Origin of the sequence: Antribacter gilvus, assembly GCF_003946865.1 — a bacterium.
GTDB lineage: Bacteria > Actinomycetota > Actinomycetes > Actinomycetales > Cellulomonadaceae > Antribacter > Antribacter gilvus.
Genome location: NZ_QXTH01000008.1, coordinates 171,739 through 225,860, shown reverse-complemented (window position 1 = coordinate 225,860; position 54,122 = coordinate 171,739). Strand labels below are relative to the sequence as shown.

The 54,122-nt window shown below is 72.9% G+C and carries 60 protein-coding genes (2 of these 60 only partly in view); 31 read left to right on the top strand and 29 right to left on the bottom strand.

Translation table 11 applies throughout. The features are described from left to right. From D1350_RS15220 to D1350_RS15210, 3 genes are all read left to right on the top strand, one after another. Positions 1-570, top strand: the 3' portion of a protein-coding gene (locus D1350_RS15220; protein ID WP_125776867.1) for a TetR/AcrR family transcriptional regulator. It extends 147 nt beyond the left edge of the window; only the last 570 of its 717 coding nucleotides appear in the window; its start codon lies beyond the left edge, outside the window; the stop codon is at positions 568-570. A 272-nt stretch (positions 571-842) separates the two neighbouring features. Next, positions 843-4,091 carry a glycoside hydrolase gene (locus D1350_RS15215; protein ID WP_164545179.1) on the top strand — a complete coding sequence of 1,083 codons (3,249 nt, stop codon included), beginning with the start codon at positions 843-845 and terminating at the stop codon, positions 4,089-4,091. Positions 4,092-4,187: 96 nt separating this feature from the next. Further along, complete coding sequence (locus tag D1350_RS15210; RefSeq protein ID WP_125776865.1) at positions 4,188-5,351, top strand: hypothetical protein; 1,164 nt, start codon at positions 4,188-4,190, stop codon at positions 5,349-5,351. Positions 5,352-5,390: 39 nt separating this feature from the next. Here the strand turns inward: D1350_RS15210 and D1350_RS15205 are convergent, their stop codons facing one another. Then, positions 5,391-6,050, bottom strand: a complete 660-nt coding sequence (locus tag D1350_RS15205) for a phosphotransferase (RefSeq protein ID WP_125776864.1) — start codon at positions 6,048-6,050, stop codon at positions 5,391-5,393. Between the two features lie 212 nt (positions 6,051-6,262). Between D1350_RS15205 and D1350_RS15200 the strand changes: the two genes are divergently transcribed. After that, positions 6,263-6,793 (top strand): nucleotidyltransferase family protein, encoded by a 531-nt coding sequence (locus D1350_RS15200; RefSeq protein WP_125776863.1) that lies wholly within the window; start codon positions 6,263-6,265, stop codon positions 6,791-6,793. After that, complete coding sequence (locus D1350_RS15195; RefSeq protein ID WP_125776862.1) at positions 6,790-7,128, top strand: HepT-like ribonuclease domain-containing protein; 339 nt, start codon at positions 6,790-6,792, stop codon at positions 7,126-7,128. The genes D1350_RS15200 and D1350_RS15195 overlap by 4 nt, the downstream gene beginning before the upstream one ends. A gap of 37 nt (positions 7,129-7,165) precedes the next feature. On the opposite strand, the gene D1350_RS15190 is transcribed toward D1350_RS15195, so the two are convergent. Next, positions 7,166-8,332, bottom strand: coding sequence for an XdhC family protein (locus tag D1350_RS15190; protein ID WP_125776861.1), 1,167 nt, complete (start codon positions 8,330-8,332; stop codon positions 7,166-7,168). Positions 8,333-8,447: 115 nt separating this feature from the next. On the opposite strand from D1350_RS15190, the gene D1350_RS15185 reads away from it, so the two are divergent. From D1350_RS15185 to D1350_RS15175, 3 genes are read left to right on the top strand one after another with little or no spacing between them, the layout of a single operon-like run. Beyond that, complete coding sequence (locus D1350_RS15185; protein WP_240644123.1) at positions 8,448-10,208, top strand: ABC transporter ATP-binding protein; 1,761 nt, start codon at positions 8,448-8,450, stop codon at positions 10,206-10,208. Between the two features lie 58 nt (positions 10,209-10,266). Continuing rightward, positions 10,267-10,803, top strand: coding sequence for a dsRBD fold-containing protein (locus D1350_RS15180; protein WP_125776859.1), 537 nt, complete (start codon positions 10,267-10,269; stop codon positions 10,801-10,803). A 53-nt stretch (positions 10,804-10,856) separates the two neighbouring features. Then, positions 10,857-11,408: a DsbA family protein gene (locus D1350_RS15175; protein WP_125776858.1), complete on the top strand. Its 552-nt coding sequence runs from the start codon at positions 10,857-10,859 to the stop codon at positions 11,406-11,408. Here the strand turns inward: D1350_RS15175 and nhaA are convergent. Next, the gene (nhaA, locus tag D1350_RS15170) at positions 11,356-12,879 is read right to left on the bottom strand and encodes a Na+/H+ antiporter NhaA (protein ID WP_240644122.1); all 1,524 of its coding nucleotides are present in this window, start codon (positions 12,877-12,879) and stop codon (positions 11,356-11,358) included. The two genes, D1350_RS15175 and nhaA, sit on opposite strands and share 53 nt — an antisense overlap. 94 nt (positions 12,880-12,973) lie before the next feature. On the opposite strand from nhaA, the gene D1350_RS15165 reads away from it, so the two are divergent. After that, on the top strand, positions 12,974-14,302 hold the full coding sequence (locus D1350_RS15165; RefSeq protein WP_206074559.1) for a molybdopterin molybdotransferase MoeA: 1,329 nt from the start codon (positions 12,974-12,976) through the stop codon (positions 14,300-14,302). Beyond that, positions 14,299-14,745: a molybdenum cofactor biosynthesis protein MoaE gene (locus tag D1350_RS15160; protein ID WP_125776857.1), complete on the top strand. Its 447-nt coding sequence runs from the start codon at positions 14,299-14,301 to the stop codon at positions 14,743-14,745. Before D1350_RS15165 ends, D1350_RS15160 begins: the two co-directional genes overlap by 4 nt. Positions 14,746-14,754: 9 nt before the next feature. On the opposite strand, the gene D1350_RS15155 is transcribed toward D1350_RS15160, so the two are convergent. From D1350_RS15155 to D1350_RS15145, 3 genes are all read right to left on the bottom strand, one after another. Next, positions 14,755-15,147, bottom strand: coding sequence for a nuclear transport factor 2 family protein (locus D1350_RS15155; RefSeq protein WP_125776856.1), 393 nt, complete (start codon positions 15,145-15,147; stop codon positions 14,755-14,757). Between the two features lie 75 nt (positions 15,148-15,222). Then, entirely contained in the window at positions 15,223-16,569 is a 1,347-nt protein-coding gene (locus tag D1350_RS15150) for a glycosyltransferase family 4 protein (protein WP_206074558.1), read from the bottom strand. 94 nt (positions 16,570-16,663) lie between these two features. Beyond that, on the bottom strand, positions 16,664-17,827 hold the full coding sequence (locus tag D1350_RS15145; RefSeq protein WP_125776855.1) for a GTP 3',8-cyclase MoaA: 1,164 nt from the start codon (positions 17,825-17,827) through the stop codon (positions 16,664-16,666). 67 nt (positions 17,828-17,894) lie between these two features. On the opposite strand from D1350_RS15145, the gene D1350_RS15140 reads away from it, so the two are divergent. Further along, positions 17,895-18,827 carry a VOC family protein gene (locus D1350_RS15140; RefSeq protein WP_240644121.1) on the top strand — a complete coding sequence of 311 codons (933 nt, stop codon included), beginning with the start codon at positions 17,895-17,897 and terminating at the stop codon, positions 18,825-18,827. 40 nt (positions 18,828-18,867) lie between these two features. Here the strand turns inward: D1350_RS15140 and D1350_RS15135 are convergent, their stop codons facing one another. Then, entirely contained in the window at positions 18,868-20,157 is a 1,290-nt protein-coding gene (locus D1350_RS15135; protein WP_125776853.1) for an MFS transporter, read from the bottom strand. A gap of 58 nt (positions 20,158-20,215) precedes the next feature. On the opposite strand from D1350_RS15135, the gene D1350_RS15130 reads away from it, so the two are divergent. Further along, positions 20,216-20,773, top strand: coding sequence for a winged helix-turn-helix domain-containing protein (locus D1350_RS15130; RefSeq protein ID WP_125776852.1), 558 nt, complete (start codon positions 20,216-20,218; stop codon positions 20,771-20,773). Here D1350_RS15130 and D1350_RS15125 read toward each other — a convergent pair. Both D1350_RS15125 and D1350_RS15120 read right to left on the bottom strand, forming a co-directional pair. Next, on the bottom strand, positions 20,764-21,150 hold the full coding sequence (locus tag D1350_RS15125; protein WP_125776851.1) for a universal stress protein: 387 nt from the start codon (positions 21,148-21,150) through the stop codon (positions 20,764-20,766). The two genes, D1350_RS15130 and D1350_RS15125, sit on opposite strands and share 10 nt — an antisense overlap. Positions 21,151-21,214: 64 nt before the next feature. Further along, positions 21,215-22,012 (bottom strand): IclR family transcriptional regulator, encoded by a 798-nt coding sequence (locus tag D1350_RS15120; RefSeq protein ID WP_164545178.1) that lies wholly within the window; start codon positions 22,010-22,012, stop codon positions 21,215-21,217. Positions 22,013-22,100: 88 nt separating this feature from the next. Between D1350_RS15120 and eda the strand changes: the two genes are divergently transcribed. Continuing rightward, a complete protein-coding gene (gene eda / locus D1350_RS15115; protein WP_125776850.1) occupies positions 22,101-22,778 on the top strand; it encodes a bifunctional 4-hydroxy-2-oxoglutarate aldolase/2-dehydro-3-deoxy-phosphogluconate aldolase in 678 nt (225 codons plus the stop codon). Beyond that, positions 22,775-23,875 carry a sugar kinase gene (locus D1350_RS15110; protein WP_125776849.1) on the top strand — a complete coding sequence of 367 codons (1,101 nt, stop codon included), beginning with the start codon at positions 22,775-22,777 and terminating at the stop codon, positions 23,873-23,875. Before eda ends, D1350_RS15110 begins: the two co-directional genes overlap by 4 nt. An 86-nt stretch (positions 23,876-23,961) precedes the next feature. Here D1350_RS15110 and D1350_RS15105 read toward each other — a convergent pair whose 3' ends face one another. Both D1350_RS15105 and D1350_RS15100 read right to left on the bottom strand, forming a co-directional pair. Then, positions 23,962-25,065: a TFIIB-type zinc ribbon-containing protein gene (locus tag D1350_RS15105; RefSeq protein ID WP_206074557.1), complete on the bottom strand. Its 1,104-nt coding sequence runs from the start codon at positions 25,063-25,065 to the stop codon at positions 23,962-23,964. Positions 25,066-25,068: 3 nt separating this feature from the next. Then, positions 25,069-26,208, bottom strand: a complete 1,140-nt coding sequence (locus D1350_RS15100; RefSeq protein ID WP_125776848.1) for an SPFH domain-containing protein — start codon at positions 26,206-26,208, stop codon at positions 25,069-25,071. 228 nt (positions 26,209-26,436) lie between these two features. Between D1350_RS15100 and D1350_RS15095 the strand changes: the two genes are divergently transcribed. From D1350_RS15095 to D1350_RS15085, 3 genes are all read left to right on the top strand, one after another. Continuing rightward, on the top strand, positions 26,437-26,841 hold the full coding sequence (locus tag D1350_RS15095; RefSeq protein ID WP_125776847.1) for a TFIIB-type zinc ribbon-containing protein: 405 nt from the start codon (positions 26,437-26,439) through the stop codon (positions 26,839-26,841). 173 nt (positions 26,842-27,014) lie between these two features. Beyond that, positions 27,015-27,452, top strand: a complete 438-nt coding sequence (locus tag D1350_RS24930) for an SMI1/KNR4 family protein (protein ID WP_125776846.1) — start codon at positions 27,015-27,017, stop codon at positions 27,450-27,452. 238 nt (positions 27,453-27,690) lie between these two features. Further along, on the top strand, positions 27,691-27,981 hold the full coding sequence (locus tag D1350_RS15085; RefSeq protein WP_125776845.1) for a DUF3175 domain-containing protein: 291 nt from the start codon (positions 27,691-27,693) through the stop codon (positions 27,979-27,981). Between the two features lie 32 nt (positions 27,982-28,013). Here D1350_RS15085 and D1350_RS15080 read toward each other — a convergent pair whose 3' ends face one another. From D1350_RS15080 to D1350_RS15070, 3 genes are all read right to left on the bottom strand, one after another. Then, the gene (locus D1350_RS15080) at positions 28,014-28,469 is read right to left on the bottom strand and encodes a SufE family protein (protein ID WP_125776844.1); all 456 of its coding nucleotides are present in this window, start codon (positions 28,467-28,469) and stop codon (positions 28,014-28,016) included. Beyond that, positions 28,466-29,365: a sulfurtransferase gene (locus tag D1350_RS15075; RefSeq protein WP_125776843.1), complete on the bottom strand. Its 900-nt coding sequence runs from the start codon at positions 29,363-29,365 to the stop codon at positions 28,466-28,468. Before D1350_RS15075 ends, D1350_RS15080 begins: the two co-directional genes overlap by 4 nt. A gap of 114 nt (positions 29,366-29,479) precedes the next feature. Continuing rightward, positions 29,480-30,082 carry a hypothetical protein gene (locus tag D1350_RS15070; protein ID WP_125776842.1) on the bottom strand — a complete coding sequence of 201 codons (603 nt, stop codon included), beginning with the start codon at positions 30,080-30,082 and terminating at the stop codon, positions 29,480-29,482. 319 nt (positions 30,083-30,401) lie between these two features. Here D1350_RS15070 and D1350_RS15065 point away from each other — a divergent pair, with 319 nt between their 5' ends. Continuing rightward, a complete protein-coding gene (locus D1350_RS15065) occupies positions 30,402-31,733 on the top strand; it encodes a GAF domain-containing protein (RefSeq protein ID WP_125776841.1) in 1,332 nt (443 codons plus the stop codon). A 22-nt stretch (positions 31,734-31,755) separates the two neighbouring features. Here D1350_RS15065 and D1350_RS15060 read toward each other — a convergent pair whose 3' ends face one another. Then, a complete protein-coding gene (locus D1350_RS15060) occupies positions 31,756-33,336 on the bottom strand; it encodes a vWA domain-containing protein (RefSeq protein WP_206074556.1) in 1,581 nt (526 codons plus the stop codon). Positions 33,337-33,603: 267 nt separating this feature from the next. Between D1350_RS15060 and adh the strand changes: the two genes are divergently transcribed. Together adh and D1350_RS15050 are read left to right on the top strand one after the other, a co-directional pair. Continuing rightward, positions 33,604-35,127: an aldehyde dehydrogenase gene (gene adh / locus D1350_RS15055; RefSeq protein WP_125776840.1), complete on the top strand. Its 1,524-nt coding sequence runs from the start codon at positions 33,604-33,606 to the stop codon at positions 35,125-35,127. Continuing rightward, entirely contained in the window at positions 35,127-35,531 is a 405-nt protein-coding gene (locus D1350_RS15050) for a DUF779 domain-containing protein (RefSeq protein ID WP_125776839.1), read from the top strand. The genes adh and D1350_RS15050 overlap by 1 nt, the downstream gene beginning before the upstream one ends. A gap of 26 nt (positions 35,532-35,557) precedes the next feature. On the opposite strand, the gene D1350_RS15045 is transcribed toward D1350_RS15050, so the two are convergent. After that, positions 35,558-35,839, bottom strand: coding sequence for a DUF3892 domain-containing protein (locus D1350_RS15045; RefSeq protein WP_125776838.1), 282 nt, complete (start codon positions 35,837-35,839; stop codon positions 35,558-35,560). 352 nt (positions 35,840-36,191) lie between these two features. Between D1350_RS15045 and D1350_RS15040 the strand changes: the two genes are divergently transcribed. Then, positions 36,192-37,802: a hypothetical protein gene (locus D1350_RS15040; RefSeq protein ID WP_125776837.1), complete on the top strand. Its 1,611-nt coding sequence runs from the start codon at positions 36,192-36,194 to the stop codon at positions 37,800-37,802. Between the two features lie 18 nt (positions 37,803-37,820). On the opposite strand, the gene D1350_RS15035 is transcribed toward D1350_RS15040, so the two are convergent. From D1350_RS15035 to D1350_RS15010, 6 genes are all read right to left on the bottom strand, one after another. Then, entirely contained in the window at positions 37,821-38,435 is a 615-nt protein-coding gene (locus tag D1350_RS15035) for a hypothetical protein (RefSeq protein ID WP_125776836.1), read from the bottom strand. Further along, the gene (locus D1350_RS15030; protein WP_206074555.1) at positions 38,435-38,944 is read right to left on the bottom strand and encodes an RNA polymerase sigma factor; all 510 of its coding nucleotides are present in this window, start codon (positions 38,942-38,944) and stop codon (positions 38,435-38,437) included. Before D1350_RS15030 ends, D1350_RS15035 begins: the two co-directional genes overlap by 1 nt. Before the next feature lie 77 nt (positions 38,945-39,021). Then, positions 39,022-39,492, bottom strand: a complete 471-nt coding sequence (locus D1350_RS15025; RefSeq protein WP_125776834.1) for a hotdog fold domain-containing protein — start codon at positions 39,490-39,492, stop codon at positions 39,022-39,024. A gap of 10 nt (positions 39,493-39,502) precedes the next feature. Next, positions 39,503-40,330, bottom strand: a complete 828-nt coding sequence (locus D1350_RS15020) for an alpha/beta fold hydrolase (RefSeq protein ID WP_125776833.1) — start codon at positions 40,328-40,330, stop codon at positions 39,503-39,505. Positions 40,331-40,371: 41 nt separating this feature from the next. Next, on the bottom strand, positions 40,372-40,752 hold the full coding sequence (locus D1350_RS15015) for a VOC family protein (protein WP_125776832.1): 381 nt from the start codon (positions 40,750-40,752) through the stop codon (positions 40,372-40,374). A 35-nt stretch (positions 40,753-40,787) separates the two neighbouring features. Then, positions 40,788-41,549, bottom strand: coding sequence for an SDR family NAD(P)-dependent oxidoreductase (locus tag D1350_RS15010; protein ID WP_125776831.1), 762 nt, complete (start codon positions 41,547-41,549; stop codon positions 40,788-40,790). A 50-nt stretch (positions 41,550-41,599) separates the two neighbouring features. Between D1350_RS15010 and D1350_RS15005 the strand changes: the two genes are divergently transcribed. Together D1350_RS15005 and D1350_RS15000 are read left to right on the top strand one after the other, a co-directional pair. Continuing rightward, the gene (locus tag D1350_RS15005; RefSeq protein ID WP_125776830.1) at positions 41,600-42,187 is read left to right on the top strand and encodes a GNAT family N-acetyltransferase; all 588 of its coding nucleotides are present in this window, start codon (positions 41,600-41,602) and stop codon (positions 42,185-42,187) included. A 42-nt stretch (positions 42,188-42,229) separates the two neighbouring features. After that, complete coding sequence (locus D1350_RS15000; protein WP_125776829.1) at positions 42,230-42,988, top strand: MerR family transcriptional regulator; 759 nt, start codon at positions 42,230-42,232, stop codon at positions 42,986-42,988. A 22-nt stretch (positions 42,989-43,010) separates the two neighbouring features. Here the strand turns inward: D1350_RS15000 and D1350_RS14995 are convergent, their stop codons facing one another. Both D1350_RS14995 and D1350_RS23780 read right to left on the bottom strand, forming a co-directional pair. After that, on the bottom strand, positions 43,011-43,433 hold the full coding sequence (locus tag D1350_RS14995; RefSeq protein WP_125776828.1) for a hypothetical protein: 423 nt from the start codon (positions 43,431-43,433) through the stop codon (positions 43,011-43,013). Positions 43,434-43,469: 36 nt separating this feature from the next. Further along, positions 43,470-44,384 carry a DinB family protein gene (locus D1350_RS23780; protein ID WP_164545177.1) on the bottom strand — a complete coding sequence of 305 codons (915 nt, stop codon included), beginning with the start codon at positions 44,382-44,384 and terminating at the stop codon, positions 43,470-43,472. Between the two features lie 87 nt (positions 44,385-44,471). On the opposite strand from D1350_RS23780, the gene D1350_RS14985 reads away from it, so the two are divergent. Both D1350_RS14985 and D1350_RS14980 read left to right on the top strand, forming a co-directional pair. Beyond that, on the top strand, positions 44,472-45,572 hold the full coding sequence (locus D1350_RS14985; RefSeq protein WP_125776827.1) for a PfkB family carbohydrate kinase: 1,101 nt from the start codon (positions 44,472-44,474) through the stop codon (positions 45,570-45,572). Continuing rightward, entirely contained in the window at positions 45,569-46,213 is a 645-nt protein-coding gene (locus D1350_RS14980; protein ID WP_240644120.1) for a nucleoside/nucleotide kinase family protein, read from the top strand. Before D1350_RS14985 ends, D1350_RS14980 begins: the two co-directional genes overlap by 4 nt. A 2-nt stretch (positions 46,214-46,215) precedes the next feature. Here the strand turns inward: D1350_RS14980 and D1350_RS14975 are convergent, their stop codons facing one another. Together D1350_RS14975 and D1350_RS14970 are read right to left on the bottom strand one after the other, a co-directional pair. Next, positions 46,216-46,839, bottom strand: coding sequence for an Rv3235 family protein (locus D1350_RS14975; protein WP_240644119.1), 624 nt, complete (start codon positions 46,837-46,839; stop codon positions 46,216-46,218). Between the two features lie 51 nt (positions 46,840-46,890). Further along, a complete protein-coding gene (locus D1350_RS14970; protein WP_164545176.1) occupies positions 46,891-47,679 on the bottom strand; it encodes a LysM peptidoglycan-binding domain-containing protein in 789 nt (262 codons plus the stop codon). 146 nt (positions 47,680-47,825) lie between these two features. Here D1350_RS14970 and D1350_RS14965 point away from each other — a divergent pair, with 146 nt between their 5' ends. Next, complete coding sequence (locus D1350_RS14965) at positions 47,826-48,401, top strand: hypothetical protein (RefSeq protein ID WP_125776825.1); 576 nt, start codon at positions 47,826-47,828, stop codon at positions 48,399-48,401. Positions 48,402-48,474: 73 nt separating this feature from the next. On the opposite strand, the gene D1350_RS14960 is transcribed toward D1350_RS14965, so the two are convergent. After that, the gene (locus tag D1350_RS14960) at positions 48,475-48,693 is read right to left on the bottom strand and encodes a helix-turn-helix transcriptional regulator (protein ID WP_125776824.1); all 219 of its coding nucleotides are present in this window, start codon (positions 48,691-48,693) and stop codon (positions 48,475-48,477) included. A gap of 123 nt (positions 48,694-48,816) precedes the next feature. Between D1350_RS14960 and D1350_RS14955 the strand changes: the two genes are divergently transcribed. The 3 genes from D1350_RS14955 to D1350_RS14945 are packed head-to-tail and all read left to right on the top strand — an operon-like array spanning position 48,817 to position 51,472. Then, positions 48,817-49,560 carry a CpaB family protein gene (locus tag D1350_RS14955; RefSeq protein WP_338068179.1) on the top strand — a complete coding sequence of 248 codons (744 nt, stop codon included), beginning with the start codon at positions 48,817-48,819 and terminating at the stop codon, positions 49,558-49,560. Continuing rightward, the gene (locus tag D1350_RS14950) at positions 49,557-50,900 is read left to right on the top strand and encodes a CpaE/TadZ family protein (RefSeq protein ID WP_125776823.1); all 1,344 of its coding nucleotides are present in this window, start codon (positions 49,557-49,559) and stop codon (positions 50,898-50,900) included. Before D1350_RS14955 ends, D1350_RS14950 begins: the two co-directional genes overlap by 4 nt. 17 nt (positions 50,901-50,917) lie before the next feature. Further along, the gene (locus D1350_RS14945) at positions 50,918-51,472 is read left to right on the top strand and encodes a DUF6912 family protein (protein WP_125776822.1); all 555 of its coding nucleotides are present in this window, start codon (positions 50,918-50,920) and stop codon (positions 51,470-51,472) included. A gap of 33 nt (positions 51,473-51,505) precedes the next feature. Here D1350_RS14945 and hisN read toward each other — a convergent pair whose 3' ends face one another. Continuing rightward, on the bottom strand, positions 51,506-52,300 hold the full coding sequence (gene hisN, locus D1350_RS14940; protein ID WP_420807816.1) for a histidinol-phosphatase: 795 nt from the start codon (positions 52,298-52,300) through the stop codon (positions 51,506-51,508). Between the two features lie 171 nt (positions 52,301-52,471). Here hisN and D1350_RS14935 point away from each other — a divergent pair, with 171 nt between their 5' ends. Both D1350_RS14935 and D1350_RS14930 read left to right on the top strand, forming a co-directional pair. Continuing rightward, positions 52,472-52,888 (top strand): VOC family protein, encoded by a 417-nt coding sequence (locus tag D1350_RS14935; RefSeq protein WP_125776821.1) that lies wholly within the window; start codon positions 52,472-52,474, stop codon positions 52,886-52,888. Between the two features lie 39 nt (positions 52,889-52,927). Continuing rightward, positions 52,928-53,563 carry a DUF6928 family protein gene (locus tag D1350_RS14930; protein WP_206074554.1) on the top strand — a complete coding sequence of 212 codons (636 nt, stop codon included), beginning with the start codon at positions 52,928-52,930 and terminating at the stop codon, positions 53,561-53,563. A 5-nt stretch (positions 53,564-53,568) separates the two neighbouring features. Here the strand turns inward: D1350_RS14930 and rsgA are convergent, their stop codons facing one another. Beyond that, positions 53,569-54,122 carry the 3' portion of a ribosome small subunit-dependent GTPase A gene (rsgA, locus tag D1350_RS14925; RefSeq protein WP_125776820.1) on the bottom strand. It continues 514 nt past the right edge of the window, so only the last 554 of its 1,068 coding nucleotides appear in the window; its start codon lies beyond the right edge, outside the window; it ends in the stop codon at positions 53,569-53,571.

Sequence of the window (54,122 nt, the reverse complement as noted above, 5' to 3'; positions counted from 1 at the left end):
GTCGAAGCCATGTCGCTCTATCACCACCTGCCCGGAAAGGGTGGCCTGCTCGACGGCCTGGTCGAGAGGGTTGCCGGCGAGATCGCCGACGCCGCCGCGACGGCGGTCGGCGCGCTGGGCGCGGACGACTCCGACTGGCGCCACGTGGTGCGGGCCCGGATCCTCGCGGCGCGGTCCGTCATGCTCCGGCACCCGTGGGCTCCTGGGCTGATCGCCTCCCGGCCGAGCATCCCCGCTCCCGTGTTCCTCCTCTACGAGGAGGTGCTCGGCGCGATGATCCGCGGTGGCTGCTCGTACCACCTGGCGCACCGGGCGATGCACTCGCTCGGCAGCATGGTCCTGGGCTTCGCCCAGGAGCTCTTCAGCCCTGCCGCGGCGGGCGGCGACCTGGAGCCCGACCGGGCCGAGGCCGAGCTCGCCGCGATGGCCGAGGTGCTGCCCTACACGACGGCGATGGTGGCGAACGAGATGCACGCCGCGGACGACCCGACGCTGGGCTGGTGCGACGGACAGTCGGAGTTCGAGTTCACGCTCGACCTGCTCCTGGACGGCCTCGCCCGCGCTGCCTGAGACCCGCGCTTTGGATTGTTGACGTTAACAGCCGCAGATGTTGACGTTAACATCCGTCGTGCCACAGGATGGTCTCGACTATCCGGGCGGGCCTCGCACTGACGCGGCGCCCGCAGATTCCCAACGGCGGGAGCTGGCAGATGCGCAAGTTGTCCCCTCGAAGGCCGCTCGCAGCAGCGGCCCTCAGCGGTCTCGTGGTAGGTCTTGTGGGTGTGATACCCCCGGGCGGTGCTGCATCGGCTGCTGAGCCGAGCGGTCCGGTCCCGGTGACCGTGACCCCCAACCCCTCCTACCGCGCGAGCGAGCCGTTCCAGGGTTGGGGCACCAGCCTGGTCTGGTTCGCCCACGCGACCGGTGGCTATCCCGCGGAGGTCCGCGAGGAGCTGTACCAGAAGGTCTTCGGCGAAGACGGCCTCAACCTCAACATCGCCCGCTACAACGTGGGCGGTGGCAACGCGACCGACGTCGACAACGCCTATATGCGCAAGGGCGGCGACGTCGAGGGCTGGTGGCAGCCCGACCTCGATGGCGACGGAGACACCGACGAGGCCGTCCGCGCGAACGTGGACGCCTACCGCCAGGCCTGGGACGCCGACGACGACGCGTCGTACGACTTCACCGCCGACGCGACGCAGCGCTGGTGGGTGGACCGCCTCGTCCAGGACGACCGGATCACCCACTGGGAGGCGTTCAGCAACACCCCACCGTGGTTCATGACCCCGAACGCCTACGCGACCGGCGGTTTCGACGCCAACACCGACCAGCTCCGGCAGGACAGCATCGACCAGTTCGCGGGTTACCTGGTGCGCGTCGTCGAGGAGATCGAGGCCGCGCACGGCATCACGGTCGACACCGTCGACCCGATGAACGAGCCGAACACGAACTACTGGGGCACGCGCCTCAACCCGGACGGCTCGCTCGCGTGCTGTCGCCAGGAGGGGGCGCACCTGTCGCCCGCCCTGCAGGCCCAGGTCATCGAGGCGCTCGACGCCCGACTGGCGGCGTCGAGCACCGAGGCGCTGATCTCCGCGCCCGACGAGACCAACCCCGGCACCTTCGTGGCCGACTGGAACGGCTGGAGCCCGGCTGCCCGCGAGGCGGTGGACCAGCTCAACGTCCACACCTACGGCACGGGGAACCGGGTGCAGGTCCGCGACATCGCCAAGACGTCCGGCAAGCCGCTCTGGATGAGCGAGGTCGAGGGCGACTTCAGCGGCGTCGACGGCCTGGACCTCACCAACATCGACAACGGCCTCGGCATGGCCGGCCGCATCGTGGACGACCTGCGCGAGCTCGAGCCCACGGCCTGGGTGTTCTGGCAGCCCGTCGAGGACCTGTGGAACATGGAGGTCACCGAGACCGCCAACTGGGGCAGCGTCTACATCGACTTCGACTGCGACGCGGACGGCAACTCCCAGCGCCGCCTCGCCGCCGGCTACGACGACCCGTCGTGCCAGGTACGGACCAACGCGAAGTACAACACGGTGCGCAACTTCACCCACTACATCCACCCGGGCGACTTCTCGGTGGCCGTCGACGACCCCGCCACCACGGCCTTCGTGCGCAGCGACGGCACGGGCGCCACGCTCGTGCACGTCAACAGTGCCACGACCGAGCAGGACGTCACGCTGGACCTCTCCCGCTTCGGCAGCACGGCGGGCGCCACCGTCACCCCCGTGGTGACCACCCGTCCCACGGCCGAGGACCTCGAGGCGAACGCTCTCGTCGAGGGCGACCCGGTCGCCGTCGGCCCGGACGGGACGGCCACGCTGCGCGTGCCGGCGAAGTCCGTGGTGACCTTCCTGGTGGACGGCGTCTCCGGGGTGGCCGACGACGCCGCGCCCGCCGACGACACGCCCTACCTGCTGCGCGGCGCGGGCAGCGGCCGGGTGCTGACGAGTCACGACGGCTCGCCGGCGACGACCATCGAGAACCTGACCTCGACGCCGGGAACAGGCACGCCCGGGACCAACCCGGCCGACCGGCAGGCCTGGACGCTGCACACGCTGTCGGGCGGCGGTACGCACGAGCGCACCGTCGCCGTCACGGACGGCACAGGGGAGTTCCTCGCGTCGACGCCTGGCCACGGCACGGCGCTCGTCGCGTCGGACCTCACCACCGCTGCGACCACCCCGGCCCAGCAATGGATCCTCAACAGCACCGACGGCGTGCGGTACTCGCTGCTCAGCGTCGCCACGACCGAACAGCTCGACATCAACGGCGAGGGCACACGGGCCGGGACCGGAGTCGGGACCTGGCTGGGCAGCACCGGGGCGCACCAGGCCTGGACGTTCCAGGCCACGGCCCTCGAGGGCGTCGACGACGTCCAGGCCGAGGCTCCGCTCGGCACGGCGCCGACCCTGCCGGCCACCGTGACGCCGCAGTACGCCTGGGGTGCGGGTACGCCGGTGCCCGTCGCCTGGGACCTCCCGGCGACGTGGGACGGCGCAGGCACAGTGACCGTCGCGGGCTCGGGCGTGGACGTGTTCGGCACGCCGTTCGACGCGGTGGCCCGCGTGGACGTGGGCGACTTCGCGATCACCGACCCCGCCACCGTCCACGGCTACGTCGGTGCCGACCCGGCGACGGTGGTCGCCGCGGCTCCGGCGACCGTCCCGGCGCACGTCGGGACGAGCCCGCGCACGTTCGACGTGCCGGTCGAGTGGGACTGGTCGGCTGCGGGCGACCTCACCGGCGCCACCGGGGTGGTGACCGTGCCGGGCACGGCCACCACACGCAGCGGCGAGCTGCCCGCCACGCTGTCGGTGGTGGTCACCGAGCCGACCACGGCGAACGTGGCGCTCGCGTCGACCACCGTGGCGTCGGCGACGTACACGGAGCCGGGCTATCCGGTGGACCGCACGCGGAACGGCCTCACCACCGACAAGGGCTGGTCGAACTGGCGGTCCGGGGCGCTACGGCCCCAGGACACCCTGACCTACGACCTGGGTGCACCGCAGGATCTCGACTCCGCGCGGATCTACTTCTTCGCGGACGGCTCGCACCCGTCATGGGCTCGCGCCTACACGGCCGAGTACCGGGCGGCGGACGGGACGTGGGTGCCGCTGTCGGACGCGCCGGTCGAGGTCCCGCCGTCGAGCGGGGGCACGCCCGTCGTCGTCGACCTGTCCGGGATCCGCACGGACGCCGTGCGCTTCGTCCTCCTGCCGACGTTGCGCGCGGACGGCTCGCCGGTGCACCTCGTCGTCGCCGAGGTGGAGATCGAGGCGCTCGCCGCGAGCCCGTCGGGCGTGGCGGGACTGGCCGACCTGCGGGTCGGCGGCGTGCCGCTGGACCACCAGGACGCCGACCGTGAGCAGTACTCGGTGCGCCTCCCGGCCGGTGCGGCGGTGCCGGACGTGGCCGCCTACCCGGTCGACACGGCTGCCGAGGTGACGGTCGAGCAGGCGGCGCCGCTCGGCGACCGCGGCACGAGCGTGGCCCGCGTGACCGTCACCTCGCCCGACGGGGAGGTGACGCTGGTCCGGACGGTACGGTTCGTCCGGACGCCGACCTCCTGAGGCCACGCACGGTGACGACCAGGTAGTTGTTCCCCGTTCCGGGCTGGGACGGGGAACAGCTACCTGGTCGTCGGTCGGTGGGGCACCATAGGCGGCATGACGGAGCCGCGCCGGTGGCGACCCGAGGCGATGCTCCTGCTGGTCGTGGCGGCGGTCTACCTCAACCAGGTCGCCTTCACGCTGTACGTCTTGGCGGTGCACGACGGCGACCCGGGCTTCGTCTCCCGCTACCTCCCGGACGGGTGGTTCGACCTGTGGACCCCCGCGTTCCTGGCGGACCTCGCGGGCCGTCTCCCGGCCGCTGAGTTCCTCGCGCCCTCGGTGCTCACCGTGCAGGCGTTCTGGGAGCTGCCGTTCGTGCTGCTCGCCTACCTCACGGTGCTGCGGTGGCTTGACCCGGCGTCGTACCGGTTCGTGGCCGCGGGCTGGATGCTCTGGGCTGCCGCGGTGGCGCACACGGCGGTGTTCTGCGCGGTCGAGCTGCTGCTGCCGAACCCGTGGACCGCGGCCGACGTCGTCGTCCGGGTGGTCTCCTGCGTGGTGACGCCCTGGGTGCTCGGGCGGGTCGCGCGGCGGGACCTGGGCGGTCCGGGCGGTCCGGGCGATCCCGGCAGCCCGCATGCCGCTGGCGCTCGTGGGCTGCTGCTCTTCGGGGCGAGCGCGGGAGCGCTGGGCTACCTGGTGCTCGTCGTCTACGACACTGCGCTGTTGTACAACCTCGGGCGGCTGCCCGGTCGGGCGGCCGAGGTTCTCGTGGTCGCGGCGGTGCTCGTCGCGGTGCGGGTGGGGGCGTCGGCCCTCGAGAGGCGGGGCCGTAGCGCGGCGCCTGATCGGCTGGCGGGTGTCCGGCCGGAGGGTCCCGTGCTCGGCACCGTGGCCGCGAGCCTGCGGCACGGGCTCGTCCTGTTCTTCGTGCCGGCGCTCGCCGTGCGGTACGCGATGTCGTTCTTCGGCAGCCCCGTGCTGGGTCTCGGCGTGGTGCTCGTGGTCCTGAGCGTCGCCCTCTGGCTCGGCTTCCGTGAGGCCGCGCGACACCTGGTGGTGCGGGAGCGTGTGCTGACGGCTGTGGCGGTGCTGGCCGCGGGCGTGGCGGCGGTGGGGCTGGGGACGCTCGCGGGCTCGGCGGGGTCCTCGCCGCATGTCGAGGTGACCCTGGGGCTAGCGGCAGCAGTGTCGCTGGTCTCCGTGGTCCTGCTCGCGGCGGCCGCGGACGCGTTGGTGCGAACGTTATTCCCAGTTACCGGCACTCACCTGGAATAACGAGTCGATGTTCCAGGATCCGCGAGCAGGAGTCCGCCCTCAGGCGAGCTCTCGCAGCAGGTCGGCTGCCTGTCCCAGGTAGGAGTCCTCGGCGGCGGAGAGGTTCGGGTCGAGCCGGCGCTGAGCGACGGCGTCGTCGACGAACGGCGCCGCCGGGGTGGAGACGGTGGCCGCGAGGGTGCTGATGACCTCGAGGACGTCGGCCCGGATCGCGGGGGCCAGCGTGGCGCCGGCGGCGAGCATCCCCGGCGTCACGACGACCTGGGCAAGGATCAGCAGAGTCATCGCCACGTCCAGCCCGGCGGGCCCCGGCCGGGCGTTGGCCCAGTCGATCACCACCGGTCCGCCGGGACCGAGGAGGACGTTCTCGGGGTGCAGGTCCAGATGGATCAGCGGCCCGTCCGGCCACGGGATCGCGTGGAGGTCGTCGTGCAGGCGTGCGAGCAGCCGTGCGGCGTCGGCGGCGGTGGCGCTCCCGGAGAGGAGCGCCTCGGAGAGGGTCGGTCCCGTCACGCGCTCCATGACGATGTCCGGGCCGTCGACCGAGCCGACGCGGGGGACCGGGTAGCCCGCCGCGTGCAGCGCACGGATCCGCGTGCCCTCCTCGACGGCCGACCGTCCGCCCCGGTTGCGGCGGAGCACGCGTTCGTCGTCCACCAGGTACACGTCGGCCTCGCGGCCTGCGGCGATGAGCTTCACGAGGCCGAACGGTACCGCTGGTCAGTCGTCTGCAGCCTGACTCAGCCGAGCGACCTCGGAGATCGCAGCAGGTGCCTCGGTCGATGGGAGGACCCAGTGACGTGTTCCGCGTTCGGCGGTCACGGTGTACCTGGTCACCCGCACCCCTTCCGGTGCCGTTACTACCCGGAGACTACGGCACCCTGATAGCATCTGCTATCGGAGGTGCGGAGATGGACGAGGAGTCAGCAGTCGAACGAGCCCTTGCGGCGCATCTCGGCGAGACGGCTGAGCGCACTGCCAGCCTGCGCGCCACCGCGGCTCGCGAACTGGTCCTCGCAGCGCAGCGGGCGCACGCGTTGGGCTGGAGCCAGCGACGCATTGGTCGTGCGCTCGGTCGGAGCCAGCCAGAGGTCGCCCGACTCCTGAAGACGGATCCTCCGAAGATTGATCTGACCTACGGATCGCCCGGTGAACGCGCTCTTCTCGGCGTCGTGCTCCGTGATCACCGTGATGCCATCGTGGAGGCGGCCGCTCGGCGTGGGGTGCGCAACGTGCGGATCTTCGGCTCGGTTGCCCGAGGCGAGGAGACCTCTACGTCCGATGTCGACCTGCTGGTCGATCTCGACCCGGGGACTGGGCTCTTCGCGCTCGGGGCGCTGGAGGCGGAGCTCGAAGGACTTCTCGGCCGCGAGGTGGACATCGTCGTGGCTCGGGCTGTTCGCGACGAGGTTGCGTCGACGATCGAGTCGATCCCACTGTGAGCGAGAAGGACAGGCGGGCTGTCGAGTCGGCGCTCCATCACTTGGGCGTGCTCTCGTCGCATGTCGGTCACGGATCACTCGACGATCCGATCCTGTTCGATGAGGTGTGCCTCCGGCTGGGGGCCTCGATCGAGGCGGTGTCAAAGGCCAGTGAGGCCCTTCGACAACGTGCTTTCGGCCCCGCTCGGCCCGCGATCTGGTCGACGAGGAATCGCATCGCCCATGCGTACGAGTACATCGACCCTCAGTTGATCCGCGACACGATCGAGAACGACGTGGCCGACTTCGAGGGCGCACTTCGCAAGGCTCTCGCCGATCTCGCCAGCGAGCACTGAGCTCGGGCGGTCGATCGGCACGTCCTCGGCCCGCCGTTCAATCGTCCCCGTGGATCCGCCCCCTCGTCTCCGACAGCGGCCGGGCCGACGCGCCCGTCCGGGCGGCGACGATCTCCGCCGCGATGCTGATCGCCGTCTCGTCCGGCGTGCGGGCGCCCAGATCCAGCCCGATCGGGCTCCGCAGCCGGGCCAGGGCCGCCTGCGGCACGCCTTCCTCGAGGAGCCGGGCGACCCGGTCGTCGTGCGTGCGGCGTGATCCCATGGCGCCCACGTAGGCGTCGTCGGGCAGCCCGGAGAGCGCCGCACGGAGCAGGGGCACGTCGAACTTGGGGTCGTGCGTGAGGACGCACACCGCTGTGGAGCCGTCGACCCGCCCGGCCGCCAGCTCCGCCTCGAGGTAGCGGTGGGGCCAGTCCACGACCACCTCGTCGGCGTCCGGAAAGCGGGCGGCGGTGGCGAAGATCGGCCGGGCGTCGCAGACCGTGACGCGGTAGCCGAGCAGCCGGCCCGCGCGGCACATCGCCGCGGCGAAGTCGATCGCCCCGAACACCAGCAGCCGCGGCGGCGGTGCGAACGACTGCACCAGGACCCGCACCCCGGTCCCGAGTCGCTCCCCGCGCGGCCCGTACTCGCGCAGCGCCGTCTCGCCCGCAGCCAGGTGCCCGACGGCGTCCTCGGCCACCACCGCGTCCAGCGCCGGGTCTCCCAGGCTGCCCTCCGTGTCGGACCCGCCGCCGCGCCCCCGACCGACCCCGGTCCGGACCGTCAGGCGCTGCCCGACCGACCCCGCCGCCGGGGCGGCCACGACCGTGGCGAGGGCGACGGGAGAGGCGACCCGTCCGTCGTCGGGCAGCAGGTCTGCGACCAGGGCGGGGAATCCCGGCCACGTCTCGCGCGAGAAGGGGGTGACCAGGACCTCGATGGTGCCCCCGCAGGTGAGGCCCACGTCGAGGGCGGAGGCGTCGGAGACGCCGTAGCGGGCGAGGGCCGGGACCCCGGTCTCGGAGACCTCGAGGCAGAGGTCGTAGACGGCACCCTCGACGCAGCCGCCGGAGACAGAGCCCACCACGTCCCCGCCCGGGCCGACGGCCATGGCCGCTCCCGCGGTCCGGGGCGCGGAGGAGAACGTGCGCACGACGGTCGCGAGCGCGCCGCGCTCCCCGGCGTGCCACCAGGCGAGGAGGGAGGGGAGGAGATCCCGCATCGACCCATTGTGCGCCGCGCGTGTCACGGGCCGGTGTCACGCGGATGACGGGACGCGTCGAACCGATCCGACCCGCCCTCTTGGCAGGCTCCAACCCGTAGTGAATCCTTTCACTGTGACTTCTCACGCCCTGACCGACGTCGTCCACGGCGACCGTCCCCTCCGTTCCGTCCTCCGGCTGCTCGCCCGGCACCGTGGCCGGGTCGCCGCCGCAGTCGGCTTCTTCGCCCTCAAGGACATCCCGCTGTGGCTCCTGCCCGTCGTCACGGGCAAGGTCATCGACGTGGTCGTGGCCGGCGGGCCGCTCCGCGAGCTCGCGCTGTGGGCGGTCGTGGCGTTCCTCGCGCTGCTGCAGAACTACCCCAACCACGTGCTGTACACGAAGTTCTTCATGGGCGTGGTGCGCCGCACGGGTGCCGACCTCCGCAACGCCCTCGCAGCCCGCCTCCAGGCGCTCTCCATCGGTTTCCACACGCGGATGTCGTCGTCGATCATCCAGACCAAGGTGGTCCGCGACGTCGAGAACATCGAGACGATGCTGCAGCAGGCCACGCACCCGCTGCTGTCGGCCACGATGGTGGTGACCGGAGCGGTGGTGACCACCGCGGTGACCGTGCCGCAGTTCCTCCCGGTCTACGCGCTCACCGTCCCGCTCGCCGCGCTGCTCCGGTACCTCCTCGCGCGGCGCTCGCGCGAACGCAACGAGACGTTCCGCCGCGAGGTCGAGCGGTTCGCGGCCCGGGTGGGCGAGATGGCCACGCTCATGCCGGTGACCCGCGCGCACGGGCTCGAGGCAGAGGCCACGCAGCGGGTCGCGTCGGGCGCGGAGGGTGTGCGCAGCGCCGGGTACGAGCTGGACGTGCTCAACGGGCGCTTCGCGTCGGTGTCGTGGGTGGGGCTGCAGCTGCTCGGTACCGGCTGCCTCATCGCCGCGGCGGCGGGGTCGCTCACCGGGGTCGTGGCCGTCTCGCCCGGCGAGGTGGTGCTGCTCTCCTCGTTCTTCGCGCTCATCACGAGCGGGGTCACGCAGGTGCTCATGCTGATCCCGGTCATCGCCCGCGGAACGGAGTCGGTGCGCTCGATCGCCGAGGTGCTCACCGAGCCCGACCTCGAGGAGAACGCGGGCAAGGCGCCCGTCGCCCGGGTGGGCGGCCGCATCACCTTCGACGCCGTCGGCTTCCGCTACCCGGAGGCCGACTCGCCCGCGCTGGACGACGTCCGCATCGACGTCGAGCCCGGCGAGACGGTCGCGTTCGTGGGGCCGTCCGGGTCCGGCAAGTCCACGATGCTCAACCTCGCGCTCGGCTTCCTGCGCCCGACGACGGGGCGGCTCCTCCTCGACGGGACCGACGCCACCACCGTCGACCTGCGGACCTACCGCCGGTCTGTCTCGGTGGTGCCGCAGGAGTCGGTGCTCTTCCAGGGCTCGGTGCGCGACAACATCACCTACGGCCTGGGCGAGGTTCCCGACGAACGCGTCCGCCGGGCGCTCGCCGACGCCAACGTGCTCGACGTCGTCGAGGCGCTGCCCGACGGCTGGGACACCACCGTGGGCGAGCGCGGGGCGAAGCTCTCGGGCGGGCAGCGGCAGCGGCTCGCCATCGCGCGTGCGCTGGTGCGCGACCCGCGGGTGCTCCTGCTCGACGAGGCCACCTCGGCGCTCGACCCGGAGGCCGAGGCCCTGGTACGCGAGGCCCTGGACCGGCTGCGCAGCGGACGCACCACGCTTGTCGTGGCGCACCGGCTCTCGACGATCCGATCCGCGGACCGGATCGTCGTGCTCGACCGGGGGCGCGTCGTGGAGGTGGGTTCGCACGAGGAGCTGGTCGCGGCGGGCGGCCGCTACGCGGACCTGGAGCGGGCCCAGCGACTCTAGGTCAAGAGGCGCATGATGGAGGTGTCCCGTGTCGCGAGGATGCGAGGGAGGCACCGACATGAGAGCAACAGTGGGCGACCGGATCGTGACCGCCTCGGGGGTGGTGGGCGGCGCGGTCCGCGACGGCGTGATCACAGAGTGCCGCGGGCCGGACGGCACGCCGCCGTACCGGGTGCGCTGGTCGGACTCGGGGGAGGAGACGCTGATCTTCCCCGGGTCGGACACGTTCGTCCAGGGCGGCGGCGAGACCGTGCCGGGCGGCGGTGAGGCGGCCGCCGACCGGTCCGGCGGGGCGCCGCAGGCGGACGAGGTGGCCGACGACGGCACGCGCCGCCGCACCCTGACCTGGCACGTCGAGGTGACCCTCGTGGAGAGCGCCGGCAGCACCACCGCCGAGGCCACAGTGGTGGGTCCGCCGCAGACGCTCCGCGCCGTGGGCCACGCTCGCAAGGCGCCGGAGGATGCCGAGGTGCCGGTGATCGGCGACGAGCTCGCCGCCGGCCGCGCGCTGCGCCGCCTGGCGGACCGGCTCCTGGAGGTCGCCGAGAAGGAGGTCTCCTCCTCGGTGGGGCACAAGGCGCACGTGCACGGCTGACCGCTCCCGACGTGGGATGGCGTCCAGCACACCGCTACGGCAGGGTGAGCACCATGACGCAGAACCCGGCCAAGACGCCCGCTTCCTCCCTCCTCGTCCCGGCCGGGGCTCACGTGCTCGGGAACCCCGAGGCGCCCGTCACGATCGTCGAGTTCGCCGACCTCGAGTGCCCCTGGTGCCGAGACACCGCGCCCGTGCTGCACGAGGCGGTGGAGCGGTCGGAGGGCCAGGTCAGGCTCGTGTGGCGGCACTTCCCGCTGTTCTCCGTGCACCCGCACGCCCTCACCGCGGCGCTCGCCGCGGAGGTGGCCGGGGCGTCCGGGCTGTTCTGGGCGATGGAGCAGCGGCTCTTCGCCCACCAGGACCGGCTCACCGACGCCGACCTCGTGGAGCACGCCGCCGCGATCGGCGTGCCGGACCCCGGGTCGGTGGTCGGTGAAGCGGCCCAGACGAGCGCCGACGTGGTGCGCCGCGACTACGCGGACGGACTCGCCGCGGGCGTGGAGGGAACGCCCACCGTGTTCGTCAACGGCATGCGCTGCCGCGGCAGGATCACGCGGGACCGTCTCCAGGACGCGGTGGCGCAGGCGCTCGCTGCGGGCTGAGGGCCGGCAGGCCGGCGCCGGCGGGCGCCGGGCCGGGAGCGGCAGGGCCGGGAGCGGCAGGGCCGGGAGCGGCCGACTCGGGTGCGTGCCACGGCCCCAGCGGGAGCTCGGCGGGAAGGCCCTCGGCGGGCGAGCAGAGCGGCCAGCGTTCGCCCAGGACGCGCAGCACCACCGAACCGAGCACCGCGGCGATCAGCGAGCCGGCCAGGATGCCGATCTTGGCCTGCTCCTTGAGCGGCCCGTCGTCGAACGCGAGGTCGGCCACGAAGAGCGAGATCGTGAAGCCGATGCCCGCGAGCATCGCGCCACCCAGCAGGTGGCTGTACCGGACGCGACCCGGCAGGTCGCCCAGGCCCGCCCGCAGCGCGGTCGCGGCCGCTCCGAAGATACCCAGCGCGTTCCCGGCCACGAGGGCCACTGCCGCGCCGATCGTGACGGGCGAGGTGAGCGCCGCCCGCAGCGTCTCGCCGTCCAGGTGCACGCCCGCGTTGGCCAGGCCGAACAGCGGCACCACGAGGTACGCGCTCCACGGGTGCAGCACTCGCTGGAGCCGGTCCCCGGTCGGCACCGCGGCCTGCGCCGCGAGCTCGGTGAGGTGGCTGCGCTCGGCGGTGGTCTCGAGCGCCAGCCGCCAGGCGTACAGCTTCACCGCCCGGACGTCGTCGGGCTGGGCGGGGCGCGCGGGGACGAGGAGCCCGAGGAGCACTCCGGCGAGCGTCGCGTGCACGCCGGACGCGTGCACCGCGACCCAGAGCGCCACCCCCGCCGCCACGTAGGGGCCCACCTGCCACACGCCCAGCCAGCGGAGCGCCACGATGGCCGCGACGATCAGGCCTGCGGCGACCAGCCCCGGGACGCTGACGTCCTCCGAGTAGAAGAGGGCCATGACGGTGATGGCCCCGATGTCGTCCACGACGGCGAGCGTGAGGAGGAACAGGCGCAGCTGGTCGGGGCAGCGCGGCCCGAACAGCGCGAGCACCCCCACGAGGAACGCGGTGTCCGTGGACATCACGATGCCCCAGCCGTGCGCAGCCGGTGTCCCCCAGTTGAAGGCCAGGTAGACCACCGCGGGAACAACCAGCCCGCCGAGCGCTCCGAGCGCGGGGACCGCGACCGACCGCATGTTGCGCAGTTCGCCGGTGGTCACCTCACGGTTGATCTCCAGGCCGATCACCAGGAAGAACACGGCCATCGCCGCGTCGTTGACCCACTGGTGCAGGTCCATCGAGAAGCCCCACGTGCCCACCTGGAGACCGGCCTCGGTGTGCCAGAGCGCGTCGTACGCCCCGGACCACGCCGTGTTCGCCCACACCAGCGCCACCAGCGCTGCCGCGAGGAGCAGCATCGCGCCGCCCGACTCGGTGGCGAGGAACCTCCGCACCGACGGGGCGACAGGGCGCAGCGAGACGCGGAGCGGCGGTCCCGGCCTGCTGAGGGCTGGAGCGGCGATCCCCACGGACGGGTCGGTCACGGACGGACTCCTTCACTGTCGGTCACAGCGTCACCCGGGTCGTCGATCCGGGCAAGCGCCGAAGGGATCCTGTCATGCGAGGTAGGTTCGGGGCGTGAGTGATCGCGTGGACGTGGAGCAGCACCGGCAGGACGTGGCGGAGCTGCTGGCCGGGCTCGCTCCGCGGCCCGTCGAGCTCGTACCGGTCTCGGCCACCCTGCTCGGCCGGGTCCTCGCGCACGACGTCACGGCCCCCGGCCCTCTGCCGCGCTTCCGCAACTCCCAGATGGACGGCTTCGCGGTGCGGGCGGCCGACGTCGCGGGGGCCTCCGCCGATGCCCCCGTCGATCTCCCCGTCGCCGGCGAGGTCGCGGCCGCGCCCGGGGAGCCCGCGCCCCTCGCCCCGGGAACAGCGGTGCGGATCATGACCGGGGCGCCCGTGCCCACGGGCGCCGACGCCGTGATCCCCGTCGAGGACACCGACGCGCGCACCTTCAACCGGCCGACGGCGGCCGACCGCGTGCGGATCGTCCGTAGCCGCGCGGCGGGGGAGTACGTGCGGGAGGCGGGGTCCGACGTCGCCCCCGGTGACCTCGTGCTCCCCGCCGACACGGTGCTCGCGCCGCACCACGTCGCCGCCGCGGCAGCGTGCGGGCTCGGCGGGCTGCCCGTCCACGCCCCCGTGCGCGTCGCGATCCTCTCCACGGGGAGCGAGCTCGTGGCACCGGGCGAGCCCGCCGGCCCCGGCCAGGTGTGGGACGCCAACACGGCGGCGCTCGCGGCGGCGGTCACCGATGCCGGGGGCACCGTCGTGACGACCGGGCGCACCGGGGACGACCCGGCGGCCCTCCGAGCGGCGCTGGCCGCCGCGAGCGCCGCGGGCGCCGAGCTGGTGATCACCTCCGGGGGCGTCAGCCAGGGCGCGTACGAGGTGGTCAAGGAGGCGCTGGCCGGTGTCACCTTCCGGTCGGTCGCCATGCAGCCGGGCGGCCCGCAGGGACTCGGGGTCGTCGACGGCATGCCGGTCCTCACGTTCCCGGGCAACCCGGTGAGCGCGCAGGTCTCGTTCGTGGTGCTGGTCCGCGACGCGCTGCGCTCGCTCGGGGGGCTGCCGCCGGTCCCGCGGCTGGGGGCGACGCTGGCACAGGCCGTGGTGTCCCCCGCGAGCAGGCGCCAGCTGCTGCGTGGACGCCTCCGCCCTTCCGCCGAGGTAGTGCCCTCGTCCGACGGAGGCACTACCTCGGCGGGACACGAGCGCCGAGATAGTGACCTCGTCGGACGAGGGCACTACCTCGTCGAGGTCGTCGGCGGGGCGGGGTCGCACCTGGTGGCCTCCATGGCCGCCGCGGACGTGCTGATCGACGTCCCCGCCGAGGTGACGGGTCTGGAGCCAGGAGATCAGGTGACGGTGTGGCCGTTGCACAGCGAGAGGTGGGGACGATGACCGAGGTGAGCTCCGGCGTCGGGCAGAGTGACGCGACCCGGGTGACCGAGGACGTGCTCGACGACGCGGCGGCGCGGGCCGTCGAGGCCGCTGTCGCCGCGCCCGAGTGCGGCGCGGTGGTGACGTTCCGCGGCGTGGTGCGCGACGAGGACGGCGGGCGCGACGTGACGAGCCTCGACTACGAGGCGCACCCCGACGCGACGGCGGTGCTGCGCCGCGTGTGCGCGGACGTCGCCGCCGAGACAGGGCTGCGTGTGGCCGCGGCGCACCGGTTCGGGCACCTGGTGGTGGGCGACGTGGCGCTGGTGGCGTCCGCCTCGGCGGGGCACCGCGCGGAGGCGTTCGCCGCCTGCTCCTTGCTCGTCGAGCGGATCAAGGCCGAGGTGCCGATCTGGAAGAAGCAGCAGTTCACCGACGGCGAGTCGGAGTGGGTGGGTTTGTAGGGGGCGGCATCACGGGCCGACGGCGCCCGGGGCCACCGGCGCGACGGTCGTCATCAGGCACCGCCAGCCGTCCGACGCGCGGACGAACGTGTCGGTCACCCACTCGTCGGCGGTGAACGGGGTGCCCTGCCACTGGCCCTCGTTGGTGCCGCGCGCGAAGACGACCGCGACGTCGTCGTGCACCCGGACGTGGCGCACGTCGAAGGCCATCGCGGAGTGGCTGAGGTCGCCGGCCGCCACGACTGCGCAGAACCGGTCGAGGTCGATCGCGGTGCCGTCGGCGCCGGCGAGCAGCCAGCCCGGCAGCGCGTACTCCGCGATCAGGCCGGGATCGTTCCGCACGATCGCCTCGGCCCAGCGGTCGAGCAGGTCCTGGAACACGCGCGTGTCCTCGGTGGGCATCGGTGCACCTCCGTCCGGGTCCTGCTCAGCATAGGACCGCTACCGCAGGGTCTCCCGGGAGGGGTGTGCGCGGCGTCAGTCCGGCCGGCGGGTGACCCGCGTGACCGCGGCCGCGATCCGGGGGAACGACTGGGGGAGCGACCGGGTCAGGGTCAGCGTCCGCGTCGCCCCGGCGCGCTTGAACGTGTGCAGCCGGTCGGCGACGGACCGGTGGGCGGCCGGGCGCTGCGGCCAGGGCAGGTCGGGCCACGACAGGTCCGGAGTGGAGAGCCGCGGCGTCGGGAGGCGCGTGATGACGCCCGACGTCAGCTGCTGGAGCTGGACGAGGCGGCCGGCACGGTCGGGCAGGGGCAGCACGTCGAGGCTGCGGTGGAACGCCTCCGCGCAGGCCCGCCACGAGAACCGCTCGGCGTACTCGCGGGTGCGCTTCCGGTCGCACGTGAGGGCCAGCAGGGCGGCCTCCCGCAGGTCGAGCGAGACGGCGCCGGCGCCCGTCCCGGGGATCAGGTCCCGGGGCCCGGGAGCGTCGAAGCCCGCGACGGGCGTCCCGGACGCCATCGCCTCCAGGATCACCAGCCCGAACGTGTCGGTGCGGCTCGGGAAGACGAGCACGTCGGCGTCGGCGAAGTGCCGTGCCAGGTCGGTCCCGGACCGGGACCCCCGGAAGTGAACCTCCGGGAAGCGGTGCTGGAGGTCGGCGCGCGCCGGGCCGTCGCCCACCACGACCTTGGACCCCGGCAGGTCGAGCGCGCAGAACGCCTCGACGTTCTTCTCCACGGCCAGCCGGCCGACGTACGCGAACACCGGTCCGGGCAGCCCGCGGTAGACGCCGCCGTCAGCGCCCCGGTTGCGCGGGTGGAACACCTCGGTGTCGACACCGAGGCTCCACGGCGCGATGTTCTGGAAGCGGCGCTCGGTCAGCTGCTCGCGCATGGTCGGGGTGGTGACGAGCACCCGGCCCGACGTCGCGTGGAACCGCCGCATGTACTCGTACCCCGCCCACAGCGGAACCCACGACCAGCGGGCGGTCACGTACTCCGGGAACTGCGTGTGGTAGCTGGTGGTGAACGGGAAGCCGTAGTGCAGGCAGACGTTGCGCGCCGTCCAGCCGAGCGGGCCCTCCGTCGCGAGGTGGACGGCGTCGGGCGCGAAGTCGAGGAAGCGCCTCTCGATGTCGTCCCGCGCGCGGACGGGCACCCGGATCTCCGAGTACGTGATGAGCGGGACGGTCCGGAAGCCGTCGGCGGGGGTGACCACCTCGACGTCGCAGCCCATCTCCCGCAGCTCGGCGACCATGCGGCCGAGGGCGCGTGCCACGCCGTTGACCTGGGGCGCCCAGGTGTCGGTGACGATCATGATGCGGCGGGGACCGGTGGGGCGCGGGCGCGCCGGGCCGGGCGGTGCGTCGAGAGTCTCTGTCACAGCGGTCAACCTGGATCGTTGCACGAGGCGTTCGGGCGGCACGCCGCCGGGTGCGACGTTCGAGCCGATTCTGGCACGAATCACCCGTTGTGTGTCAGCCGCCGATCGCGCCCATCGTGCGGGCGGTCTCGGCGAAGGCGTCCGGCGCCAGCTCGGGCGCGTCGCTGCCGTGCGCGCGGGGCTTGGCCCACATCGCGCCGCGCCAGGCGTCGGCCACCTCCTCGTCGGTGGCGCCGCCGCGCAGCAGCCCCCGCAGGTCGGTCTCCTGGTCGCCGAAGAGGCAGGACCGCACGGTGCCCTCGGCCGTGAGCCGCGTCCGGTCGCAGGTCCCGCAGAACGACCGCGTGACCGACGCGATGATCCCCACGGTGGCCGGGCCGCCGTCGACCAGCCACTCCTCCGCAGGGGCCGACGGGTCCTCGCGCCCGGCCTCCGTGAGCGCGAAGCGCGTGCCCAGGCGCTCGAGGAGGTCGTCCGCGCTGACGACCGCGGCGCGCGCCCAGGTCTTGTCCGCGTCGAGCGGCATCTCCTCGATGAACCGCAGGTGGCAGCCGTGCTCGACGGCCCACGCCAGGAGGTCGGGCGCGCCGTCGAGCGTCTGCGGCAGGAGCACCGCGTTGAGCTTCACGGGCGCGAGCCCGGCGTCGAGGGCCGCGCGGATCCCCGCGAGCGTGTCGTCGAGCCGGTCGCGGCGGGTCAGCGTGCGGAACGCGGCCCGGTCCACCGTGTCGAGGGAGACGTTCACCCGGTCGAGCCCCGCCGCCACGAGAGCGGCGGCCCGCTTGTCGAGCCCCAGGGCGTTGCTCGTCATGGCGAGCCGCACGGTGCCCGACGCCGGTCGCTCGCCCTGGGCGCTCGCGTCACCCGGGGAGGTGCTCACCAGGGCCGCGTCCGCCGCCGCCCGCGACGCCGCGATGATGTCGACGAGGTCGCGCCGCATGAGCGGCTCGCCGCCCGTGAACCGCACGTCCCGGATCCCGAGGCGGACACCGATGCCGACGAGGCGGCCGATCTCACCCGGCGTGAGGAGCTCGTCGCGCGGCACGAGGGGCAGGCCCTCGGCGGGCATGCAGTACGTGCAGCGCAGGGAGCACGCCGTGGTGACGGAGACCCGCAGGTCACGGGCCACGCGGCCGTACCGGTCCACGAGGAACGGGGTGTCGGGGCGCGGGCGGGCGGGCCCCGCCGTCGGCCGGGTGGTGGTTCCCGGGCGCGCCGACGGTCGCAACGTGGGGATCCCGAGTCCGACCGCGGTCATGCGGTGAGCCTACCTACGGCCTCCCGGGCCGGGAACAGGCGTCCACCCACGCATGGTTGTGCCTCGTGTGACCGACCACCTCGCCCCCGACACCTCCATGCAGGCCGTGACGCTGCATGTCGAGGACCTCGACCTCATGACGCGCTACTACCGCGACGCGCTCCTGCTGCACCAGGTGGAGCTGCCCGCGACGCTCGCGCTGACCCCCGCCGAGCGGGCCGAGGCGACGGCGCTGGGCCGCGACGGCGAGGCCCTCGTGATCCTGCGCCGCGCACCCGGGCTGCCCCGCCCGGGCCGGGGCGAGGCCGGCCTCTTCCACACGGCGGTGCTGTTCGACGACGCCGCTGGGCTCGCGGCGGCGCTCGCCTCGGTCGCCACGACGGCGCCGAGCACGTTCACGGGTTCGGCGGACCACCTCGTGTCGGAGGCCTTCTACTTCACGGACCCGGAGGGCAACGGCGTCGAGCTGTACCACGACCGCCCGCGGGACTCGTGGGGGTGGGACGGCGACCGGATCCGGATGGCCTCGCTGTACCTGGACCCGGACGCGTTCCTCCGCGACCACCTCACCGACCAGGCGCGCGAGCTGGTGACCACCGCCCCCGACGCCCGCCCCGACGCCGGGCCGGTGGCGGCCGCGGGCGCCGTCGTGGGCCACGTGCACCTCCAGGTGGGCGACGTCCCCGCCGCGCGGGGCTTCTACGTGGACGCCCTCGGCTTCGAGGAGACGTTCTCGATGGGTACCGCCCTGTTCGTCTCCGCGGGCGGCTACCACCACCACATGGCGATGAACACGTGGAACAGCCGCGGCGCCGGGCCGCGCGCCTCGACGCTCGGCCTCGCCACGGTGGGCATCCAGGTCCCGGCCGCCGACGACGTGGCCGCCCTCCGCGACCGCCTCACCCGGGCCGGGGTGGCCGTGGCCGACGACGGCACCACCCTCCGCTTCGACGACCCGTGGAGCAACCACCTGGAGGTCCGGGCGGCGACTTCGCGGTAGGTCCGGCGCCGCGTCCGCCGGGGCTCGACCCCGGCGCGCGTCAGGCCTGCTCGGGCTCCGCGGCGGCGAGCGCCCTGGCCTGCTCCTCGGCGTCGGCCTCCGCCTGGGCGATCGCCTTGTCGGTGACGACGAGCAGGCCGAGCCCGGTCAGCGCCGAGATGATCGTGGCCACCCAGAACACCGCGATCAGCCCGAACGCCTCGCCGACCAGGCCGCCCACCAGCGCGCCGACCGGCATGGTGCCCCAGGCGAGCAGGCGGTAGCAGCTGTTCATGCGGCCGAGCAGCCGGTCGGGCGTGACCTGCTGCCGCAGCGACACGGCGATGACGTTCCAGACCATGACGCCGGCGCCGGACAGCACCCACACCGCGCCGATCACCCAGGCGTTGCTGGTGAGGATGGGCACCGCCACCATGGCGGTGAACGTGATGACGCCGAGCCCGAGCGACCACGCGCGGCCGATCGCCTTGGACAGCGACGCCGCGAAGAAGGAGCCGGCCACAGCGCCCACGGCGCTGGTGGTGTTGAGGACGCCGTACCCGAAGTCGGTGAGCCCCATCGGCGAGTCCTCGCCCACGGCGTACAGGACGAAGACGGAGAACGCCGCGCTCGACGCAAAGTTCGAGGTGCCGGTCATGAGGGCGAGCATGCGGAGCACCCGGTGCCCGGCGAGGTAGCGCAGCCCTTCCGCGATGTCGCTCCGCAGGGTGGTGGCGGGTCCGGTGCGTTCCACGCGGAACCGGCCGGGGATCCAGGCGAGGGCGAGGAAGGCGAGGGCCCAGAGGGCCGCGGGGGCGCCGACGGCGATCGCGACGCCCGCGCCGAGGAGCAGGCCGCCCAGCGGCGGGCCCACGAACTGGTTGGCCACGGTCTCGGCGCCGTACAGCCGGGAGTTGGCGGTGGTCAGCGCGGACCGGTCGACGACCTGCGGCAGGATCGACTGCGCGGTGGTGTCGTACAGGACCTCGGCCACGCCCAGCACGAAGCCGGCGACGTAGAGCACCCAGATGGAGCCCAGGTCGGTCAGCAGGGTGAGGGCGAGGAGGCCCGCGACGAGGCCGCGCGTCCCGTTGGCGACGAGCATCGCGACGCGCCGGTCCACCCGGTCGGCGAGCGCGCCCGCGGGCAGCGCGAACACGAGCCACGGCAGGGCCATCGCGACGCCGAGCGCGCCGATGAGCAGCGGCGAGTCGGTGAGCCGCACGGCCACGAGCGGGATCGCGACCTTGAGCACGCCGTCGGCCAGGTTCGAGAGGAGCGAGGCGGACCAGAGCTTGGCGAACGAGGCGCCCAGGTGCGGTCGGGGCTGGGGCGGTGCGGCGTCGGTCATGATGCCGATCGTAGCGAGTGATTGGGAAAGTTCAAATGACTTTCGCTAGACTCTTGGCATGGCCTCCGACCACCCCATCGTCGTGCCCGAGCGTCGCCCCCCGACCGCCGGCGAGGCCAGGGCGATGGCCCATCCGCTGCGTCAGCGGGTGCTGCGGCTGCTCGGTACGGAGGAGCTCACGAACCGGCAGCTCGCGGACCGGTTCGAGGCAGACCCGGCGACCATGCTGTACCACGTGCGGATCCTCGCCGACGCGGGGCTGATCGAGCAGCTCCCGGCACGGTCCGGCGCCCGCGGCGCTCGCGAGAAGCCCTACCGCTCGACGGGCAGGAGCTGGTGGCTGAGCGACCCGCTGGAGGGTGTCGCGCCGGACCTGCAGTTCGGCCCGGCCCAGCTCGCCCTCACGGACGCCCTCGCGGCCGGCCCGGACGGCATGTCCACGTTCGCGATGTTCGCGCTGCACCTGTCCGACGACGAGGTGGCGGAGCTGGACCGCCGGCTGCTGGAGGTCATCGACGAGTACGTGGCCACGGACGACCGGCGCAGGGACCGCCCGGTCCACCGTGGCGTCGTCGTGCTCCACCGCGTGACGCCGGGAGGCGCCGCTCAGGAGTAGGTGGCCTTGACCACCAGCACGGGGGCGGGGGAGTCGAGCAGCACCTGCTGCGTGGTGGAGCCGATGAGGAACGTGCCCACCGTCGAGTGCTTGCGGGAGCCGATCACGACGAGGTCGGCGGCCAGCCGCTCGGCCTCGTCCAGGATGGCGTCCGCGACGTCCTGGCTCTCGGTCCGGTAGGCGACCGGTTGCACCGGCACGCCGTTCGGGACGGTGTCGAGCAGGTGGGCGAGGTCGGCGGGGACCGCAGCCCCGGCGACCTGCGGAGTGAGCACGAGGACGGCCAGCTCCTGCTTGCGCCGCCCCGCCTCCGCGACGGCCGCTCGTAGGGCTGCCTCCCCCTGGGGTGACGCGTTGTACGCCACGAGGACCGTCATGCGAACTGCACCTCCGGACCAGTCATGCCGGCAACGACTTGCCGGTGCTGCCGGTGAAACTCTCTCACAGGTCCGGCTCACCGGCAGGGCGCGTCCGCGCCCCGGGAACCTCGAGCCCGGCGGGCAGCAGGCCCGGAAGCGTGCGGAGGAGGGCGGTTGCCCGGGCCTCCCGTTCCACGCCCCGCAGACGCTCGGCCGGGGCCGTGATGCTCACGGCGGCGACCGGGTGGGAGCCCCGCACGACGGCCACCGCGAGGCACGCGATCCCCGGTTCGTTCTCCTCGTCCTCGCTCGCGTAGCCGAGCCGGTGGGCGGAGTCCAGAGCCTCGCGGAGGCGGGCCGCCGTCGTGTCGGACCCGGCGTACGCCTTGAGCGTCGCCCGGTCGAGCGGGGCCGCTGCGTCGAGGGCGGCGAGCCAGGCGCGGCCGAGCGCCGTCGTCGCGGCGGGCCGACGGCGCCCCACCGCCGACCACACCCGGACCGCCCGCTGCGGCTCGACCTTGTCGAGGTAGACGACCTCCCGCCCGGCCAGGGCGCCGAGGTGGGCGAGCTCGTCGACCTCCGCGCAGATCGCCGTGAGGGCGGGCCGCAGCAGGTCGGGCAGGTTCTCCTCCCGCCAGAAGAGCGCGCCGAGGGCGAGCGCCGCAGTGCCGAGCCGGTACCGCCCGCCGGGCGTCTGCTCCGCGTACCCCCGGTGGCGCAGCGCGGCGAGCGTGCGGTGCAGGGTCGTCTTGTTGGCGCCCACCTCGGCGGCGAGCGTCGCCAGGGCGGTGCCGGACGCGCCGGCGCGCGCGAGCACGTCCAGCGTCAGCAGCGCCTTGTCGACGCTGCCCAGGGGGCTCGGTGCGGGCTGGTCGGTCACGGGTACGTCCTTCTCGTCGGGTTCCGCTAAAGTGAGTTCCGCAATGAACAACAAGCGTTCACTATAGCGAAACGGAGTCACGGTGTCAGTGGAGCCACCTCTCTCATCTGCGGGGACGGTCGACCGCCTCGGCGTCACCCGCCTCGTCCCGGTCGTCGTGGTCGACGACGCCGAGCAGGGCGTCGCCGTCGCCAACGCCCTGGCCGACGGCGGCCTGCCGGTCGCCGAGGTCACGTTCCGCACGGCGGGCGCCCGCGCGGCGATCGCCGCCATCGTGAAGGAGCGGCCCGACCTCCTCGTGGGCGCCGGCACGATCGTCTCGCCCGAGCAGGTCGACCAGGCCGTCGAGGCGGGGGCGCGCTTCCTCGTCTCGCCCGGCATCAGCCGCGCCGTCGTCGCCCGCGCGCAGGAGGTCGGCGTGCCGATCGTGCCGGGGTGCGCCACGCCGTCGGACATCATGACTGCCCTCGAGCTGGGTCTGACCACCGTCAAGCTGTTCCCCGCGGGCGTGCTGGGCGGCGTCGCCGCCCTCAAGGCGTTCTCCGCCCCCTTCCCGCAGGTGCGGTTCGTGCCGACCGGCGGCGTGAGCGCCGCCAACCTGCCCGACTTCCTCGCGCTGGACGCGGTGCTCGCCGTGGGCGGCTCGTGGATGGTCGAGAAGTCGCTCGTGGCCGCGGGCGACTTCGCCGAGATCACGCGCCGCAGCCGCGAGGCCGTGGCCGTCGCCGCCCCGCAGACCCTGACCACCCCGGAGGCCGCCCGATGAGCTCCCTCGACGTCCGCCCCGCGGACGAGTCCCGGTACGACGTCGTCGCGCTCGGCGAGGTCATGCTCCGCCTCGACCCGGGCGACCGCCGCATCCGCACCGCGCGCTCCTTCGACGTGTGGGAGGGCGGCGGCGAGTACAACGTGGCCCGCGGCCTGCGCCGGTGCTTCGGCCTGCGCGGCGCGATCGTGACGGCCCTGGCCGACAACGAGATCGGCCGCCTGGTCGAGGACTTCATGCTCACCGGCGGCCTCGACACGTCGCACGTGGTGTGGCGCGCCTACGACGGGATCGGGCGCTCCGTCCGCAACGGCCTGAACTTCACCGAGCGCGGCTTCGGGGTGCGCGGTGCGGTGGGCGTCAGCGACCGCGGCAACACCGCCGTGGCGCAGCTGCAGCCCGGCGACGTGGACTGGGACGCCCTGTTCGCGAGCGGCGTGCGCTGGTTCCACACCGGCGGCATCTTCGCGGCCCTGTCCGAGTCGACCGCCGACGTCGCCGAGGCCGCGATGCAGGCCGCCAAGCGGCACGGCACGATCGTCAGCTACGACCTGAACTTCCGGCCCTCGCTGTGGAAGGGCATCGGCGGCACCGAGCGCGCCCAGGAGGTCAACCGGCGACTCGCCCGCCACGTGGACGTGATGATCGGCAACGAGGAGGACTTCACCGCGTCGCTCGGGTTCGAGGTCGAGGGCGTCGACGACGACCTCACCGACCTCGACACCGCCGCCTTCCGCTCGATGATCGAGCGGGCGTCGGCCGAGTACCCGAACTTCCAGGTGGTCGCCACGACGCTGCGCGGCGTGCGGTCCGCGTCCCGCAACGACTGGGGCGCCGTCGCCTGGTCGCGCAAGGAGGGCTTCGTCGAGGCCACCCACCGCGCCGAGCTGGAGATCTTCGACCGCGTGGGCGGCGGCGACTCGTTCGCCTCCGGCCTGGCGTACGGGCTCATGGAGCTCGGCTCGCTGCAGGAGGCCGTGGAGTACGGCGCCGCGCACGGGGCGCTCGCCATGACCACCCCGGGCGACACCACGATGGCGACCCTCGCCGAGGTGGCGAAGCTGGCACAGGGCGGCAGCGCGCGCGTCCAGCGCTGACCCCCCGCTGACCCGTGCTGTCGCTGCCCGCCCGCCCGCCGAGGTAGTGCCTTCGTCCGACGAACGCACTACCTCGGCGCAGGGTGTCAGCGGCTCAGCAGCACCGCCGCGACGATCCCTCCCACCAGCGCCAGCCCCGCCAGCACGGCGCCGGCAATCTTCCACGCCGACCAGGGCCGCTCGCCCACGACCTCACCCGTTCGGGCGTTGACCAGCACCTGGTACGTGGTGCCGTGGTACAGGTACGCGGCGATCCAGACCGGCAGGAGCAAGAGCTTGAACGTCACGTCGTCGTACCGCGTGGCGACGCTGTGCACCCGCTGGACGTCCCCGCCGATGTCCTGGCGGCAGTCCGACTCGATGACCGGGGCCATGACGGCCTTGGCCGCCTCGAGCCCCGCCTCCGGCTCCACCTCGTAGCGGAGGGTCTCGTAGCCGGCGAGATAGTCGGGCCGGTACCGGACAGCCTCCTCGAACGGCCACGGCTCCAGCTTTTCCGCGTGCTTCGGCAGGACGCGGTGCGTCCCCGCCACGTGGACGTCGTCGAAGGCCCGCGCCACCGTGCCCGACGCCGGGTACCAGTTCGTCTTCTGCACCTGCCGCGTCCGGGTCACCGACTTGCCGTCCACCGTCTCGGTGTATGTCTCGGTCACCCAGTAGTGCTCGCCGCGCTGGCCGTCGTAGTCGGACGTGGTCCGCGCGTCGTACGTCCAGCTCGGCAGGTACACGCCGTGCACCTGCTCCGTCTCCGTCACCTTCTTCAGGGCCGACGGCGCGAACCACCGCGACGCCACCCACTCCCGCAGGTGTCCCCGCATCGCCTCGCGGGTCACCGAGAACGGCAGCACCGCCTCCGGCTCCACGAGCCCCGAGCCCTCCACCTCCGCCACCATCGGCGCCCCGCAGAAGCCGCAGACCTGCGACAGGTGGTCCGACTCCGTCGTCGCCCCGCACTTGCCGCACCGGTACACGTGCGCGGAGACCTCCGCCGCGGACTCGCGCGGCGTCGCGGCCAGCGTGGCGAACGCGTGCTCCCGGACCTCCCGGTCCGCCGCGGCGACCTCCTCCGCGTGGCCGCAGTACGGGCACGTCAGCGCGCCCGCGCCCGGAGCGAACTCCACCCGCGCCCCGCAGGCGGAGCACGGGTAGGCGTGATGAGTCCCGGCGGGCTCGCCGGTCACGGACGCCACCGGTCAGGCCTGCGGCAGGGGCGGCGGGGTGGCACCCAGCAGGCGCGCCACGTCGGGCACGGCGCTCGCCGGCTCCCAGCCGGGCATCCCGGCCTTCCACACCAGCGTGGTGGCGGTCAGCGTGCCGGCGGCGACCCGCGCGGAGAGGCCCGCCAGGTCGAACGGCCCGGCCTGCTGCCCGCCCTCGCCGCAGAACCACTCGGCCCCGGGCAGCGGCGGGGGGCCCGACGGCGCGGCGGCCGCCCCGGGCGTCTGCGTCGCCGCGGGCGCGGCGGAAGCGGGCGCCGCGGGAGCGGGCGCGGTGGCGCCGGCGAAGATCTGGCCCATCCCCATGCCCATGCCGAGCCCCAGGCCCGTACCGGTGCCGGGGTTCTCGGCGGCGGCCTCGAGAGCCTCGGCGGCCTGGAACTTGGTGTACTGGTCGAGGTTGCCCACCACGCCCATCGAGGTGCGCTTGTCGATCGACTCCTCGACCTCGGGGGGCAGCGAGATGTTCTCGACCACGAAGCGCGGCACGGCGATGCCGAGGTCGGCCAGCTCGTCGGTGAGCGCGGTCGCCAGCTTGTCCCCGAGGTCCGCCTGGTGGGCGGCGAGGTCGAGCACGGGGATCCCGGCCTGGGCCAGGGCGGTGGCGAGGTGGCTGACGATGTTCTGGCGGAGGAACTCCTGGACCTCGCCCGTGCGGAACTGCGGGTCGGTGCCCACCAGCTCCCGGAGCAGCTTGGTCGGGTCCACCACCCGTGCCGAGAACGCGCCGAAGGCCCGGAGACGGACCATGCCGAACTCGGCGTCACGCATGATCACGGGGTTCTGCGTCCCCCACTTCATGTCCGTGAACTGCCGGGTGCTGACGAAGTAGACCTCCGCCTTGAAGGGGGAGTGGAAGCCGTGCTTCCAGCCCTTCAGTGTCGACAGGATCGGCAGGTTCTGCGTCTCGAGCGTGTGGGTGCCGGGCTCGAAGACGTCGGCGACGAGTCCCTCGTTCACGAACACCGCGGCCTGCGACTCGCGGACCACGAGGCGGGCGCCCATCTTGATCTCGTTCTCGTAGCGCGGGAAGCGCCAGACGATCGTGTCGCGGCTGTCGTCGAGCCACTCGACGATGTCGACCAGCTCGCCCTTGATCTTGTCGAACAGTCCCATCCCGGTCCCTCTTCCGTTCCGTCGGCCCGGCCGCCGTGCACGCCACGACGGCCGTCGCCCGCCGGACCCTAGCAAGCCCTGGTCGCGACAAACCACGGCGAGACGGAGAGATTCCTCGTTTCACCCATCTCGCTCGGAACGGGCATGGCCGGGATCGAGGCGGACGGGAACCGGACGGCGGCGCGGACCGTTGGCACCTGAGTACGGACCACGACGAGGAGGCCACCCATGCTGTGCCCAGTCGACCAGGCAACACTGGTCATCACCGAGCGCAAGGGCGTCGAGATCGACTACTGCCCGCAGTGCCGCGGGGTCTGGCTCGATCGCGGGGAGCTCGACAAGGTCATCGACCGCGTCGAGGCCGAGAGCGGCGGCGCCGCGCGGGGCGTCCCGGACTACGGGTCGCCCGCCCCCGCTGCCCCGCCTGTCCCGCAGCAGCCGCCCGCCCCGGGCTACGCCCAGCCGGGCTACCCGCCGCAGCCGCAGGGCTACCCCCAGCCCGGCTACGACCAGCGCCGGGACGACCGCTCCCGGGACGAGCGATACAGGGACGACCGCTACCGGGACGAGCGCGGCTACGGGCACAAGAAAAAGAAGAAGGAGTCCTTCCTCGAGGACCTCTTCGACTTCTGACCGGAGCAATATCCGAATCCTCTGGATCGGCTTCTATAGATCGAATGAAACGGCCACTCGGCAGCAAGTTTTGGACTATGCGACTTTCGTGGACGACTTCCCTGATGCGCGTTCGCGCCAAGGGTTCGCCAAGATCATGGTTGGGTGTGCCAATTGTCCGATGAGGGGACGACGTGTGGGCTGATCTGATCTATAGCTCGTTCGCAGGTGCGGTGGTTGGTCCGCCAGAGAGTCCTGGAGCCCTCGATGAAGCCGCGCGCGCTTTGGGCTCGCGGGTTCCGGAGGACTTGGCCTCGCTGCTCAGCGAATGTGGCGGTGTCAAGGGAGCGCTTGGTGTCGCTGCGGTTTGGCCCTTGCGTCAGATTGTTGAGGTCAATAACCGATTTCGAACGGACGCAGTGTTGGGTTCTCTCTACATGCCGTTCGACGGGCTCGTGTTCTTTGGCGACGACGGCGGCGGAGACCAGTTCGCGTTCGTCGACCGGCAGCGACGGCGTGATGTTTTTGTCTGGGAGCATGAAACCGATAGTCGCCGCTGGGTCTCGTCAAGCCTTGAGAGGTACTTGCGACAGTCTCTCGCGGGGGGCGACGAATGGTATCGACCTGAATAGGCTGCACAATCTTGACCTCGATCTCGATCGTCACCGTTCAGGACTTTAGGAGACTGCCAGGTGTGCTGAGCGCGTCGACGAGTCCGTCGAGGAGGTTGTGGCTGTTCTTGCGCAAGGTGTCGAGGTAGCCGCGCACGGCGAAGGCCTTCAGGTCTGTGAGGGTGGTGAAGCCGCCGGAGTGCGCACCACCGCTCCCCGACCGGGGGCGAGCGGGCCGCCGTCGGCGCACGATGGTCAGATGTCGAAGAAGAACGACGAGCCCGAACGGTGGTCCCACCAGGTCACCGAGAAGAGCGACGCGCTCGACCTCGAGGAGGGCGTGTTCACGTGGGACGACCCCGTGCGGATCGCGGCCTCGCTGAAGCGGTCCGCCGAGGCCAGCGACCGCCGCAAGGGCACCCCCTACCAGTCGGCGATGTCGATGCTCACCTTCTACGTCAACCGCGCCGGCGACCATCTGGACGACGACCAGCGCGAGGTGCTCGAGAAGGCGAAGGACGAGCTGCGCAAGGCCTTCGGCCGGGAGTGAGCCCCTGCTGGGGCTCGCTCCCGCCGAGGTAGTCAGACCGTCCGGGCCGCCAGCTGCTCGCGCACCTGGCGCTTGGCGCGCGTCAGCATGCCGGCCATGCCGTTCAGGCGCAGCAGGCTCACGGACCGTGTGAGGCCGAACATCAGCGGCAGCTCGTCGGGCAGGTCGAGGACCTGCTGCGCGGTGAGGCCGGTGAGCCCCTGTGCCAGGATCGACGCGAAGCCACGCGTGGTGGGAGCCTCCTCGGGTGCGCTGGCGTGGAAGGCGACCAGTCCGTCGTCGGACACCTCGGCGATGGCGTAGACCGGGGACTGGCACTCCTGGACGCGCTCCAGGCGCTCGGGCGCGTCCGCGTAGCGGGCGGGGAGCGGCGGGAGCTCGCGCGACACCTCGAGGAGGAGCTGGAGCCGCTCCTTCTCCGGGGTGTCGAGGAACGCGTCGCGGAGCTCGGCGAGCGCCTCGGGCAGGGGGATGGTGGACGTGCTCATGCCACCCATTCTCCCGGCTCCTCGCCCTGGGCGATGGGCGCGCGGACGGCGTTGCCCCACTCGGTCCAGGAACCGTCGTAGTTGCGGACGTTCTCGTAGCCCAGGAGGTACGTCAGGGCGAACCACGTGTGCGACGACCGCTCGCCGATGCGGCAGTAGGTCACCACGTCGTCGGACGGCGACATGCCCAGGCCGGCCGTGTAGATCGCCTCCAGCTCGGCGCGGGTCTTGTAGGTGCCGTCCTCGGCGACCGCCCTGGCCCAGGGCACGTTGCGCGCCGTCGGGATGTGGCCGCCGCGCAGCACGCCCTCCTCCGGGTAGTCCGGGATGGAGATGCGCTCGCCCGTGTACTCCTGGGGCGAGCGGATGTCGACGAGCGGGCCCAGCCCGAGGTGCGCCTGGACGTCCTCCTTGAAGGCGCGGATCGTGCGGTCGTCGCGCTCCACGACCGGGTACTCCGCCGCCTCGCGCGCGGGGACGTCGGTGGTGAGGTCGCGGCCCTCGGCCGTCCAGAGTCCGCGCCCGCCGTCGAGCAGCCGCACGTCCCGGTGCCCGAACAGCGTGAAGACCCACGCCGTGTACGCGGCCCACCAGTTGTTCTTGTCGCCGTAGAGCACCACCGTGGTGTCGCGGCCGATGCCCTTGGCGCGCATCAGCCCGGCGAAGGCCTCGTCGTCCAGGTAGTCACGGACCACCGGGTGCTGGAGCTCGGTGTGCCAGTCGACCTTGACCGCTCCCGGGATGTGCCCGGTCTCGTACAGCAGCACGTCCTCGTCGGACTCCACCACCACGAGCTCCGGGTCCTTCAGGTGGTCCGCCAGCCACTGCGTGGTGACGAGCCGCTCGGGGTGGGCGTACTCCGCGAGCTTCTGCGCCGGGTCGGTGGGAGCGGGCATGGTGTTCCTCCTCGGTGGTGCTGTGCAGTTCCACCCTAGGAACACCTGCGGGCCTGGCAACAGTCCCTGGCCGCGGCCGGACCCGCTGGGGGCCCGGCCGACCGCGGCCCCGGCTCAGCCGGTGCTGCCCGCAGCCTCCAGGACGAGGCGGTGCGGGACGCTCCGGCGGACCTGGTCCAGCGCCGCGACCAGGTCGTCGGACGCCCAGTCGAGCGACGTCCGGATGTCCGTCGCCTGCTGGAGCCGCGCCCTGGCCTGCGTCACGGAGCCCGGCCTCTCGTCGGCCACCTGCTGGCCCGTCACGGAGCGCGCGGCGGTGAGCGCCTCGGCGAGGGCTTCACGCGCCTCCGGGTCCGCGTCCGGAGACAGCTCGTACACCGACTCGGCGATGTCCATCACCGTCGTCAGGTGGGCCACGGACTGCCTGGTCATCTCGACCTGCTGGTCGAGCTCGGTGCTCAGCGACTCGAGGCGCTCCGCGGTGCCCGCCCGGGCGTCCGCGGCCCAGAGGCCGGCCCCGAGGCAGACCGCCAGGGCCAGGGTGGTCAGGACCGCCGCCCGGGCGACCCACGGGCGGCGCCCTCGCGCCCCCGCGAGGTCAGGCGTGCCCGACGGATCTTCGTGTCTGAGAGGTTCGCCCGCCTCGGCGGCGTCCCCCGGATCGGTGGTGTCCGTACCTGTGGCCCGGACCTGTGTGGTGGCAGTGCTGGCGTCCAACTCGTCCCCCCGAACGACTCGGTCTTCCGTGCATGCCGAGCTCATGGCTCGCTCGAGGCCGCCCTGAGGCGTCCGTGGTGACGGGCCGCCGCCCCGACGATCCCCCCGGAAGGCCGGGGCGGGCGGCCTCGATGGAGAGAGGCTAGGACTGGATCGCGACCTTCGCGCGGTGGAGGTGTGATCTGGCCCACATCTGTGGATAAGGCTGCTGATGTGGTGGAAAACCCGCCCCCGACCGGTGGACAACCTGTTGATGACCGGTCCGCGCGCCTACACTGACCGGAGCCCGACGACGACGTCGGACGCAGTCGGAGGCAGCATGCTCACGGACGGTTCTGGTCGTGACGGCGCGTCCCGCCGTGCGGTGCGCAGCGACCCGCGCGAGGTGCGGGCCGCCTACGAGAGCTTCGTGGGGTCGGGCGGTGCCCGTGCTCCCGTGGGGGTCGACCCGGTCGTGGCCGCGTCCTGGCGACGCAGCCTGCGCAACGGCGTGGACCCCGATGCGCTGGGCACCGACAGCGGCCTGCCGACGCACTCCTTGGAGGAGTACCGCAGCCACCACCCGCTGTCGGCGGCGATGCCCCTGGTGCGTGACCTGGTGGGCGGCGTGACCGACGACGGCCTCGTGCTCGCCGTGTCCGACGACGCCGGCCGCCTCCTCTGGGTCGAGGGCAGCGGGAGCACGCGCCGCGCCGCCGACCGCGTGGGATTCGTGGAGGGCGCCGTGTGGCGCGAGGAGCGGGTCGGCACCAACGCACCCGGCACGGCCCTCGCGACCCGCCGCCCGGTCCAGGTCGTCGGCGCCGAGCACTTCGCGCGTCCGGTGCAGGACCTGTGCTGCACGGCAGCCCCGGTGCACGATCCCGCCACCGGGGACCTCCTCGGCGTCCTCGACCTCACGGGCGGCCGCGCCGCGGCCTCGCCCGTGGCGCTCTCGCTCGTCCGCGCCACGGTGGCGAGCGTGGAGCGCGAGCTCGCGGCCCTGGCCACGCGGCCCGACGCCGGTCGCGCGCCCTGGGAGCACCGGCTCGTCCCGGGTGACGGCGGGGTGGGGAGCGTCGTGGAGGCGGACGCGTCGCCGGCGCTCCGGGTGCTGGGCAGGCCCACGCTGCGCGGGCGGGCCCTGTCGCTGCGGCATGCCGAGATCCTGCTGCTCCTCGCGGAGCACCCGCGAGGGCTCGGGGCCGAGGAGCTGGCCGTCCTGCTCCACCCGGGCGACCTGTCGCTCGTCGCCGTCCGGGCCGAGATGTCCCGCCTGCGCAGGGTCGGCGAGGCGGCGCTGGGCCGGCCGCTGCTGGCGGGGTCCCGGCCGTACCGGCTCGCGGGGCGGCTGAGCAGCGACGTCGAGCGGGTCCGCGACCGGCTCGCGCGCGGTGACGTCCCCGGCGCCCTCGACGCCTACCCCGAGCCGCTGCTCCGGCGGTCCGGCGCGCCAGGCGTCGAGGGGCTGCGCGCCGAGCTCGAGGCCGAGGTGCGGGCCGCGGTGCTCGCCGCGGACGACGTCGGACCGCTGCTCACCTGGGTGGGCCGGGACGAGGGCACCGACGACCACGCTGCCTGGACCCGCCTGGCCAGGGTGGCCGAGCCAGGTACGCCCCCGGCCACGCGGGCCCGGGCGCACCTGGCGATCCTGGACAGGACGCTCGCCTGACGCCGAGGGAGCGACCTCGTCCTCAGTCGAGGCGACCGAACTCGGCGACCAGCCCCACGAACTCCTTCCGCAGCCCGTACGGGTCGTCGCCGAGGGCTTCGGCCGCCCGCTCCTCGACCGCGTCGAGGCTGGCCTCGCCCTTGTGCTCCGAGTCGATCGCGATGAGGCCGAACTCCACGACCGCGGAGGCGAACACGAAGTCGTCCGACGGTCGCGTGGTGAACGCGTCCTGCGGGACCGGGACCACCACCTCGGTGCTCTCCGCGCCGCCCGGCTGCTTGTACCGGAGGTGGACCGTCATGAAGTCGGTGCTGTCGCCCGCCTGCGTGTCCTGGTAGTCCAGGCCGTCGTCGGTGACCGCGACACCGTCCGCCGGGACCAGCTCGTAGAACGCCGTGACCGAGTGCCCCGCCCCGACGTCGCCCGCGTCCTTCAGGTCGTTCTCGAAGTCCTCGTTCTCCAGGCGGCGGTTGTCGTAGCCGATCAGGCGGTACCGGGCCACGGTGGCCGGGTTCATCTCGATCTGGAGCTTGAGGTCCTGCGCCACCACGAACATCGTCGAGCCGAACTCGTCGACCAGGACCTTCCGCGCCTCGTCCAGCGTGTCGATGTAGGCGTAGTTGCCGTTCCCGTTGTCGGCGATCGCCTCCATCAGGTTGTCCTTCAGGTTGTACATCCCGAAGCCGAGCACCGAGACGTACACCCCCGTCTCGCGCTTCTCCTCGATCAGCTCGGTGAGCTGCTCCGGCGAGGAGGGGCCCACGTTGAAGTCGCCGTCCGTGGCGAGGATGACGCGGTTGTTGCCGCCTTCGATGAAGTTCTTCTCCGCGAGCTCGTACGCGGTCTCGATGCCGGCCGCCCCGCCCGTTGACCCGCCCGCCTCCAGGTCGCGCAGGTGGTCCACGAGCTCCTCGCGCTCGGAGCCCCGCACAGAGTCCGCGACGACCTGCTCTGAGCCCGCGTACGTCACGATCGACACCACGTCGTCCTCGTCGAGCTGCTCCACCAGCAGGGCGAACGACTCGGCCAGGAGGGGCAGCTTGTCGGGCTCGTCCATCGAGCCCGAGACGTCGAGCAGGAAGACGATGTTGTTGCCCTCCGACGTCGGGATCGCCTCCGTGGCCTGGACCCCCACCATGGCGAGCTGGTGGTCCGGGTTCCACGGCGCCGGAGCGACCTGCGTCGTCACCGAGAACGGGTCCTCAGCGCCCGCCCGCGGGGCCGGGTAGTCGTAGTCGAAGTAGTTGACCAGCTCCTCGATGCGCACGCCCTCGGGCGCCACACCCTCGTTCACCTGGCGGCGCAGGTTGCTGTACGACGCCGTGTCGACGTCGGACGAGAACGTCGACAGCGGGCTCGTGGCGACGTCCTTGAAGGGCGTCTCAGGCGAGTCGTCGTACTCCTCCTGCGCCTCCGTGGGGACGTCGCGCCAGCTGTCGTCGGTCAGGGGCGCCGGGGCCGCGACGTCGACGGCCGACTCGGCAGTGCCCGAGCCCGTCCCCGAGCAGGCGGCCAGCCCGAGGACGAGCCCGAGGGCCGTCGTCGCGCCGAGCAGGGCGGCCCCGCCCCGCGGGGTCATGGTCCGGTGGGGTGCTGCAGTCATCGCGGTACCTCGTTTCCGGTCGTGGTGTGCCTCAGTCTGAGGTCGCGACCGCACCGTGAGACAGCACGCTGCGGTCACGCTCCCGTCTCCCTTGTGTCACGCCCGGCCGGGTGTTTGCGCACGTCAACCGGCCGTGACCGACCTGCAACCCTTCTGCAACCCCCGCGTGCCTACCGTGCGTGCAACCCCCGGGTGCGACGGTGCACCCGGGCGACAGGCCGGCGTCGGGCAACCACCACGCCGGACGTCACTGCGAGGAGGCAGACCATGACCGTCTACGCAGCCCCCGGCACCGCCGGGGCTATCGCCACCTACCGGGAGCGGTACGACCACTGGATCGGCGGCGAGTACGTCGCACCGGCGAACGGCCGCTACTTCGAGAACCCCAGCCCCATCAACGGGCGCACCTTCACCGAGGTGGCACGCGGCGACGCCGACGACATCGAGGCCGCCCTCGACGCCGCCCACGGCGCTGCCCCCGCCTGGGGACGCACCAGCGTCACCGAGCGCGCCCTGGTGCTCAACCGGATCGCCGACCGCATGGAGGAGCACCTCGAGGAGCTCGCCGTCGCCGAGACCTGGGAGAACGGCAAGCCCGTGCGCGAGACCCTCGCCGCCGACCTGCCGCTCGCCATCGACCACTTCCGCTACTTCGCGGGCGCGATCCGCGCGCAGGAGGGGTCGATCAGCGAGATCGACGAGGACACCATCGCCTACCACTTCCACGAGCCGCTCGGCGTGGTGGGGCAGATCATCCCCTGGAACTTCCCCATCCTCATGGCCGTGTGGAAGCTGGCGCCGGCGCTCGCGGCAGGCAACGCCGTGGTGCTCAAGCCCGCCGAGCAGACGCCGGCGTCGATCCTCTACCTGATGGACCTGATCGGGGACCTGCTCCCGCCGGGCGTCGTCAACGTGGTCAACGGGTTCGGGGTGGAGGCGGGCAAGCCGCTCGCGTCGTCGTCGCGCATCCGGAAGATCGCCTTCACGGGCGAGACCACCACCGGGCGCCTGATCATGCAGTACGCGTCGCAGAACATCATCCCGGTCACGCTCGAGCTGGGCGGCAAGTCGCCGAACATCTTCTTCTCCGACGTCGCCGCCGAGCGCGACGACTTCTACGACAAGGCCCTCGAGGGGTTCACCATGTTCGCCCTCAACCAGGGCGAGGTGTGCACGTGCCCGTCGCGGGCGCTGATCCAGTCGGACATCTACGGGCAGTTCCTGTCCGACGCCGTCGCGCGCACCGAGGCGATCGTGCAGGGCAACCCGCTCGACACGGACACGATGATCGGTGCCCAGGCGTCCAACGACCAGCTCGAGAAGATCCTGTCGTACATCGACATCGGCAAGGCCGAGGGTGCGAAGGTGCTCACCGGCGGCACCCGGGCCGAGCTCGACGGCGACCTCGCGGGCGGGTACTACGTCACGCCCACGATCTTCGAGGGCAAGAACTCGATGCGGATCTTCCAGGAGGAGATCTTCGGGCCGGTGGTCGCCGTGACGGAGTTCAGCGACTTCGACGACGCGATGAAGGTCGCCAACGACACCCTCTACGGGCTCGGCGCCGGCGTCTGGACCCGCAGCGGGCAGCAGGCGTACCGGGCGGGGCGCACCATCGAGGCCGGGCGCGTGTGGACCAACTGCTACCACGCGTACCCCGCCGCGGCGGCGTTCGGCGGGTACAAGGGCTCGGGCGTGGGCCGCGAGAACCACAAGATGATGCTCGACCACTACCAGCAGACCAAGAACCTCCTGGTCTCCTACTCGCCGCAGAAGCTGGGCTTCTTCTGATGGGTGCGGCCGCGGGCGCTGGGCCCGACGGCGGTGCGCCCGCCCGGGTCGCCGTGACCGACGCCGCGGCCGCGCTCCTGGCGCGCCTCCGGGAGCAGCACGGCGAGCTCATGTTCCATCAGTCGGGCGGGTGCTGCGACGGGTCCTCGCCCATGTGCTACCCCGCGGGGGAGCTCCTCACCGGAGACGCGGACGTGCACCTCGGCGACCTGGAGCTGCCCGGGTTCACGGTGCCGGTGTGGATGAGCCGGGCGCAGTTCGAGTACTGGAAGCACACCCACCTCACGATCGACGTGGTGCCCGGGCGGGGCGCCGGGTTCAGCGTCGAGGCGCCGGAGGGCGTGCGCTTCCTCATCCGGTCCCGGCTGCTCACCGACGAGGAGTGGGTGGCGCTGCGGAGGTGAGGTGGCGGCCCGGCCGGGCCGTGGCCTCAGTACCGCGGGAGCCGCAGGAGGTCGTCCGTCTCCCGGCCGCCGTCGATGGCGGCGATATACCGGGCACCCGTGGGCGTGATCCTCGCCGCGACGTCCCGCTGGTTGTGGTTGCGCTCGTTGAACGTCCGGAACGGCGTGCCCCTCCGGATCGCTGTGTGGATCGCATCGATCGACTCCGACCTCAGCGGTCCCGTGGTGATGGCCGAGTGCCGGACCTCGACCACGTGCTCGTTGTCCGTCCCGGGTTCGGCGACACGGACATAGCGAATGAACGGCATGTCTGTACCCCTTCTCGATCTGCGCCCCCGCACCAGGAGGGAGGGGGACGACGGCGAGCCGGGACGGGGTGGGCGGGTGAATTCGGGCAATTCATCCAGGGGTGAATTTCGGAGTCGTCTCCCCGGCGGCGAGAGTGGTCCTCGGCGCGACCGGACGGGAGGTCAAGGAAGCGACGCAACACGCGTGGAGCTGAGATGAACTCGTGTATCACGAGTCGCCTCACGGGGCTCCCTACCTGGCAGGCGCAGGTCACAGGCCAGCGGCGGCAGCCCAAGGCGGGTCGCAGCCGCACTCGACCTCATCCACCCCGCGCACTAAACGGCCCAACTCGGGTCAAAGGGGGGAGCATCGATGCCAGACCTCGACTACCCGGAGCGCCCCAAGAGCTCTCCATGCGGCGGATCGCTGATAATGAGCCGCGCGGGCGAGAGCGGGAACTTCGAAGTGGTTATTCCCTGGCCGGATGGCGGGCTAGCTCACTTCTGGCGGGACAATGACGACCCGTCCAAAGCGTGGCACGGACCGACCCTGTTCGGCACGGGCCGGTATCAGGGGGCGTCGGTCATCGAGTCAGACTTTCGCGCCTTCGACGCTCGACTTGGCAACCTCGAGGTGGTCGCGGTAGCCGAGAACGGGGACGCGGAGCATTGGTGGCGCGAGAATGGGGGAATGTTCAGATGGAGCCGGGCCGATACGGTCGTTGCTCGCGCTCATGGTGTCCCGGCGCTTGCCTATTCTGGCGCACGCTTCAAGGCAGGGGACTTTTTCTTCGATCTTGAGGCGCACGGTCCGAGCGAGTTCTTCGTTGTGATCCCCTCCGAAGGTGGTGGGTTCAACATGTTCCGCCGCCGCAACGATGACGCACCTGGTCCTTTCGGTTCGGGGTCCACGTTGCCGAACGGATGGGAACACATCAGCAGTCCTCCGCTGTTCAGCTCCATCTCGACCGCCATCCTGCGAGACAGCGATTTTGTCGGGCTGGGATTGGCGCTGACAACCCTCAGGAACATCACCACGTCCGCCGGATGGAAGGAAATGCGGGAGAGTGTCGAGTTCGACATAGTGTCGGGAGACATCCTTGTCTGTGGGGGATCTACCGAGGGAGCCGTGAGCATTCTCGAATGGTCTTACACGCGAGGCGGGCCCGGCGAAGGCACCACGCAGCGGTGGATCGACGCCACGTCTCTGACCCTTCCCACACCGCTCGGGCATGAGTTGCGCCCATTTCGCGGTCGCCCAACCATCGTTCAGGCCGACTACGGCCTGGACGAGATCGGCGAGATCGGTGGATTCTTCGGCGACGACGCCGAGTATGGCAACCTTGAGGTGGTAGCTCCCGCCAAAGAGGGAGGGCTCCTCCACTTTTGGCGCGACAACGGCGACCACGGCGACACTCCTAAGCTTGACAGTGGATGGTCGTTCGGGGCCAAGTTTGGCGAGTCGCTCTACGACGACGTCTCGATGATTCAAGGTCGGTTTGGCACCAGCGAGAATGGCAACCTCGAGCTGATCGCACGTCGCCATGACCAACGCGGCTTCGACTTCTTCTTCCGTGAACAATCAGACCGGATCTGGCGAGGGCCATTCCCGGTCGCAGGCCAAGCGCCCGAGGCCGTGGAGCAACCTTTGCTCGTCGAAGACAGCCTCCGCGCGCTGGCCGGCGTGGGCGTCAGGTTCAGCGTCCCCGAAGTCGAACTGAGGGATTGGCTCGCCAACCCGGAGTTCACGCCCTACCCGGCAATCTCCCGCGTCCTCCTCGCAACTCTCGTGGGCCACAGGCTCAAGCAAGACATCGACCTCGATGTCGTGGTGTTTTTCTACGAGAACTCGCCTGGCAAACCCTCTCCGCGCCGCGCCGAGGACGTTGATGTCGACGTGCTTGAAGTCGCTGTTCTCGACAGTTACAACTCCCGCTACGGAACGTCAGAAGGAGAGCTGTCGGCAATCGCATTGCCTCGATGAGATGGTGGCGTCCGCCCGTCAGCCGACGCCCAGCGCGTCCCGTGCGGCCACCGACAGCAGAGAGTCCTCCGCGAGCCGGCCGTCGACCACGGGGACCGCGCCCTGGGTGGTGTTGACGAGGCTGTACCTCCCGTCGGGCATGCTGTCGAGGAGAAGGACGTACTCGTGCCCCGGGTCCAGCGCGACGGTCTCGGGTCCTGACCCCGCCGGGGTGTGTGCGACGACGATCGTCGGGCCGGGTTCGGAACCGACGAACTCCTTCACCTCGACGCCGGCGAGCGACACGGTCAGACCCTCCAGCTCCCCGGGCTCGGAGGAGACCACCGACCCGCGGACGATCGTGTCCGCCGCCCCCTCGAGGGCCTCGGAAGTCGCGTAGTACGGTTCGTCCGCCGACGGCGGGGCCGGGTCGGCACCGTTGAGCAGGACGGCTGCGATGACCGCCGCGGCGGCGACCGCACCAGCGGCAGTGACCCAGACGGCCAGGCCGCCCTTGCGCTCCCGGAGTTCCGACATGGTTGCTCCTTCGCTCAGGTGGTGCGCCAGCTCGGCTCGTGCCCGGCCGCTCGGTGCGAGCGGCGCGGTGTCGCGCAACGGGTCGGCGGAGGCGATCAGTCCTCGGATACGGCGCATCACGTTCCTCCTCGACCTGTCGCCGTGCTGTGCGGGTGGTGCCGTGAGGAGACAGGAAGGTCCCAGGCTGCCGAGAAGGCGCGCCGCGCACGATGGAGCCGGACCCAGACCGCCCCCTCGGAACAGTCGAGCACCTGGGCGGCCTCGTGGCCCGACAGCTCGTCCCAGTAGCGCAGGCGAAGCACCTCGCGGTGGTCGGGGCGGAGGCTCTCCAGGACGAGCAGGACCCGGTCGGCCGTGTCGTCGTCGGCCGGCACACCGGTCGGGACCGCCGCCTCGATCTCCTCCCGTCGCGCTGACTTGCGCCGATGGTTCGCCAGGAGGTTGCGGGCCGTGACGAAGAGCCACGCGGGGCTCGGGACGCCGTCGGCCATCGTTCGCTGCCAGGCGATCCCGAAGACCTCGCTCGCGAGGTCTTCCGCCGCAGACCGGTCCGGCAGCCGCCGGGCGAGGTAGGCATGCACCCGCGGGTACTCGGCCTCGAAGAGGCCGACGAAACGTGCCGTCACGCGATCCACCACACCACCCCCCGTCCTCGCCTGTCGTCTATGACATGTCGCGAGCCCAGCGGTTCCTTACGCCGCGGTCAGCGCTGCGGCTTCTCCGTCACCCACAGCCGGATGACGCCCTCGGCGACCACCACGCCGTCGGCCCGCCGAGCCGTGACGCGGACGGGGAGGTCGGGCTCGTCCGCCGTCCACTGCTCGGGGTCGGTCTCCGCCGTGCAGGTGATGTCGCTGGTGGATTTGGCCGTGTATGCCACGTCCATGCCCTTGGGGATCCACCGCTTGTTCGCAGGCACGGTCGCCTCGGCGAGCACGCCCATCGCGGCCTCCAGCCCGTTGCACACCGCGATGGCGTGGACCGTGCCGAGGTGGTTGTGCACGGACCAGCGCTTCGGCACGACGACCTCGGCGTAGTTGGGACGGATGTCGATGTAGCGGGCGTGGATCGTCCTGAAATACGGCGCCTTCAGGCCGAACGCGATGCCGAAGACCCTCTTGCCGAGCGGCTTGTCCTTCAGCTTCTGCCAGATTGCATACACCTGCGTCGTCATGGCGGTGACCTTATCCGACGGCGGAACGGGACTCTTCGACGCGGTCCAGCCACTCGTCCACGAGGGCCTCGAAGAGGCCCGGCTGCTCGATCTGCAGGTTGTGCCCCGCGCGGTCCAGCACCGCGAAGGTGGCGCGCGAGTAGTGCTCCAGGATCTGCCAGGCGTCCCGGTACCCGGTCGCGGAGTCCTGGCGCCCGACCAGGAGCAGGGTGGGCGAGTCGTACGGGCGGGGCTCCAGGGGGAACGTCCCCGCCCACCTGGCGCGCACCCGCTGGGTGGCGTCGGCGTCCGCGGCGTTGAGGCCGGGGACCACCTCGTCGAGCGTGCGCCGCCAGGTGGCTGGCGTCTGGACCACGCCCACGTCGTCCGCGTCGAGCGCCTCCTCGCCGACCAGAGCGAGGAGCTCCGGGTCGCGCACGAGGACGCGGTGCGGCGGCAGGTCCCGCTGCCCGTGCTCGACGACGATCATGGGGCACAGCAGCGCGACGCCCTCGACCCGGTCCGGCTCGGCCGCCGCCAGGCCGCGCGCGAGGTACCCGCCGTAGGACTCGCCGACCACGACGTACCGGCCGGGAACCAGGGCGTCGATGGTTGCCCGGACGATCGCGAAGATGTCGTCGGTGCTGGTGAGGTCCGGCGGAGCGGCCGTCGCTCCCATGCCCGGCAGGTCGAGGTAGAGGCGGCGCCAGCCCGGCCGCCGGGCGAAAACCGGCTCGAACGGGCCGGTCATGATGTGGTGGTCCACCGGGAAGCCGTGCAGGAAGACCGCGGTGGGGGCGCCCACCGCCGCGCCGTGCTCGACGTAGTGGACGCTGGCCCCGCCTGCCTCGATGAACATGCGTCGAAACCTAGCGGTCGCCACCGACATCCGGCCGGCGGTCAGCCCTCGCCCTGGTACGTGTGGATCATCGCCTCGATGTTGTTGCCGTCCGGGTCGCGCACGAACGCCCCGTAGTAGCGCTCGTGGTACTCGGGCCACACGCGCGGCTCGTGCAGGGACTCCGCGCCGAGCGACAGCGCCGTCTCGTAGAAGGCCCGGACGGCGGCCGCGTCGGCGGCGCGGAAGGCGACGTGGATCTCCCGGTTGGGACCCATGCCGTCGAACCGCGACAGCCAGAAATCGGGCTCGCCCTCCGGGCCGTACCCCACCGCCTCCGGGTACTCGAGCTGCCGCGTGTAGCCCAGCGTGCCGAGCACGGCGTCGTAGAACGCCTTGGCGCGGTCGAGGTCGGCGCAGTTGATGCTCACGTGATCGATCATGGGCTCATCGTGGCACCAGCCACCGACACGCCCCCTCAGTGGACCGAGAAGCCGCCGTCCACGGCGATCGACTGCCCCGTCACGTACGCCGACGCGCGGCTCGCCAGGAACACGGCGGCGCCGGCGAAGTCGTCCGGCTGGCCGTTGCGACCGACGAGGGTCCGAGCCGCGAGCCGGGCGACCTGCTCGGGGTCAGCGGCGAGCCGCGTGTTCATCCGCGTGAGGACGAAGCCGGGGACGAGGGCGTTCGCTGTGACACCCTGCGCCGACCACGCCTCCGCCTGGGACCGGGTCAGCGCCTCCAGCCCGCCCTTCGACATCCCGTAGACGCCGCTCGTGACGAAGGCCCGGTGCGCCTGCTGCGAGCTCACGTTGACGATCCGCCCGTACCCGCGCTCCGCCATCCCCGGCCCGAAGCGACGGCCCAGCGCGAACGGGGCCACGAGGTTCACGGCGAGGGTCTCGTCGAGCACCTCGTCGGTGGTCTCGCCGAGCGGCGGGCGCAGGTTCACCCCGGCCGCGTTCACCAGGATGTCAGGCTCGCCCATGGCGGCCACGACGCCGTCGGAGACCCGCTGGACGCCGTCGGGCGCGCCAAGGTCCGCCGCGACCCAGGCGCCGCCGGTCTCGGCGGCGGTCGCGCTGAGCCTCTCCTCGTCGCGGCCCACCACGACCACGCGCGCGCCCGCCCGGGCGAGGGCCAGGGCGATGGCCCGCCCGATGCCGGAGCTCCCGCCGGTCACCAGCGCGGAGAGGCCGTCGAGGGAGAAGAGGCTGCTCAGGTACGTGGCGCTCACAGGCACAGCATGGCGGAGACGAGCACGCCGCGGGGCGCTACCGTCAGGTCATGGACGAGCCCGGCCTCGAGAACCCCTTCGCCTTCTCCGGGCCGATCACGACCGCGCGGCTGAGCCTGCGGCCGATGCGGGAGTCCGACGTCGACTCGGTGCACGCCTACCAGTCACGTGAGGACGTCTGCCGGTACCTCCTGTTCGAACCGCGTGACCATGCCCGTGTCGCCGAGATGGTCGCCGACTACGTCGCGCACGACCGGCTGGAGCGCACCGGCGACTACCTGCAGATCGCGGTGGAGCGACGGTCCGACGGGGCGTTCCTCGGCGACGTGTACTTCCAGCTCAAGAGCGTGCCCAACCGGACGGGCGAGATCGGATGGACGTTCCACCCCGACCACCACGGGAGCGGCTACGCCACCGAGGCGGCGCGGGCGGTGCTGGGGCTCGCGTTCGGGGTCTTGGGCCTGCATCGTGTCGTCGCCGAGCTCGATCCGCGCAACGACGCCTCGGTCGCGATGTGCCGCCGGCTCGGGCTGCGTGAGGAGGCGCACTTCGTGCGCGACCTCTGGTTCAAGGGGGACTGGGCCGACACAGGGGTGTACGCGATCCTCGCCGAGGAGTTCGCACCCCCTCGCGGTTGACCCCTTGCGGTTGACGCAACGTCAACTCGTACCGTGGACGACATGGACTGGTCCATCCAGGAGATCGCGCGGCTCACCGGCACCACCAGCAGGACGCTGCGCCACTACGACGCCGTCGGCCTGCTTCCGCCCACCCGGGTGGGCTCGGGCGGGCTGCGGTACTACGACCGCGACGCGCTCGTCCGGCTGCAGCGCATCCTGCTGCTCCGCGAGCTCGGGCTCGGCCTGGGCGCCATCGCCGGCGTGCTCCACGCACAGGCCGACGAGAAGCGGGCGCTCACCACGCACCGTGACTGGTTGCGGGCCGAGCAGGAGCGGATCGGCCGGCAGATCGCGTCGGTCGAACGGACCATCACCGCACTGGACGAGGAGGAGGACATCATGGCGGCCGACATGCTCGACGGCTTCGACCACACGCAGTACAAGGAGGAGGTGGAGCAGCGCTGGGGCCGTGAGGCCTACGCCTCGGGTGACGCCTGGTGGCGCAGGCTCGGCAAGGAGGGCCAGCGCGAATGGCTCGAGCGGGTGAAGGCGCTCAACGCCGAGTGGGTCGCCGGTGCTGAGGCCGGGCTGGACCCCGCGAGCGACGAGGCGCAGGCCATCGCGGCGAAGCACGCCGACTGGCTCGGCGGGGTGCCTGGGACACCGGGTGCCGAGACCGCGCGCCCCACGGCTGAGTACCTCCTCGGGCTCGGCGACCTCTACGTGGCGGACCCCCGGTTCGGCGCCAACTACGGCGGCGGGGAGGGCGCGCGGTTCGTGCGCGACACCCTGCGCGTGTACGTCGAGCGCACCTACTGACCCACCGGCCGCCCGCTCGTGCTCACGGCACCCAGTCGTCGGGCGCGAGCGGGCGTACCCCTGCCTCCGTAGCGAGGAAGAACCCGCAGACCCGGAGGTCGTGCTCGTCCGCCTCGTCCTGCAGCGCGGCGAGCCAGGCGCGGTCGCTCTCACCCACGGTCTCCGCGCCGGGGCGCTCCAGCACGAAGAGGAGACTGTCTGCCGACTGCTCCCGCAGGACGTCCTCCCACCGGCCTCCCATGCTCGTGAGCAGCACGTCCGACGGCTCGACCGGCAGCCCGTCGACGGGCACGAGAAACGGGAGCGGCCGCCGCTCGTCGAGCATGACGAACCAGAGCGTGCGGTCCCGCGGGTCGGCGCCGCGGTGCAGGAACTCCGCGAGGGCGAGAAGGGCCTGGTCGTCGATCAGTGGCTCGCCGGGCCGGATAGGGCTGGTATCAGTCATGTGATCCAGCATGGACCTCGTGGATGGTTCTTGCTCTCAGTTGTCCACAGGCTCGGTCAGCAGCTGCTCCACCTCGTGGTGCCCGAAGAACCGCGCCCAGCCCGAGGGCGGCAGGCCCCACTCCGGATCGGTCGCCGTGCGGTCGGCGCCGTGGGCGAGCAGGACCCGCACAGCGTCGGACGCTCCCGCCGCGGCGGCGTAGTGCAGGGCCGACGGCGAGCCCTGCGACGGATCGTGGCCGTTCTCCACCAGCAGCCGCAGCACGTCCCAGTGCTGCAGGCCGGCGACCTCCCGGACGAGCGACGGCCGTCCCGTCGCCCCGCCGGCGAGGGCGCGCGCCACGTCGTCGGCCCGTCCCGCCAGGGCTGCCGCGACGAGGGGGTCCTGCCGGTCGCGGTACGCGCGGTAGAGGTCGCGCAGGAGGCACAGCTCGGCGCCGTGGGCCATGACCTCGCGGTTGATGTGCGCGACGAGCGCCGCGACCGTGTCCTCGGCGTACGGCCCGCCCACAGGGCCGATGGGCCGCAGGAGCGCCTCGTCGTCCAGCGCCGCCACGCCGTCCCGCCACTCCGTGTACCCCTGCTGGAGCATCGCGAGGGCGCCGGCCGCCGTGAGGGGCAGGGGCTCGGGCCAGTGCCGGTCGTCGTACATGTCGGCGTCCGGCGGCGCCTCCGTGTGCCCGAAGACCGCCCGTGCCCGCTTGCCGAGCACGTCGCGGCCCACGTGGGCCGCTCGCCAGGCGAAGGTGGTGACCGGCGGGATGGGCGGCTCGACGGCCACGTGCTCCAGCACGGGCGCCCCGTCCGGGCCGGGCCGGAGGCTCCACGACCCGTCGACCGGCTCCCACAGGTACTCCTCGTCGGTGAGGCCCTCGAGCCGGGGCCAGAGATGGACCTCCCAGTAGAAGTCGAGCTGAGCCGCCAGGACCTCACGCCAGGTCGTCGTTGCCATGGACCCACGGTACGAGGGGTCGCTGACACTCCGCCGCCCGGCCGTTCCGAGAGGTGACCAAGTACCACATTGACGTAGCCTCAGTACATGTCGGACGAACTCCCCGGGAGACCCCCGGAGCACGCCCTGACCTGCTGGTTTGCGGGCCTGACCACGCTCGATGTGCTCCACCGCGCCGTTCGGCGCCCTGGGCCCAACGAGAAGATCACCGCCCTCCGGCAGGACGTCGCCGCGGGCGGTCCCGCCGCCAACGCCGCGGTCACCGCCGCCGCGCTGGGCATGCGCGCAGTCCTGATCAGCGCCATCGGGACCGGACCCGTGGGCGGCGCCGCCCGTGGGGACCTCGAGGCCCACGGCGTCCAGGTGCTCGACACCGCGCCCGAGCCCACCTTCCCCCTCGCCGTCTCGGCGGTCCTGGTCGACGACGCCACCGGCGACCGTTCGGTGGTCTCGCCCGACGGGGCCCTCGTGAAGTCCTGCGGCGACGAGCCCGAACCGACGCCGGACCAGCTCGCGGCGCTGCCGCGCCCGGACGTGGTCCTCCTCGACGGGCACCACCCGGCACTCGCACGCGCCGTCCTGGCGTTCGCGGACGGGCTCACGCCGCGCCCTCGCGTGGTCCTCGACGCCGGCCGCTGGCGGCCCGTCTTCGCCGAGCTCCTTCCCGCCGCGGACGTCGCGGCCTGCTCGGCCGACTTCGCCGTCCCGCCGGACGTCCCGGTCGCGTTGCCCGACGGCGGCACGCGCGCCCGGGCGGGGGCTGTACCAGGGGCCGTACCCGGCACCGTGCGCGCGCAGGCGGCGCAGGCGGCGCAGGCGGCGCAGGCGGCGCAGGCGGTGCAGGCGGCGCAGGCGGTGCAGGCGGTGCAGGGGGCGCAGGGGGCGCAGGCGGCGACGCCGGGCGCGGCGCGCGGTCCGCGCGCCCTCGTCGTGACCCACGGCCCGGACCCCGTGGAGTGGTGGGACGGAGACCGCGCGCACGGGACGGAGCCGGTCGCGGTCGTCGAGGTGCGGGACACGCTCGGTGCCGGCGACGCGTTCCACGGGGCGCTCGCCGTCGCCCTCGCGCGCGGCGAGGACCTCCCCGCAGCCTGCCGCTTCGCGTCGGCAATCGCGTCCGCCCGGGTGGTCCACGTGGGACCGCGGTCCTGGCTCGCCCACCTCCCCGGCGGTACGGTCGCGCCGTGACGCCTGCCCAGCCCCTGACCACCGAACAGCTCGTCGAGCGCGCCGCCGCCCTCGCGGTCCCGGGGGAGCGCCGCGTCCTCGGGATCACCGGCCCGCCCGGGGCAGGAAAGTCGACGCTGGCGCTCGCTCTCGTCGGTGCGCTCGGCCCGCAGCACGCGGTCGTCGCGGGGATGGACGGGTTCCACCTGTCCAACGCCGTCCTGGAGCGACACGGGAGCCGGGACCGCAAGGGCGCCATCGACACGTTCGACGACGCCGGCTATGCGGGCCTGCTCGCCCGGCTCGCGGAGGCTCGGCCCGGAGACCCACCCGTCTACGCGCCCGACTTCCGGCGCGACCTCGAGGAGCCCGTCACCGCCGGCGTGGAGGTCCCCTCGGAGGTGCCCCTCGTGGTCACGGAGGGCAACTACCTGCTGGCGCGGACGGGAGCCTGGCCCCGCGCCCGTGCCCACCTCGCCGAGGTCTGGTACCTCGACGTGCCCGAGGGGCTCCGCCTGGAGCGGCTGGTGGCCCGCCACCACGCGTTCGGCAAGCCGCTCCCGCAGGCCCGGGAGTGGGCGCACGGCTCGGACCAGCGCAACGCGGACCTCGTCACGGACACCCGGGACGACGCCGACCTCGTGGTCGCCTGGCTCGGCTGACCTCACCCGATCTCCAGGCAGGCCACCCGCCACGCGCCCCGGTGCGCCTCCAGCCGGACGGCCGCGGCGCGCACCCGCCCGGCGTCCTGCAGGATGACCGTGGCCTCGGCCGCCGTGCCGCCCTCCACCAGCTCGAGCCGTACCCGCCGGACGGTCGCCGGGTGCCCGGCGGACCCCGGCGGCAGGACCTTCCGCATGAGGCGGCCGCGCTCGAGGAGCTGGTCGTAGACCTGAGGCGTCACCCAGCGGGCCAGCTGCGCGGCGGGGCGGTCGCCGCGCAGCACCTCCACGGCGGCCCGCACCACTCGGCACACCAGCTGCGTCGGGTCAGGCAGGGGAGGGGCCTCGTCCGGCGTCGGCCGGCCTTCGAGGGACTTGAGCACGGCCTCCGCCTCGCGGAGGCCGGGACGCTGCGTCCCGCCGAGCTGGACCTTCCGTACCCGCTGCCCGACGCCGGCCGCCCGCCCTGGCTGCACCGCCTCGCCCGGGCGTGGGGCAGGGCGTGGCGTCGGGCGAGGGCTCGGGCCCGGGACCGGCTGGGTCCGGAGCGCGCGGGCCGGGGCCGTGGCGGCGGTGGCGGCCGGGAGGGCTGTGGTGAGGGGCATGGCGTCGGCGGTCGCGGTCATGACGGCTCCGGGAGTGTGGGGCGGGAGTCGGACGGGCGGAGGTGCGGGCGGTCAGCCCTGGGGGATGCGCAGGACCGCGCCGGGCCGGAGGAGGTCCGGGTCCGGCCCGATCTCGACCACGTTCTCGGCATGCCAGCCCGTGACCGCGCGAACCACGTCGGCCGCTCCCGGCTCTCCGCCGAGGTGTTCCTCCGCGAGGTCCCAGAGGGTGTCTCCCGGGACCACCACGACGGTCGCCGAGCGCCCGCCGCCTGCGGGCAGGCTGCGGTCGGTCAGCTCCGCACGGAGCCCGGCCGGCGGCTCGGGCGCCACCCGCCAGCCCAGGTCCAGCACCTGTGCGGGTTCGACGGCGGCCACTCCGCCGTCGGGTACCGGTGCGCCGCCTTCCGGCCCGACCGCAGGGAGCGCCAGTGCTGCGGGCGCGGCGAGGACGAGCCCCAGCCCCGCTCCGGCGGCGGCCTGCGTCAGACGGCGTACGACCGCCGGGGCGCACCACGCCACGAGGTGCTCGCCCGCTACCCAGCGCCGCCCGGCGGCGGCGGCAACCACGCACCCGAGGGCGACGAGGGCGTGCCCCGACACCCATGCGGCGAGCCCTGCTCCGGAGGTGACCACCAGCAGCTCGACCAGGGCGGCCAGGACCGTCTCGACGGACGCCGCCGAACCGGCGTCCGCCGCGGACCGCGCCGCACCTGCTCGCAGCGCGGGAACGAGCACCGGCGCCGTCTCGGCAGCCCGTGCCGCGAGCAGCCCGGCGGCGAGCCCGAGCCCGGCGGCGAGGGCGGTCAGCAGACCGATCTGGCGTGCGGCCTGCGGACGGACGCTCCTGAGCACGGACATACGTTTCCCCCTGGCATGGTGATGGTGCGTGCGGCAATCAACCGTCTAATGCGTTTTGGTGACCGGTGGTACGGGATATTCAAACCCGGTGGCGCGCTGGTGTCGACAGGAGAGCGGGATGTCTGTGGATAGTGAAAGGTGGGGGCATGACGCTCTCTGCGCCCTTCCCCCGCGATCCCCACGGCGGCTCTCCCACCCGGTGGGAGCTCCTCTTCGGTGACCTCGAGGCGCAGGCCGCGGCGCAGGACGTCGCCGAGGCGGACGCGCTCGTCTCCGAGCTGACGCGCGCCGAGCACGCCACGATCACCGTGGCCGACAGGTTCCGCGCGGGCATCGGCGTCGCCGTCGTGGTCGACCTGCTCGACGGCGAGCCGGTCCGCGGCACGGTGCGGGAGGCCGCGGACGAGTGGGTCCTTCTGCAGGGCGCCGCACCGGCCGGGCCCGCCCAGCACCTGGTCCCGCTGCGGGCCGTCACGGGGGTGAGCGGGCTGGGCCGGCACGCCGCTCCCGGGTCCCGCCGGGACGGCGCGGGCCTGGGGCCGGTGCTACGGGCTCTGCAGCGCGGACGGTCGTTCGTGCTGGTCCGCACGCTGGGCGGTCGGGTCGCCGGCCGCATCGGGCGTGTGGGTCGCGACCATCTCGACGTGGACGACCTGACCCGGCCGGGCGGAGCCCGCCTCGTTCCGTTCGGCGCCCTGCTGTGCGTGAGCGAGGTGTCCTGAGCTCCCGCTCCCCAAGGACGCGACAAGGGCCGTGCACCGTCGCAAGACGGTGCACGGCCCTCGGTCGTCCGGTTCAGCTGTCGAGCGGCGCCGGGTCCTTGATGCGCTCGCGGCTCTTGGCGTACATGCGCTCGATGTACGCCTCGAGCTCCTTGGCCTCGATGCGCCAGACCTTCTTGGGCCCCACCTGGATGGCGGGGAGGTCGCCGCTACGGACCAGGGCGTAGCCCTGGGCCATGGAGATGTTCAGGGTCTCGACCACGTCGGCCAGAGAGAGGAATCGCCTTTCCATGTCCCCAGTGTGGCACGAGGGGGTGACATAGGGCGGTTATCCACAGGAAGAGTTCATCTGGTGCCGGATCGATGGTGTTCGCGCATGATGGGTGCGACATCCGCCGAGTCCCAGGAGCCATTGATGACCTTCGCGCCCACCGCGTCAGCGGCTCCCGGCCAGCCTGCCGGCCCGAGCATGTCCTCGGCTGCCGCCCATGCGCCCCTGCCCGAGCCGTCGGCACCGCGCCTGCGGCGCCCGTCGTGGCGGGACCCGCGGCTCACGGTGGGCGTGGTGATCGTCGCGCTCTCCGTGGCTCTCGGCTCGTGGGCCGTCTCCTCTGCAGGACATACGGTACCTGTCTATGTCGCCTCCGGCGCGCTCACCGCGGGCGAGCCGGTCCAGGCCGACGCGCTCCGCACCGTCGACGTCCGGCTCTCGACGAACCTCGACCGCTACCTGCGTGCGGACCGTCCGCTCCCGGACGGGCTCGTCGCGGTCCGCACCGTCCTGGACGGCGAGCTCGTACCCCGGTCGGCGCTCGGCGACGCGGCAGGGTCGGACCTGAGGTCGGTCGCCGTGCCGGTCGGGTCGGGCCTCTCGGACCGGATCCGCCCGGGTGCGGTCGTCGACCTGTGGTTCGTCCCCGCGGCGCCCGTGGCGGAGGGCGTGGCGCGCCCGGAGCCCCGCCTGCTGGCGGGGCAGGTCGTCGTGGAGCAGGTGGACGCGCCGGAGGGCGCCCTCGTCGTCGCCGGCTCCTCCACGCTGCACGCCCTCGTCCCGGCGGACGTGCTGCCCGCCGTGCTCACGGCCCTCGCCGACGCGGGAACGGCCGGGTCCGGCGGGGGGACCCTCGCGGTGGTCCCGGCGGCGGGCACCGGCGCATGACCGACACCCGTGTCGTGACGGTGCTGTGCGCCGTCCGGGGCGCCGAGGAGGCCGCGGTGGTCACCGCCCTCGGTGCGGCCGGTGCGGGAGTGTCGGTGACCCGCCGGTGTGCCGACCTCACCGAGCTCCTCGCCGCTGCCGAGGCAGGCGCGGGGCGGGTCGCCGTGGTCTCCGCGGACGTGCCGGGCCTCGACCGCGAGGCGGTGGGCCGCCTGCACCGCTCGGGCGCCCGCGTGGTGGTCCTCGACGACCCCTCCGCGCCGGCGGGGTGGCTGGGGTCGCTCGGGGTCGACGCCGTCGTGGCCGCGGGACCCGCCGATCCGGAGAGCCTGCTCGCGGCGGTCCGCGCCGAGTCGCCATGGGCGCGCGACGCCCTGCAGGCGCAGGCGCCCGTCCTTTCCCGCGCAGGGTCCCAGCCGGGTGCCCTCGTGGCGGTCTGGGGTCCCGTCGGGTCGCCCGGCCGCACGACGGTCGCGGTCGAGCTCGCCGCGGCTCTCGCGGGAGTCGGGCCCGAGGTGCCGTCGCCACGAGCGACCCCGTTCCGCCGTCGGCCCGGCCGTGGGCAGCCCGGCCACGGCCCGCACCGGCGCCGCCGGACGGGGGACCCCGTCCTGCTCGTCGACGCGGACACCTACGCCGCCTCGGTCGCGACCCGGCTCGGGCTGCTCGACGACGCGCCCGGGCTGGCGGCCGCTGCCCGCGCGGCGGGGCAAGGCGTCCTCGACCTCACCGTCCTCGCGCGGCACAGCCCCGCGGTGCTGCCGGGGCTGCGCGTCCTGACCGGCATCACGCGCGCGTCGCGCTGGCCCGAGCTCCCGTCGAGCTCCCTCGAGGTGGTCTGGGAGAGGGCCCGCGGCGTCGCGGCCTGGACGGTGGTGGACTGCGGCCCCCTCCTGGAGGCCGACGAGCTGCTGATGTACGACACGCACGCGCCGCAGCGCAACGCCGCCACCCTCAGTGCGCTGGCCGCGGCGGACGTCGTGGTCGTCGTGGGCGCGGCCGACCCGGTCGGCCTGCAACGCCTCGTCCGGGGGCTGGAGAGCCTGCGGGAGGCGGTGGTCCCGGTGTCCGCGGCGCAGGTCGTCGTCGCCAACCGGGTACGCGCGTCGGCGGCCGGGCCCCGCCCGGAGGTCGCGGTACGCGACGCCCTGGCGCGCTACGCCGGTGTGGCCGACGTGCACCTCGTGCCCGACGATCCCGCCGGGCTCGACGCGTCGCTGCTGAACGGGCAGGTGCTCGCGGAGGCGGCGCCCGCCTCGCCCGCGCGGGCCGCGCTGCTCGCCCTCGCCGACCGCGTGCGGGCGCTCGCGGGGGCCGAGGTGGCGCGCCCGGGCGCGTGACCCGGCAGACTGGCCCCATGCGCATCTACGTGCCCGCCACGCTCGACGAGCTGGACTCGGCAGTCGTCACCGACTCGGCCGCTCGCTGGACCCTCGCCCCGCGCGGGGCGCACGCCGTGACGCCCGCGCTCGCCGAGGCCTTCCCCGACGAGGACGAGGAGGGGCTCGAGTACATCGCGGCGCTCGAGGCCGCGTCCGACTCCCTCGCCCTGATCGCCGCCCGCCCGGACGTGCCCCTGCAGCGTGTGGTGGTCACCGTCGAGGTGCCCGACGGCGTCCTGAGCGTCCCGGAGGCGGGCGAGGTGGACGACGACGCCGTCGCGCCCTCCGCGGTGGAGGTCACCCGCGAGGTAGCGGACCTCGCGATCCTGGCGCTGCACGTGGACGAGCCGGTCGCAGCGGGCGACGTGGCGGCCGTCCTGGCCGCCGCCGACGAGGAGAACGACGCGGAGGAGGCCGGTCAGGTGGCGGCGGAGTCGGAGACGGCGCTCGACGAGGCGCTGCAGCGCGTCACCGACCGCGACCTGCTCTGGTACGACTGGAGCGAGGTCCACGAGGTCCCGCGCGCCTGACCCCCGGCCGCGCCGGCCCCAACGCTGCAGCGGTCAGCCGAGGTAGCCCAGCACCTCGTCGTGCAGCGGGCCGTTGGTGGCGACGGCGTTGCCACCCCACGGGCCCGACGCGCCGTCGAGCGACGTGAACCGGCCCCCGGCCTCGATGACGATCGGCACGAGCGCGGCCATGTCGTAGACCTCGAGCTCCGGCTCCGCGGCGACGTCGACCGAGCCCTCTGCCACGAGCATGTACGACCAGAAGTCGCCGTAGCCGCGGGTGCGCCAGCAGGCGCGGGTGAGGTCGAGGAAGCCGTCCAGCTTCCCCCGCTCCTCCCAGCCCGAGAGCGAGGCGTAGCTGAACGAGGCCTCGCCGAGCTTGTCCACGCTCGAGACGGACAGGCGCGACGCCGCGTGGAGCGACTTGCCGGTCCAGGCGCCCGAGCCCTTGGCGGCCCACCAGCGCTTGCCCAGGGCCGGTGCGCTGACCAGGCCCATCACGACCTCGTCGCCGTCGGCGAGGGCGATGAGGGTGGCCCAGACGGGCACCCCGCGCACGAAGTTCTTGGTGCCGTCGATCGGGTCGATGATCCAGCGGCGGGCGCCGTTCCCGGCCGACCCGTACTCCTCCCCGACGATCGCGTCGCGCGTCCGGGCGCGGGCCAGCTGCCCGCGGATGAACTGCTCGGCGGCGCGGTCCGCGTCACTCACGGGGGAGTCGTCGGACTTGTTCTCGACATGGAGGTCGAGCGCCTTGAAGCGCGCCATGGTCAGGGAGTCGACCTGGTCGGCGATCACGTGCGCGAGGCGCAGGTCGTCGTCATAGCTGATCTTCGTCACGGCGGGCACGGGCCACACGGTAGCCGGACGGGACGCTCCGCGGGTGCAGGACAGGGCCGGGTGGGCGGTTTACATCTTTTGTCTTGAAGATTCATCCGGGCCACGGACGCCCGACCCGGCGCACCCCTCGCGCGCGTTCGAACAAGTTAGTACACTTGTTCGAAGAGGCGAGGAGGTCCCATGTCGCACCCCACAGTGATCCCGATGCTCACCTACGCCCACGGCGCCACCGCGATGGACTGGCTCATCGAGGCGTTCGGCTTCGTCGAGGCGGTCCGCTGGCTGGACGACGACGGGCGGCTGTCCCACGGCGAGCTCCTCGCCGGCGACGGCCGGCTCCTGCTGGCCGAGCTGGCGTCCTACGAAGGTCCCACGGCGCACCGGGCGCGCTGTCCGGCGTCGGACGTGTGGTTGTCGACCCCCTGGGTGATCGACGGCGTCCTGGTCGAGGTCCGGGACGTGGACGCCCATCTGGAGCGCGCGCGGGCGGCGGGAGCGGGCCTCCTGTCGGGGATCGAGGACTCTCCCCACGGCCGGCTCTACCGCGCCGAGGACGTGGAGGGCCACCGCTGGATGTTCCTGCAGCCCGAGGCCTGACCGCGCATACTGGGCAGTCCGGACGAAGCGAGGGTGGAGATGGGCGCGAAGACGGCGATGCTGGTGTACGCGGACGGTGGTGTCGCCGAAGCGCTCGGCTCCGCGGCCGGCTATGCCGACGAGGAGAGCGCGGCCGAGCTCCTGACCCTGCTGCACCCGTCGCACCAGATCCGGCCTGACGGCGAGGAGCCGTGGGAGCTCGCCGACGCCGTGTTCCCGCCCGAGGGCCGGGCCTGTGCGCTCTCGGCGCCCACCGTCGACGTGCTGTGCGACCAAGCCCTCATGATCGACCGGCCCTCCCAGCTCCCGGAGCACCTGGTCGCGGCGAGCGCGGGCCGGCGCCTGGTGCTGCACGCCATGCACAGCGTCGTCGACTGGTTCGCCTTCGCGGTCTGGGAGGACGGCGTCCTGGTCCGGTCGCTCAGCCTCGCGCCCGACGACGGGGTCCTCGAGGACCTGGGCGATCGCCTGCCGTTCGAGGAGCCGTACTGGGCCGGGGAGCACCCGGCCTCGCCGTGGTCGCCGGACAGCCCCCCGTACCCCCTCCCGTTCCACCCGCTCGCGCTCGGCGAGCGCGCGCTCCTGGAGCTCTTCGGCTTCTCCCTCGAGGGTGAGGGCGAGGAGCACGCCGTGGATCCCTGGGAGGTCCAGCTGTTCGGCTTCGAGGTGGCCTGAGGCGGTCAGAAGTCCGAGCCGGTGCGGGACCCCAGCAGCCGGCGGAACGAGCCGAGGCGAGCCTGCCGGACCCGCTTCGTCTCCTCGTCCGGTGAGGCCTTGACCCAGTCGTCGAGCGCGCAGTCCGGGGAGTCTTCGAGGTGGGTGCAGCCCCGTGGGCACGCCTCCGCGACCTCGTCGAGGTCCTCGAAGGCACGCAGGAGGTGCGGGACCTCCACGTGCGCGAGCCCGAACGACCGGACGCCCGGGGTGTCGATCACCCAGCCGTCCTGCTCCTCCGCGCCGGGTGCGACGGGCAGCGGCAGGGCGACGGCCGACGTCGACGTGTGACGCCCGCGGCCGGTCACGTCGTTCACCACGCCGATCGCCCGGCGCGCGTCGGGCACGAGCGCGTTGATCAGCGTGGACTTGCCCACGCCGGAGTGCCCCACGAGCACGGAGGTGCGCCCGCGGAGCAGCCCGCGGACCTCCTCCACGGAGGCGGGGGAGAGGTTCACCCGGTCTCCCAGGGCGGCCCCGTCGTCGGACAGCCGCTCCGTGACCACGACCTGGACGCCGA

Coding starts and splice junctions, on each gene's coding strand:
- D1350_RS15210 (WP_125776865.1), top strand. CDS start 4,188: ATGACGGAGCCGCGCCGGTGGCGACCCGAGGCGATGCTCCTGCTGGTC.
- D1350_RS15200 (WP_125776863.1), top strand. CDS start 6,263: ATGGACGAGGAGTCAGCAGTCGAACGAGCCCTTGCGGCGCATCTCGGC.
- D1350_RS15190 (WP_125776861.1), bottom strand. CDS start 8,332: ATGCGGGATCTCCTCCCCTCCCTCCTCGCCTGGTGGCACGCCGGGGAG.
- D1350_RS15180 (WP_125776859.1), top strand. CDS start 10,267: ATGAGAGCAACAGTGGGCGACCGGATCGTGACCGCCTCGGGGGTGGTG.
- D1350_RS15175 (WP_125776858.1), top strand. CDS start 10,857: ATGACGCAGAACCCGGCCAAGACGCCCGCTTCCTCCCTCCTCGTCCCG.
- D1350_RS15160 (WP_125776857.1), top strand. CDS start 14,299: ATGACCGAGGTGAGCTCCGGCGTCGGGCAGAGTGACGCGACCCGGGTG.
- D1350_RS15155 (WP_125776856.1), bottom strand. CDS start 15,147: ATGCCCACCGAGGACACGCGCGTGTTCCAGGACCTGCTCGACCGCTGG.
- D1350_RS15145 (WP_125776855.1), bottom strand. CDS start 17,827: ATGACCGCGGTCGGACTCGGGATCCCCACGTTGCGACCGTCGGCGCGC.
- D1350_RS15135 (WP_125776853.1), bottom strand. CDS start 20,157: ATGACCGACGCCGCACCGCCCCAGCCCCGACCGCACCTGGGCGCCTCG.
- D1350_RS15130 (WP_125776852.1), top strand. CDS start 20,216: ATGGCCTCCGACCACCCCATCGTCGTGCCCGAGCGTCGCCCCCCGACC.
- D1350_RS15125 (WP_125776851.1), bottom strand. CDS start 21,150: ATGACGGTCCTCGTGGCGTACAACGCGTCACCCCAGGGGGAGGCAGCC.
- D1350_RS15110 (WP_125776849.1), top strand. CDS start 22,775: ATGAGCTCCCTCGACGTCCGCCCCGCGGACGAGTCCCGGTACGACGTC.
- D1350_RS15100 (WP_125776848.1), bottom strand. CDS start 26,208: ATGGGACTGTTCGACAAGATCAAGGGCGAGCTGGTCGACATCGTCGAG.
- D1350_RS15095 (WP_125776847.1), top strand. CDS start 26,437: ATGCTGTGCCCAGTCGACCAGGCAACACTGGTCATCACCGAGCGCAAG.
- D1350_RS15085 (WP_125776845.1), top strand. CDS start 27,691: ATGTCGAAGAAGAACGACGAGCCCGAACGGTGGTCCCACCAGGTCACC.
- D1350_RS15080 (WP_125776844.1), bottom strand. CDS start 28,469: ATGAGCACGTCCACCATCCCCCTGCCCGAGGCGCTCGCCGAGCTCCGC.
- D1350_RS15075 (WP_125776843.1), bottom strand. CDS start 29,365: ATGCCCGCTCCCACCGACCCGGCGCAGAAGCTCGCGGAGTACGCCCAC.
- D1350_RS15065 (WP_125776841.1), top strand. CDS start 30,402: ATGCTCACGGACGGTTCTGGTCGTGACGGCGCGTCCCGCCGTGCGGTG.
- D1350_RS15060 (WP_206074556.1), bottom strand. CDS start 33,336: ATGACTGCAGCACCCCACCGGACCATGACCCCGCGGGGCGGGGCCGCC.
- adh (WP_125776840.1), top strand. CDS start 33,604: ATGACCGTCTACGCAGCCCCCGGCACCGCCGGGGCTATCGCCACCTAC.
- D1350_RS15050 (WP_125776839.1), top strand. CDS start 35,127: ATGGGTGCGGCCGCGGGCGCTGGGCCCGACGGCGGTGCGCCCGCCCGG.
- D1350_RS15045 (WP_125776838.1), bottom strand. CDS start 35,839: ATGCCGTTCATTCGCTATGTCCGTGTCGCCGAACCCGGGACGGACAAC.
- D1350_RS15040 (WP_125776837.1), top strand. CDS start 36,192: ATGCCAGACCTCGACTACCCGGAGCGCCCCAAGAGCTCTCCATGCGGC.
- D1350_RS15035 (WP_125776836.1), bottom strand. CDS start 38,435: ATGCGCCGTATCCGAGGACTGATCGCCTCCGCCGACCCGTTGCGCGAC.
- D1350_RS15025 (WP_125776834.1), bottom strand. CDS start 39,492: ATGACGACGCAGGTGTATGCAATCTGGCAGAAGCTGAAGGACAAGCCG.
- D1350_RS15020 (WP_125776833.1), bottom strand. CDS start 40,330: ATGTTCATCGAGGCAGGCGGGGCCAGCGTCCACTACGTCGAGCACGGC.
- D1350_RS15015 (WP_125776832.1), bottom strand. CDS start 40,752: ATGATCGATCACGTGAGCATCAACTGCGCCGACCTCGACCGCGCCAAG.
- D1350_RS15005 (WP_125776830.1), top strand. CDS start 41,600: ATGGACGAGCCCGGCCTCGAGAACCCCTTCGCCTTCTCCGGGCCGATC.
- D1350_RS15000 (WP_125776829.1), top strand. CDS start 42,230: ATGGACTGGTCCATCCAGGAGATCGCGCGGCTCACCGGCACCACCAGC.
- D1350_RS14995 (WP_125776828.1), bottom strand. CDS start 43,433: ATGACTGATACCAGCCCTATCCGGCCCGGCGAGCCACTGATCGACGAC.
- D1350_RS23780 (WP_164545177.1), bottom strand. CDS start 44,384: ATGGCAACGACGACCTGGCGTGAGGTCCTGGCGGCTCAGCTCGACTTC.
- D1350_RS14985 (WP_125776827.1), top strand. CDS start 44,472: ATGTCGGACGAACTCCCCGGGAGACCCCCGGAGCACGCCCTGACCTGC.
- D1350_RS14975 (WP_240644119.1), bottom strand. CDS start 46,839: ATGACCGCGACCGCCGACGCCATGCCCCTCACCACAGCCCTCCCGGCC.
- D1350_RS14970 (WP_164545176.1), bottom strand. CDS start 47,679: ATGTCCGTGCTCAGGAGCGTCCGTCCGCAGGCCGCACGCCAGATCGGT.
- D1350_RS14965 (WP_125776825.1), top strand. CDS start 47,826: ATGACGCTCTCTGCGCCCTTCCCCCGCGATCCCCACGGCGGCTCTCCC.
- D1350_RS14960 (WP_125776824.1), bottom strand. CDS start 48,693: ATGGAAAGGCGATTCCTCTCTCTGGCCGACGTGGTCGAGACCCTGAAC.
- D1350_RS14955 (WP_338068179.1), top strand. CDS start 48,817: ATGACCTTCGCGCCCACCGCGTCAGCGGCTCCCGGCCAGCCTGCCGGC.
- D1350_RS14950 (WP_125776823.1), top strand. CDS start 49,557: ATGACCGACACCCGTGTCGTGACGGTGCTGTGCGCCGTCCGGGGCGCC.
- D1350_RS14945 (WP_125776822.1), top strand. CDS start 50,918: ATGCGCATCTACGTGCCCGCCACGCTCGACGAGCTGGACTCGGCAGTC.
- D1350_RS14935 (WP_125776821.1), top strand. CDS start 52,472: ATGTCGCACCCCACAGTGATCCCGATGCTCACCTACGCCCACGGCGCC.
- D1350_RS14930 (WP_206074554.1), top strand. CDS start 52,928: ATGGGCGCGAAGACGGCGATGCTGGTGTACGCGGACGGTGGTGTCGCC.